This window comes from Pseudoalteromonas sp. NSLLW24 (assembly GCF_015864725.1).
Classification (GTDB): Bacteria; Pseudomonadota; Gammaproteobacteria; order Enterobacterales; family Alteromonadaceae; genus Pseudoalteromonas; species Pseudoalteromonas arctica.
Genome location: NZ_JADYWQ010000001.1, coordinates 288,358 through 346,028, shown reverse-complemented (window position 1 = coordinate 346,028; position 57,671 = coordinate 288,358). Strand labels below are relative to the sequence as shown.

The 57,671-nt window shown below is 38.7% G+C and carries 54 protein-coding genes and 1 tRNA gene (2 of these 55 only partly in view); 14 read left to right on the top strand and 41 right to left on the bottom strand.

From position 1 onward, the window contains the following. Nucleotides 1–517 carry the 3' portion of an alpha/beta fold hydrolase gene (locus I6E72_RS01460; RefSeq protein ID WP_165721549.1) on the top strand. Its footprint begins 479 nt before the window's first position, so 517 of the gene's 996 nt are visible here — the last part of the coding sequence; the start codon falls outside the window, past its left edge; the stop codon is at nt 515–517. Nucleotides 518–645: 128 nt separating this feature from the next. Here I6E72_RS01460 and I6E72_RS01455 read toward each other — a convergent pair whose 3' ends face one another. After that, nucleotides 646–1,074 carry a hypothetical protein gene (locus I6E72_RS01455; RefSeq protein WP_007586178.1) on the bottom strand — a complete coding sequence of 143 codons (429 nt, stop codon included), beginning with the start codon at nt 1,072–1,074 and terminating at the stop codon, nt 646–648. 199 nt (nt 1,075–1,273) lie between these two features. Then, nucleotides 1,274–1,453: a hypothetical protein gene (locus tag I6E72_RS01450; protein WP_024592379.1), complete on the bottom strand. Its 180-nt coding sequence runs from the start codon at nt 1,451–1,453 to the stop codon at nt 1,274–1,276. A gap of 284 nt (nt 1,454–1,737) precedes the next feature. Between I6E72_RS01450 and I6E72_RS01445 the strand changes: the two genes are divergently transcribed. Continuing rightward, nucleotides 1,738–2,127, top strand: coding sequence for a YkgJ family cysteine cluster protein (locus I6E72_RS01445; RefSeq protein WP_024590141.1), 390 nt, complete (start codon nt 1,738–1,740; stop codon nt 2,125–2,127). Between the two features lie 215 nt (nt 2,128–2,342). Further along, a complete protein-coding gene (locus I6E72_RS01440; RefSeq protein WP_197110844.1) occupies nt 2,343–4,712 on the top strand; it encodes a TonB-dependent receptor in 2,370 nt (789 codons plus the stop codon). A gap of 370 nt (nt 4,713–5,082) precedes the next feature. On the opposite strand, the gene I6E72_RS01435 is transcribed toward I6E72_RS01440, so the two are convergent. From I6E72_RS01435 to I6E72_RS01405, 7 genes are all read right to left on the bottom strand, one after another. Then, on the bottom strand, nt 5,083–5,703 hold the full coding sequence (locus I6E72_RS01435; protein WP_165721547.1) for an FKBP-type peptidyl-prolyl cis-trans isomerase: 621 nt from the start codon (nt 5,701–5,703) through the stop codon (nt 5,083–5,085). 69 nt (nt 5,704–5,772) lie between these two features. Further along, nucleotides 5,773–6,159 carry a hypothetical protein gene (locus tag I6E72_RS01430; RefSeq protein WP_010554477.1) on the bottom strand — a complete coding sequence of 129 codons (387 nt, stop codon included), beginning with the start codon at nt 6,157–6,159 and terminating at the stop codon, nt 5,773–5,775. Nucleotides 6,160–6,211: 52 nt separating this feature from the next. Beyond that, nucleotides 6,212–6,302, bottom strand: a tRNA-Ser gene (locus tag I6E72_RS01425). Nucleotides 6,303–6,460: 158 nt separating this feature from the next. Continuing rightward, a complete protein-coding gene (locus I6E72_RS01420; protein WP_007582705.1) occupies nt 6,461–6,838 on the bottom strand; it encodes a hypothetical protein in 378 nt (125 codons plus the stop codon). A gap of 203 nt (nt 6,839–7,041) precedes the next feature. Then, nucleotides 7,042–7,590, bottom strand: a complete 549-nt coding sequence (locus tag I6E72_RS01415; RefSeq protein WP_024590138.1) for an NAD(P)H nitroreductase — start codon at nt 7,588–7,590, stop codon at nt 7,042–7,044. A gap of 130 nt (nt 7,591–7,720) precedes the next feature. Then, complete coding sequence (locus tag I6E72_RS01410; RefSeq protein WP_007582701.1) at nt 7,721–8,404, bottom strand: HvfX family Cu-binding RiPP maturation protein; 684 nt, start codon at nt 8,402–8,404, stop codon at nt 7,721–7,723. 93 nt (nt 8,405–8,497) lie between these two features. After that, entirely contained in the window at nt 8,498–10,459 is a 1,962-nt protein-coding gene (locus tag I6E72_RS01405) for an oxidoreductase (RefSeq protein ID WP_165721546.1), read from the bottom strand. A gap of 219 nt (nt 10,460–10,678) precedes the next feature. On the opposite strand from I6E72_RS01405, the gene sppA reads away from it, so the two are divergent. Further along, nucleotides 10,679–12,544 carry a signal peptide peptidase SppA gene (gene sppA, locus I6E72_RS01400; protein WP_024590136.1) on the top strand — a complete coding sequence of 622 codons (1,866 nt, stop codon included), beginning with the start codon at nt 10,679–10,681 and terminating at the stop codon, nt 12,542–12,544. Nucleotides 12,545–12,626: 82 nt separating this feature from the next. Continuing rightward, nucleotides 12,627–13,637 carry an asparaginase gene (gene ansA / locus I6E72_RS01395; RefSeq protein ID WP_007582693.1) on the top strand — a complete coding sequence of 337 codons (1,011 nt, stop codon included), beginning with the start codon at nt 12,627–12,629 and terminating at the stop codon, nt 13,635–13,637. A gap of 69 nt (nt 13,638–13,706) precedes the next feature. On the opposite strand, the gene gndA is transcribed toward ansA, so the two are convergent. Next, nucleotides 13,707–15,080 carry an NADP-dependent phosphogluconate dehydrogenase gene (gndA, locus tag I6E72_RS01390; RefSeq protein ID WP_010554474.1) on the bottom strand — a complete coding sequence of 458 codons (1,374 nt, stop codon included), beginning with the start codon at nt 15,078–15,080 and terminating at the stop codon, nt 13,707–13,709. A 377-nt stretch (nt 15,081–15,457) separates the two neighbouring features. On the opposite strand from gndA, the gene pyk reads away from it, so the two are divergent. Then, nucleotides 15,458–16,894, top strand: coding sequence for a pyruvate kinase (gene pyk, locus I6E72_RS01385; protein WP_197110843.1), 1,437 nt, complete (start codon nt 15,458–15,460; stop codon nt 16,892–16,894). A gap of 68 nt (nt 16,895–16,962) precedes the next feature. On the opposite strand, the gene I6E72_RS01380 is transcribed toward pyk, so the two are convergent. From I6E72_RS01380 to thrS, 10 genes are all read right to left on the bottom strand, one after another. Continuing rightward, the gene (locus I6E72_RS01380; RefSeq protein WP_007582688.1) at nt 16,963–17,787 is read right to left on the bottom strand and encodes a LytR/AlgR family response regulator transcription factor; all 825 of its coding nucleotides are present in this window, start codon (nt 17,785–17,787) and stop codon (nt 16,963–16,965) included. Next, on the bottom strand, nt 17,780–18,856 hold the full coding sequence (locus I6E72_RS01375; RefSeq protein WP_007582687.1) for a sensor histidine kinase: 1,077 nt from the start codon (nt 18,854–18,856) through the stop codon (nt 17,780–17,782). The genes I6E72_RS01380 and I6E72_RS01375 overlap by 8 nt, the downstream gene beginning before the upstream one ends. Nucleotides 18,857–19,107: 251 nt before the next feature. After that, nucleotides 19,108–20,664 (bottom strand): SulP family inorganic anion transporter, encoded by a 1,557-nt coding sequence (locus I6E72_RS01370; RefSeq protein WP_010554472.1) that lies wholly within the window; start codon nt 20,662–20,664, stop codon nt 19,108–19,110. A 128-nt stretch (nt 20,665–20,792) separates the two neighbouring features. Beyond that, nucleotides 20,793–21,251, bottom strand: a complete 459-nt coding sequence (locus tag I6E72_RS01365) for an Lrp/AsnC family transcriptional regulator (RefSeq protein ID WP_007375323.1) — start codon at nt 21,249–21,251, stop codon at nt 20,793–20,795. A gap of 107 nt (nt 21,252–21,358) precedes the next feature. After that, entirely contained in the window at nt 21,359–22,000 is a 642-nt protein-coding gene (locus tag I6E72_RS01360) for an MBL fold metallo-hydrolase (RefSeq protein ID WP_197110842.1), read from the bottom strand. A 1-nt stretch (nt 22,001) separates the two neighbouring features. Continuing rightward, nucleotides 22,002–23,819 (bottom strand): M14 family metallopeptidase, encoded by a 1,818-nt coding sequence (locus I6E72_RS01355; protein WP_197110841.1) that lies wholly within the window; start codon nt 23,817–23,819, stop codon nt 22,002–22,004. Nucleotides 23,820–24,305: 486 nt separating this feature from the next. Continuing rightward, complete coding sequence (gene rplT, locus I6E72_RS01350) at nt 24,306–24,665, bottom strand: 50S ribosomal protein L20 (protein ID WP_002960711.1); 360 nt, start codon at nt 24,663–24,665, stop codon at nt 24,306–24,308. 15 nt (nt 24,666–24,680) lie between these two features. Beyond that, a complete protein-coding gene (rpmI, locus tag I6E72_RS01345) occupies nt 24,681–24,881 on the bottom strand; it encodes a 50S ribosomal protein L35 (protein ID WP_002960713.1) in 201 nt (66 codons plus the stop codon). A 212-nt stretch (nt 24,882–25,093) separates the two neighbouring features. Next, complete coding sequence (gene infC / locus I6E72_RS01340; protein ID WP_002960714.1) at nt 25,094–25,654, bottom strand: translation initiation factor IF-3; 561 nt, start codon at nt 25,652–25,654, stop codon at nt 25,094–25,096. 59 nt (nt 25,655–25,713) lie between these two features. Next, on the bottom strand, nt 25,714–27,624 hold the full coding sequence (thrS, locus tag I6E72_RS01335; protein WP_007582683.1) for a threonine--tRNA ligase: 1,911 nt from the start codon (nt 27,622–27,624) through the stop codon (nt 25,714–25,716). Between the two features lie 355 nt (nt 27,625–27,979). Between thrS and I6E72_RS01330 the strand changes: the two genes are divergently transcribed. Together I6E72_RS01330 and I6E72_RS01325 are read left to right on the top strand one after the other, a co-directional pair. Then, the gene (locus I6E72_RS01330) at nt 27,980–28,426 is read left to right on the top strand and encodes a DUF3010 family protein (RefSeq protein WP_007582681.1); all 447 of its coding nucleotides are present in this window, start codon (nt 27,980–27,982) and stop codon (nt 28,424–28,426) included. A gap of 185 nt (nt 28,427–28,611) precedes the next feature. Then, nucleotides 28,612–30,345, top strand: coding sequence for an AMP-binding protein (locus I6E72_RS01325; RefSeq protein WP_197110840.1), 1,734 nt, complete (start codon nt 28,612–28,614; stop codon nt 30,343–30,345). A gap of 100 nt (nt 30,346–30,445) precedes the next feature. Here I6E72_RS01325 and hflX read toward each other — a convergent pair whose 3' ends face one another. From hflX to I6E72_RS01290, 7 genes are all read right to left on the bottom strand, one after another. Then, entirely contained in the window at nt 30,446–31,795 is a 1,350-nt protein-coding gene (hflX, locus tag I6E72_RS01320; protein WP_024592374.1) for a GTPase HflX, read from the bottom strand. Nucleotides 31,796–31,993: 198 nt separating this feature from the next. Next, the gene (gdhA, locus tag I6E72_RS01315) at nt 31,994–33,346 is read right to left on the bottom strand and encodes an NADP-specific glutamate dehydrogenase (RefSeq protein WP_197110839.1); all 1,353 of its coding nucleotides are present in this window, start codon (nt 33,344–33,346) and stop codon (nt 31,994–31,996) included. A gap of 373 nt (nt 33,347–33,719) precedes the next feature. Further along, nucleotides 33,720–34,193, bottom strand: a complete 474-nt coding sequence (locus tag I6E72_RS01310; protein WP_197110838.1) for a DUF1456 family protein — start codon at nt 34,191–34,193, stop codon at nt 33,720–33,722. A gap of 117 nt (nt 34,194–34,310) precedes the next feature. Then, nucleotides 34,311–35,555 carry a lipoprotein-releasing ABC transporter permease subunit gene (locus I6E72_RS01305; RefSeq protein WP_197110837.1) on the bottom strand — a complete coding sequence of 415 codons (1,245 nt, stop codon included), beginning with the start codon at nt 35,553–35,555 and terminating at the stop codon, nt 34,311–34,313. Next, on the bottom strand, nt 35,545–36,243 hold the full coding sequence (gene lolD / locus I6E72_RS01300) for a lipoprotein-releasing ABC transporter ATP-binding protein LolD (protein ID WP_182195546.1): 699 nt from the start codon (nt 36,241–36,243) through the stop codon (nt 35,545–35,547). Before lolD ends, I6E72_RS01305 begins: the two co-directional genes overlap by 11 nt. Further along, on the bottom strand, nt 36,236–37,453 hold the full coding sequence (locus I6E72_RS01295; protein WP_197110836.1) for a lipoprotein-releasing ABC transporter permease subunit: 1,218 nt from the start codon (nt 37,451–37,453) through the stop codon (nt 36,236–36,238). Before I6E72_RS01295 ends, lolD begins: the two co-directional genes overlap by 8 nt. 147 nt (nt 37,454–37,600) lie before the next feature. Then, nucleotides 37,601–38,473, bottom strand: a complete 873-nt coding sequence (locus tag I6E72_RS01290) for a LysR family transcriptional regulator (RefSeq protein ID WP_197110835.1) — start codon at nt 38,471–38,473, stop codon at nt 37,601–37,603. A gap of 134 nt (nt 38,474–38,607) precedes the next feature. Between I6E72_RS01290 and I6E72_RS01285 the strand changes: the two genes are divergently transcribed. Beyond that, nucleotides 38,608–39,729 carry an S-(hydroxymethyl)glutathione dehydrogenase/class III alcohol dehydrogenase gene (locus I6E72_RS01285; protein ID WP_007375333.1) on the top strand — a complete coding sequence of 374 codons (1,122 nt, stop codon included), beginning with the start codon at nt 38,608–38,610 and terminating at the stop codon, nt 39,727–39,729. A 72-nt stretch (nt 39,730–39,801) separates the two neighbouring features. Next, nucleotides 39,802–40,644, top strand: coding sequence for an S-formylglutathione hydrolase (gene fghA / locus I6E72_RS01280; protein ID WP_121954832.1), 843 nt, complete (start codon nt 39,802–39,804; stop codon nt 40,642–40,644). Here the strand turns inward: fghA and I6E72_RS01275 are convergent. Both I6E72_RS01275 and I6E72_RS01270 read right to left on the bottom strand, forming a co-directional pair. Continuing rightward, nucleotides 40,598–40,936: a hypothetical protein gene (locus tag I6E72_RS01275; protein ID WP_101217303.1), complete on the bottom strand. Its 339-nt coding sequence runs from the start codon at nt 40,934–40,936 to the stop codon at nt 40,598–40,600. The genes fghA and I6E72_RS01275 overlap by 47 nt on opposite strands. Nucleotides 40,937–41,008: 72 nt before the next feature. After that, a complete protein-coding gene (locus I6E72_RS01270) occupies nt 41,009–42,526 on the bottom strand; it encodes a BCCT family transporter (protein WP_331459198.1) in 1,518 nt (505 codons plus the stop codon). 213 nt (nt 42,527–42,739) lie between these two features. On the opposite strand from I6E72_RS01270, the gene I6E72_RS01265 reads away from it, so the two are divergent. Continuing rightward, nucleotides 42,740–43,156 carry an MgtC/SapB family protein gene (locus tag I6E72_RS01265; RefSeq protein ID WP_024590122.1) on the top strand — a complete coding sequence of 139 codons (417 nt, stop codon included), beginning with the start codon at nt 42,740–42,742 and terminating at the stop codon, nt 43,154–43,156. A 107-nt stretch (nt 43,157–43,263) separates the two neighbouring features. Here I6E72_RS01265 and I6E72_RS01260 read toward each other — a convergent pair whose 3' ends face one another. Further along, complete coding sequence (locus I6E72_RS01260) at nt 43,264–44,289, bottom strand: energy transducer TonB (protein WP_024607092.1); 1,026 nt, start codon at nt 44,287–44,289, stop codon at nt 43,264–43,266. 181 nt (nt 44,290–44,470) lie between these two features. Beyond that, nucleotides 44,471–46,378, bottom strand: a complete 1,908-nt coding sequence (locus I6E72_RS01255; RefSeq protein WP_197110834.1) for a beta-ketoacyl synthase — start codon at nt 46,376–46,378, stop codon at nt 44,471–44,473. 125 nt (nt 46,379–46,503) lie between these two features. Here I6E72_RS01255 and I6E72_RS01250 point away from each other — a divergent pair, with 125 nt between their 5' ends. Then, the gene (locus tag I6E72_RS01250; RefSeq protein WP_197110833.1) at nt 46,504–47,514 is read left to right on the top strand and encodes a GlxA family transcriptional regulator; all 1,011 of its coding nucleotides are present in this window, start codon (nt 46,504–46,506) and stop codon (nt 47,512–47,514) included. A gap of 54 nt (nt 47,515–47,568) precedes the next feature. On the opposite strand, the gene I6E72_RS01245 is transcribed toward I6E72_RS01250, so the two are convergent. Genes I6E72_RS01245 through I6E72_RS01235 form a run of 3 tightly spaced genes read right to left on the bottom strand, consistent with a single transcriptional unit; the run spans nt 47,569 to nt 50,601 of the window. After that, nucleotides 47,569–48,081, bottom strand: a complete 513-nt coding sequence (locus I6E72_RS01245; protein ID WP_007582656.1) for an MgtC/SapB family protein — start codon at nt 48,079–48,081, stop codon at nt 47,569–47,571. Between the two features lie 8 nt (nt 48,082–48,089). Next, complete coding sequence (locus tag I6E72_RS01240; protein WP_197110832.1) at nt 48,090–49,202, bottom strand: GNAT family N-acetyltransferase/peptidase C39 family protein; 1,113 nt, start codon at nt 49,200–49,202, stop codon at nt 48,090–48,092. A gap of 4 nt (nt 49,203–49,206) precedes the next feature. Next, complete coding sequence (locus I6E72_RS01235; RefSeq protein WP_197110831.1) at nt 49,207–50,601, bottom strand: RimK family protein; 1,395 nt, start codon at nt 50,599–50,601, stop codon at nt 49,207–49,209. A 293-nt stretch (nt 50,602–50,894) separates the two neighbouring features. Here I6E72_RS01235 and I6E72_RS01230 point away from each other — a divergent pair, with 293 nt between their 5' ends. After that, nucleotides 50,895–51,233 carry a zinc ribbon domain-containing protein YjdM gene (locus tag I6E72_RS01230; protein ID WP_101217298.1) on the top strand — a complete coding sequence of 113 codons (339 nt, stop codon included), beginning with the start codon at nt 50,895–50,897 and terminating at the stop codon, nt 51,231–51,233. A 271-nt stretch (nt 51,234–51,504) separates the two neighbouring features. On the opposite strand, the gene I6E72_RS01225 is transcribed toward I6E72_RS01230, so the two are convergent. The 7 genes from I6E72_RS01225 to I6E72_RS01195 all read right to left on the bottom strand — a co-directional run bounded on the left by I6E72_RS01225 (nt 51,505) and on the right by I6E72_RS01195 (nt 56,801). Then, the gene (locus I6E72_RS01225) at nt 51,505–51,714 is read right to left on the bottom strand and encodes a zinc ribbon domain-containing protein (RefSeq protein WP_197110830.1); all 210 of its coding nucleotides are present in this window, start codon (nt 51,712–51,714) and stop codon (nt 51,505–51,507) included. 197 nt (nt 51,715–51,911) lie between these two features. Continuing rightward, nucleotides 51,912–52,229, bottom strand: coding sequence for a type II toxin-antitoxin system RelE/ParE family toxin (locus I6E72_RS01220; RefSeq protein ID WP_024592928.1), 318 nt, complete (start codon nt 52,227–52,229; stop codon nt 51,912–51,914). Then, the gene (locus I6E72_RS01215; protein ID WP_010555056.1) at nt 52,217–52,474 is read right to left on the bottom strand and encodes a type II toxin-antitoxin system Phd/YefM family antitoxin; all 258 of its coding nucleotides are present in this window, start codon (nt 52,472–52,474) and stop codon (nt 52,217–52,219) included. The genes I6E72_RS01220 and I6E72_RS01215 overlap by 13 nt, the downstream gene beginning before the upstream one ends. Before the next feature lie 323 nt (nt 52,475–52,797). Beyond that, entirely contained in the window at nt 52,798–53,274 is a 477-nt protein-coding gene (locus I6E72_RS01210; protein WP_197110829.1) for a GreA/GreB family elongation factor, read from the bottom strand. 181 nt (nt 53,275–53,455) lie between these two features. Beyond that, a complete protein-coding gene (gene secF / locus I6E72_RS01205) occupies nt 53,456–54,400 on the bottom strand; it encodes a protein translocase subunit SecF (RefSeq protein ID WP_197110828.1) in 945 nt (314 codons plus the stop codon). Continuing rightward, a complete protein-coding gene (secD, locus tag I6E72_RS01200) occupies nt 54,393–56,231 on the bottom strand; it encodes a protein translocase subunit SecD (protein ID WP_197110827.1) in 1,839 nt (612 codons plus the stop codon). The genes secF and secD overlap by 8 nt, the downstream gene beginning before the upstream one ends. A 108-nt stretch (nt 56,232–56,339) precedes the next feature. Further along, entirely contained in the window at nt 56,340–56,801 is a 462-nt protein-coding gene (locus I6E72_RS01195) for a hypothetical protein (RefSeq protein WP_197110826.1), read from the bottom strand. A 471-nt stretch (nt 56,802–57,272) separates the two neighbouring features. Between I6E72_RS01195 and I6E72_RS01190 the strand changes: the two genes are divergently transcribed. Beyond that, nucleotides 57,273–57,671 carry the 5' portion of an HAD family hydrolase gene (locus I6E72_RS01190; RefSeq protein WP_197110825.1) on the top strand. It continues 1,665 nt past the right edge of the window, so only the first 399 of its 2,064 coding nucleotides appear in the window; its start codon is at nt 57,273–57,275; its stop codon lies off the right edge, out of view.

The window sequence follows — 57,671 nt, the reverse complement described above, 5'->3', positions numbered from 1 at the left end:
ACTTGATGCACTTATTGTACAAAATGGTAATGCGTATTTAGAGGGGCTAACCCTACCGAGGCAAGCATTTTTTAAAGCCGCGAATGAAGATAGTTCGAAAGCTCAGCAAGATAAAATTTATTCGTTCACGTCTGAACAAGCCATTATTAATAAGCAGTATTTACGAGACGTACAAAGTAACCCTGAAGTGATGAGCCCAGATAGCTGGACGCATGATCTTCACTTTTTACAAACCAAAGCAGATAGAGTAATTCAAGTGCAATTGCTACAAGATTACTACAACAACCTTCTCGACTATCCAAAATGGCAAGCTTATTTACGCAAGTACCAACCACCAACGTTAATTGTATGGGGTAAGAACGACCCTGCGTTTATAGCCGAAGGCGCTAAAGCATACTTAAAAGATGTACCGAACGCTGAACTGCATTTACTCGATTCAGGGCACTTTAGCGTTGAAGAAAAACCAGTAGAAATTGCAAAGTACATTGTCGATTTTATGAATAACCTAGCTCAATAGTAAGCCTTTTCTTTTGGTTTAGTATTTATAGCAAACATAAAAAAGCGCTGAGGGTATAAACCATCAGCGCTTTATTAAGCTCAAGCTAAATCCACATAAATCACATTTAATATGGATAAGTTATGTATTTAACCTTCTTCTTCAATAAGCGACTCTAGTAGGTCGTGTATTTCAGCTTTAAGCTCTTTGTCTTCAATTTTATTGGCGCTGACTTTAGCATTTTGAAGGTTTTTAATAGCTTCATCTTTTTGGCCAAGCTCAAGCTGTAATGTAGCCATTGAAAAAGAAACCGACGACATGTGATCTTTGTTATTAATCGCAATCGACTTTTCTAATGCTTTTTCGTAAGTAGTAATTGCCTCTTCTAACTCTTCGGTAAAATCAGCTAAAGTTTCCCATTGTACAGGGTGATCTTTTGAGGTGTTTTCGTTTTCAATACAAATAGCTTTTAATTGAGCAAATAACGACTCAAACTTTTCACGGTTATTTTTGTTAGCCGCCGCCATTAAATCTTCTGCTAGATCATGTACCGCTTTATATACTTTTGTATTCATCATCACTGGTTATCCTTTAATGCAGCTAAACTCATTTACTCACTCAATTTAGCTAAAATGTATCATTACAGTCATTATAAAACGTATTTAAACAACTGATTTATTTAATTTGGTGTATAGCGTAATAATACATTAATAATGAACATCGCGTAGGCGTTAAACACTCTGTGATTAAACTTTATCGCAATTACTCTTGGTAAACTTACACGCTGAATAAACTTGCAACCCAATCCAACGTAAAAATGGTCGTAAACACTTTAAGTGCAATGACAACTAAAAATAATAGGATGATTGCCGCTTTAGCTTTGCTACTTTTAAGATTGTTCCAATACAATAACTTTGCATTAAATTCTGTTTTTAACTTAGTGACAGCCTCTTTCATAATAACGCCCTGCTTAGGTATCCGCGCTCAGCAACATTTAACAATCACACAGTTGCTCAAGCGGGGTTTGTAACATTTTTCGCTACCTTTAGAGTAAACCATTAAATAAAGCCTGTACTATATAAAATGTAACAAGGGGTTTTAACTTAAGTTATTGTATCTAACTATTGTTTACACACCCAAAAATTAAAGGATGGGTAAATTCAGTAGAGCGTTAATAATAAATTTGGTGCTACACTAATAACTAACTTAAATTCGTTAACAGCCAACTAAATTAGCCAATTATGAAAGAATGCAACCAGTGTGGTAAATGCTGTATTAAATATGGCGGCGGCGATTTAAGCGCAACGAAAGAGGAAATAGATTTATGGGAGCTCTTTAACCCCGAAATTTATGAATACGTTAAAAACAACGAAATTTGGTTTGACCCAAAAACAGGCTTAAGACTTCAAGTGTGCCCATTTTTAGAAATTGCGCCTAAAAAAGATCCTCTCGCTAAAAATATGTATACCTGCAGTATTTACCTCGACCGCCCAGAAGACTGCCGCCACTACCCTAGTCTTATTTCAGAGATGATCCGCGACGAATGCGAAATGATTGAATCTGTAGATATAACAAATCAGACAAGAGCGCAGCATAAACTAGATGCGATAATGATAGATAGCCGCTATTAAATACATAGATTTACCGGTTAGCGCTATGAGTTCTTCGGTCAAATAGACAAGTTTTCTATTCACAAACCTATTATTTGAATTTTTATAATATTGGCTTAATCGTCATTTTTAGATTATTCATCGCAAAATTCAAAGTTATACTATAACATTGTTGATTCGTTAATTTTGCGGTGTTATATTATATCACAACATAATAACCACGAACCAATATATCCATGACAAAGTTAACATTAATCTCCTCTGCTATTTTTTCTGTTTTATGTTCTCAATCAGCTTTGGCTGCAACCGTTACTGGTAAAGTAATGGATGATAAAAATCAACCAATTAAAAATGCCTCTATCCATGTGCATGGCAAAAACCAAAGCGTTAAAAGTAATGATTTAGGCGAGTTTGCTATCGATATAGATGCAAACAGCCAATTACATATTAGTAAAGACAACTACATAGACTCTCGTATTGCTGTTACCGAATCTTCAAATAATCTGTCTGTGTCACTTAAACCAACATCGGTTGAAACAGTGGTTGTTTATGCCTCTGCACTTCATAAGAACAGCCTAGAAATGATATCGCCAGTAAGTGTGCTCTCAGGTGATGAATTAAGAAATAAATCTAAACCAACACTTGGCGAAACTCTTAAAGGTTTACCAGGCGTAAATGCAAGTTACTTTGGCCCTGTATCATCAAGCCCAATTATTCGTGGTTTAGATGGCCCTCGCGTTAAAATCACACAAAATGGATTAGATGCCAGCGATGCGTCGCGAATTGGCCCAGACCACGCAACATCAAGCGACAGCCTAGCGGCAGAGCAAATTGAAGTGTTGCGCGGTCCAAGTACCCTACTTTATGGCTCTGGTGCAATTGGTGGCGTTGTAAACGTGGTTGATAACCGTATTCCTACTAGCAATATCGACGAGCTTACAGGCGCTGCTGAATACAGCCACGATACGGTGTCAAATTCAAACACCGTAGCTGCAAAACTTGAAACAGGTAATGAAGGCTTTAACTTTCATTTTGATGGTACCAAGCGCAGCGGCGATGATTACCAAACACCGACCTTTACTATTGCCGACGATGATGGCGATGTTGAAACCGAAAGCTCGGTAGAAAATACTTTTATTGATAGCGAAACACTCAACTTTGGTACCAGCTATGTTGGCGATCATTTAACGATTGGTTTTTCTTACGGTAGTATTGATACTGATTACGGTATTCCTGGGCATGAGCATCATCACGATCACGAAGGTGAAACTGAAGAAGAGCATGCAGAACATGAAGATGAAGCTGCTGAAGAGCCTGTTTACGCACATTTAGAGCAAGACCGCTGGCAAGGGCTTGTAAGTTACGCTCTTCATAATAACTGGATTGAAACCATCAACCTACGTGTTGGCTATACAGATTATTCACACAGCGAAATTGAAGATGGCGAAATTGGTACTACTTTTAAAAATAAAACGACTGAAGCACGTCTAAATGTAGAGCATAAGTTTGCTGATTGGCACGGAATGATGGGCTATCACTACAGCGATTCTGACTACGATGCAATTGGTGAAGAAGCATTTACACCCGCGAGTGTAACTACAACTAACGCATTATATTTACTAGAAGAGCGTGAATTTGGCGACGTGACAATAGAGCTTGGTGCACGTGTAGAAGATTACAAAATTGAAAGCAAAATCACGGCACACGAACATAGCCACGATGAAGTAGAAATAGATCATAGCGACGAAGAAACTATTGGATACAATAAAAGCTTTACCAATTTAAGCGCCTCTGCCGGTGCCATCTGGCAGTACAAGCCGGGTCATAGTATTGCGACAAGTATTTCTCACTCAGAAAGAGCACCACTTTCGGCAGAGCTTTTATCAAACGGTTTACACATTGCAACCGGCACTTATGAGCTAGGTCTTGGTTACAACATTGAAGATAATGAAGCGCATTTTGAGCCAGAGAATATCAAGCAAGAAACCTCAACAAACCTAGATTTAAGCTTTAGACGTTTTAGCGGTGATTTTGGTTACACCGTTAACTTTTTCTATAACGATATTAAAAACTTTTATTTCCAAGAAAATACGGGTTTAGTTTACGATGAAGAAGATGGTTTAGAATCAGCTATTGGTGCACATGACGATGCTGTTGCGGTTTATCAGTTTACAAGTAAAGACGCAGAGCTTTATGGAATTGAGTTTGACGCACATTACCAAGTAACCCCAAGCGCTATGGTTAAAGTATTTGGTGACTCAACTCGTGCAAAACTAAAAGACGACGAAGGCAACTTACCGCGTATCCCTGCCAATAAATTAGGCTCTGAGTTACAGTACGATTTAGGTGACTTACAACTAACACTGACGGGTACTCATTACTTTGATCAAAACGATGTAACTGCATTTGAAACAAAAACGGACGGCTATACGTTATTTGATGCACAAGCTAATTACCAATTAGGTTTAGGCAGTGTAGATGCACAGCTTTATATAAACGTGGATAACATTACTGATGAGTTAGGCTTTGTGCATAGCTCATTTATTAAAGATAAAGCCCCACTACCTGGCAGAAACTTCCGCTTTGGTGTTCGTGGTTATTTTTAATAATTAAAAATAGTTTTTAGTTTATATATTTACAAACCGCATTTTATTAATGCGGTTTTTTTATTTTTAGAATATATAATATCAACACGCAGTAATACTTAATCGATTTGAAGGATTAAACCTGACGCTAACTGCGTTAAGAATTTCTGATATACGACTGCATGGATGCAGGAGGTAGAGCAATGCAAGAGCAATTAGTGGTAACAACTAAACAACGAAATTTTTGCCTTGTTATCGACACAATTTTCTTAGCGAAAAATAGATCACTTAATTAAGCTAATTGGTATAAAACTCTTAAATTACAAACACAAAAAAGCCGTATTCAAATTGAATACGGCTTTTTAAATTCTTAAATTAAAATTTATTTAATTTAAGAAATGATTTCGTGTAGCTCAACATCAAATACAAGCGTTGAGAAAGGTGCGATTGCAGCACCTGCGCCACGTTCACCATAAGCAAGATCATGAGGAACGTAGATACGCCATTTAGTACCTACAGGCATCATTTGTAATGCTTCAGTCCAACCTTTGATCACGCCACCAACTGGAAATTCAGCTGGTTGACCGCGCTCGTATGAGCTATCAAACACAGTACCGTTAATAAGTGTACCGTGGTAATCAACACGTACTGTAGACTCAGCTGTTGGCTTTTCGCCTTCGCCAGTTGCTAGTACTTCGTATTGAAGACCAGACTCAGTTACTGTGATTTCAGGACGTTTTGCGTTTTCTTCTAAGAATGAAATACCTTCTGCAGAAAGTACTTTAGACTCTTCTTCACGACGAGCTTGAATCTCTTCGTTGATTTTTTCAAATGCAGCTTGGATCTCAGGGATCTCAACTTGAAATGCGCTACCAGCGTACGCATCTTTCATGCCTTCAAATACTGAATTTAGGTTTAAGCCTTCAAAAGGATTAGACTTAAGTTGCTCACCCATTTGTAAGCCAATACCGTAACTTGCTTTTTCAGCATCTGTAGTAAAATTATCTGACATAATGTGTTTTTCACGTTTTGTTAGTTAAAAGACGCGACTATGCTATCACAAAATAAACCGCGTTTGGGGCTAGTTTTTGCTGAGTTTTAGCTTAATTAGGCCAACAATATAACTACAAAGCGGCAAACTGAATAAAATTCCAACAAGTAGAGGCATTGTTAGTAATCCTGATTCGCCAAACAGTAAAAATGGCACTACAAGCAGCCCTATACAACCAATAAAAACAGAGCCAATAACTGGCCAATGCTTATCGTATTTGGTAATAAGATGGGCAGCTAAAACATTAAAACCAACACCATAAATTAAAGCGGTAATTAATGGATACTCTGGTTGAGCATCTATAGCCATTTTTACTAATAAGCTAATAGCACTTTGATAGCAGTAACCAAATACCGTCCATAATAAAAGATGTTTTATTAATTTCTGCGAGGTTGGTAGGTTTGTTGCCTTAGTCATTTAGAAACTCCACAAAGCAAAAAACCGCCCATAAGGCGGTTTTTTTAAATAATGGTGGAGAGATAGGGATTTGAACCCTAGATGGGCTATAAACCCATGCCGGTTTTCAAGACCGGTGCATTCGACCACTCTGCCATCTCTCCGCACGGCGCGAATAATATGGCTAAATACATAACTTGTAAAGAGCTAAATAGAAATTAATATAAAATATTAACATATTGGATAAAATAGCCCCACTTTGTTCTTTTGTTAAGCTCTTCACTTTAATAAAAGTGTAGTTAATAGACTAAAGTTAAACACATTAATAATATTGTTTAGGTCTACGTGCAATCCAAGAGCAGATTAAACAAGCCAATATACTCAGTGCGGTAAAGGTAACGCCTTGAAAAATTAAATCGAATCGATTTAAATCATCACTTGGTACTACAACAAACATAAAAGCTGGTAGCACACTAAGCGATAAAACGTAGCAGCATACTTTAAATGCACGCCCAAAGTCGAAACGTTTGGACTGGTGCATCCACCATGTTAACAACACAAGCATACCCATCGCTGAACCGGCTATAAAGTGTGATGCATTTGTGCTCATTGCAACATACAGTGTTACAAAAGCACCAATGATTCCCCAAATTGACCATGCTAGCCAATTCTCTTTTTCACGTAAAAATAAATTTCCCATAGTTTTCGTCTTCTTTATCGTTATTTTTATTAAGACTTTCCATAATGTATCAAAAAACAACCGATTAAAAAACAAACTGAAGAAGATTTAGTAAATTTAGTGCTTCCAAGCGCTTCTTACAGCCAAGTCATTAACTTTTAAATATTACTCTTTGTAACCTTAATGAATTATGACTACGTAAGTTGCGCAAAGTTCATACTATTTCACAAATTACTAAAATAGTGTTCCGGCTTATGGCGAGGCGACTTTTTACAATCGACTTCGGGTGTACCTATATATAAATACCCTACTATTTCATCTTGCTCATGTAAGTTAAGCGCTTTTTTAACCGCGCTACTTTGTGCAAAGTAGCCTGTGCGCCAAACACCGCCTAACCCTTGGGCAAATGCAGCTTGTTGCATCGCTAATACACTACAGCCTGCGCTTTGTACTTGTTCTATTCGAGGAACTTTTGGGTGTTCTTGATATTTAGCAATTGCTATTACAATCATAGGCGCACGAAGGGGAAGCTCTTTAGCACGGTTAATTACTTTTTCTTCTTGTTGCTCTGCCACTGCACTTTGATGGTAAATTTCACCCAGTTTATTGCGTGCATCACCTTGAGCAACAATGAACTGCCACGGTGCTATACAGCCATGATCAGGAACACGTAATGCTGCTTGCTTAATTATGTCGAGCTGCTCAGGCGTAGGGCCCGGCTCTGTTAGTTTAGAGTCTGATTGGCGGGTAAGTAAAAGCTCGATAGCGTTCATAACGATTCCTCAAAATTCAAAACGCTAGAGTAACATTTAAACCCTTAAAAAATAAATACCGAGAAATTAAAATGCAAAACGGCCGCAAAGGGTTAAGCTATGCGGCCGTTAGTAAAGTAGATTAAATACGTTATTCTTTTACAATATTTCGCCTTAACCAGTAATCTATACTAACAAAACGCCCACCGCCCATAAAAAACAAGCTAAGAAGCATAGCAAAATAAATTGCCGAAAATTCTATACCGTTGTTTAAAATAGACGGCTTGCCCTTTTCGTATAGATAATCAGGAAAACCGTGTTCTTCAACTAAGCCACGAATTTTACCTATTCGGTCTTGTACTTCTAGTGAGTTTTCAAGGCTTTCTTTAGCGCCCGGAATTGATAACCAATCGAGCACTTGCGCAGCACTTGTTTCTGGATTAGTTGGTGCTATTGCAAACCAACCATTATGCCAATGCACTGAGGTTGCAGCGACAACCATTGTAAACATAAGTGGGATACTGACCAAGCGAGTTAAAAGGCCAAGTAATAAAAACCAACCTCCTAAAAATTCACTCCAGCCAGCTAAAAAAGCTAGTAAATCAGGAAACGGTAATCCTAAACCCCATTCATTATTACCAAACCATTGAACTACATCTGGAGATGCTAAAAAGTTATCAAAGAAACCTTCTGTCTCACCGCTTATAGCAAGTTTGTTATAACCTGCAATGATCATAACAGGGGCTAAAATCAAGCGAAATAGCAATGCAGGTAAACCATCTAAAAATGATAGTTTACCCAATATTGCATCATAAAGATTGGTTAGTTTATTCATGCGTATCCTGTGTGTTCACTGTTTATTAAGTTATAGACTATAAACAGCAAAGACCGCATGAATTGATAAACTATTTCAATTTATTTACAAAGGTTAAATACTTCTAGCGACCTGAAGTGCTTCAAAAATAGCGCGTTTAGCATCAATAGCTGCAGCTAGTTTAGCGCCGCCTATAACATGTACCTTTGCGTTATCTGTGTAATTTTCTAGCACTTCGTTGTTAGAAACCTGGCCAATACAGGCAATAACAGTGTCTACTGGCAGTACTTGAGTTTCACCAGCAACATTAATAGTTAGTCCGCTTTTATCAAAGCTTTGGTATTGGCAATCAGCAATTTGCTTAACGCCATGCTGCTTAGCAACTTGGCGATGTATCCAACCCGTTGTTTTACCAAGCTCGCTACCAAAACGACCCGCACTGCGTTTTAACATATACAATTGACGTTCATCTTTATGAGGTTGGGCTTCACACTCAATCCCCCATTGCGTTTTAAACTCGCTAATAGTTTGCGATTTATGTTCGCTTAAAAACGCAACCATATCAAAACCTATACCACCGGCACCTAAAATAGCAATTGATTTACCCAGCTCTACTTCGCCGCGTATAACTTCGTCATAAGCAAACACACGCTTATCATCGCTACATTTAATAGAGGCTTCACGCGGCCTAACGCCAGTTGCAAATACGATGTCATCATAGCTTTTAAGCATTGAATCGTCATAAGATTTACCAAGCTCTACAGTTACTTTTAATCGCTCAAGCTCATTAGTGAAGTAAGTAAGAGTATGGTTAAAGTCTTCTTTACCTGGTATTTGCATAGCTAAATTAAATTGGCCACCCATTTGCGGTTTTTGGTCAATTAGCGTGACGTTATGCCCTTTTTGAGCCAAGTAACAACTTGCCGATAAACCAGCAGGACCGGCACCGACTACTAATACATTTTTAGCTTTGGTTGCTTGCTCTAACGGGTAATCTAGCTCAAATGCAGCTTGTGGATTAACTAAACACGTAGCACGTTTATTTTTAAATACGTGATCTAGACAACCTTGGTTACACCCTATACAAATATTAATTTGCTTAGATTGATTATTTGCGTATTTATTAAAAAACTCTGGATCGGCAAGTAGCGGCCTTGCCATAGAAATTAAATCAGCCTCGCCTGCATTTAAAATATCGTTAGCTATTTCTGGAGTATTAATTCGGTTAACAGCAATAACTGGCACGCTCACCACGTCTTTTAAACGTTTTGATGCTTCTTTAAATGCACCTGGCGGCACCATACTCGCAATAGTCGGTACACGCGCTTCGTGCCAACCAATACCTGTGTTAAAAATATCAACGCCCGCTTTTTCAAGCTCGGTAGCTTGAATGACAACTTCCTCTGGCGTTGAGCCGTTTGGAATTAAATCAATAACCGACAATCTAAAAATGATTAAGAATTGCTCAGATACTTTTGCTCTTACAGCTTTAACTATTTCAAGCGCAAGTCGCATTCTATTTTCTAGGCTGCCACCAAATTCATCTTCACGTTTATTGGTGTGCGGCGCCATAAACTCATTAATCAAATACCCTTCAGAACCCATAACTTCAACGCCATCGTAGCCAGCTTTTTCAGCCATATAGGCAGAGTGCGCAAAGTCTTTAATTGTTTTTTTAATCGAGCCAAGCGACATCGCTTTAGGTTTATAAGGATTAATAGGTGCTTTTATTGCACTTGGTGCCTGATTGAATGGATGGTACGCATAACGTCCAGCATGTAATAATTGCAAACAAATTTTTCCGCCGTGTTTATGCACAGCATCTGTGTAAGCGCGGTGCTTAAATACATCGTAATAACTATTAAATGAAGATGAAATAGGTGTTAATTTGCCACGTAAATTAGGGCTGTATCCGCCCGTAATTAACATTGCGGTACCGCCTTTTGCACGTGCTTCGTAAAATGCACGTAAGCGTTTGCGGTTATGCCATCCCTCTTCAAGGCCTGTATGCATTGAGCCCATCACTAAGCGGTTACGTAATTGTGTGTGTTTTAGTTGTAATTGTTGTTCTAACATCTTGTGCCCCGTTAACTGGTCTAACCTGTATACATTAGCTAATTCTGCTTTAATGGCAAGTAATAAGCAATATGTGCCTTCATTTAATTAAAAAAAGCCATAAAAACATGTATTAATAGCACCTCATAAACACTTCGTTACGATTTAGCAGTTAAATTTATTTTTATTCTAGGCTAAGATGGAACTAATGTATTAACTGTACCAAATTAAGGAGCTATTTTGATAGCAAAGGTATTTAAAGGTATTTGGGCTGGAATTAACTTTTCTCGTCGTTTAATACTCAACATTCTGTTTTTATTACTGGTAATTGTTTTCTTAGTGTCACTCTCAAGTGACGACGATAAAATAATAGTTGAAAATGGCTCTGTGCTTAGGCTTAACCTAAATGGCCCTATTGTTGAAGAAAAAACATACATAGATCCGGTCGAAGCTGCAATTAGTGATGCTACTTCTGGTTCTGAAGCGCCAAGCGAAATATTACTTGACGATATTGTTGAAGTAATAAACGAAGCGACTAAAGACGATCGCATTACGGTGATGCTGCTTGATTTACAAGAAATGCCTAAAGCGCATTTAAACAAACTTAAGCAAATTACCAATGCTATCGATGCATTTAAACAAGCTGGCAAAAAAGTGATTGCATCGGGTTATTACTATACCCAAGCACAATACTATATTGCATCACATGCTGATGAAATAGCTATGCACCCATACGGTAGCGTAGGTATTGAAGGTTACGGCATGTATCCGCTTTACTTTAAAGATGCACTTGAAAAGCTTGAAGTAACGCAGCATATTTTCCGTGTTGGTACATTTAAGTCAGCAGTAGAACCTTTCATTCGTAACGACATGTCTGAAGCAGCCAAAGAAGCTAACCGTGTTTGGTTAGGCGCTCTTTGGAGCGAATACAAACAAGATGTTGCTGCGGTTCGCCCATTTGATGAGTCAAATTTCGACGAGACAATGGACGTATATCTTGAAAAAATGAAAGCTGCAGATGGCGATGCAGGTAAATATGCACTTGACCACCAGTGGGTTGATTCTTTAAAAACAAATCAACAAGTTCGCAAACAATTAATTGATTTAGTTGGCGCACAAGAAGATGGCAAAACATTTAAGCAAGTTTCATTTCGTGAATACTTAAGCTTGGTTAAACCACCGATTGAATTTGATAACCCTATTACCGAAAAAGTCGCCGTTGTAGTTGCTAAAGGTACAATTGTTGATGGTGAGCGTAAAGCTGGAGAAATTGGTGGCGACTCTACAGCAGCCCTACTTCGTAAAGCACGCCTTGATGACAAAGTTAAAGCGGTCGTACTGCGCATTGATTCAGGTGGCGGTAGTATGTTTGCCTCTGAAGTTATTCGTGCAGAAGTATTAGCGCTTAAAGCTGCTGGTAAGCCTGTTATTGCCTCTATGAGCTCTGTAGCTGCATCAGGTGGTTATTGGATTGCCTCTGCTGCAAACGAAATCTGGGCAGCACCGAGTACTATTACAGGTTCAATTGGTGTATTTGGTACGTTTATGACATTTGAAAAAACCTTATCTAAAATTGGTGTTTATTCAGATGGCGTTGCAACAACCGAAATGGCTGGTTTTTCTATCACTCGTCCCCTAAACGAAAAAATGGGTCAAGTAATTCAGATGAGCGTTGAAGAAGCATACGGTCGCTTTTTAAACGTTGTCGCTGATGCCCGTAATATGACGCCTGAGCAAGTTGATAAAATTGCCCAAGGCCGCGTATGGATTGCATCTCAAGCACTTGAACTGGGTTTAGTAGACAAACTTGGTGATAAACAAGATGCTATAAAAGCAGCCGCAGCACTTGCAAAACTTAATCACTATGAAGTTAAAACCATTAAACAAGATTTAAGCTCGCAAGAAAAAATGATTCAAAACATTTTTGGTAACGCGTCTATTAAATCGATGCTTGGTTTACAAACACAAAAAACATCTGTGTTAGCAACGCAAGCTAACTTGCAAAGCGTTATTAACCAATTAAGTACTGAAGTTGAAAACCTTAAAGATTACAACGATCCACAAGGTGTATATGCACGCTGTTTAGTGTGTAACGTTGCACAATAAAAGTGCATAGTTTTACCTAATCAGCTGTATTTAAAGTTACTTAACGTTATACTAAGCCCAGTTTTTTTACTGGGCTTTTTTTATGAAACGTAAACGCATTTATATCGCTTATACTGGCGGTACTATAGGTATGAAAAAATCGAGTCGAGGTTATATTCCTGCTGAAGGTTTTTTAACAGAAACCGTAGTGAACAACGCAGAGTTTAACCGTGATGAAATGCCTTTGTTTGATATTCACGAATACTGCCCGCTTATAGATTCTTCAGATATGTCTCCTGAGCATTGGCAACTTATTGCTGATGACATTAAAGATAAATACCAAGATTATGATGGTTTTGTTGTGCTTCATGGCACCGATACAATGGCGTATACAGCTTCAGCACTATCGTTTATGTTCGAAAATCTAACTAAGCCTGTGATTGTAACTGGCTCACAAATTCCGCTTTCTCAATTACGCTCAGATGGCCAAGTAAACCTTCTGAATGCAATGTATCTAGCGGCAAATTATCCAATTGCAGAAGTAAGTCTATTTTTTAATAACCAACTGTTTAGAGGTAACAGAGCAACTAAAGCCCACGCCGATGGATTTAATGCATTTGCTTCGCCTAATCTTGACCCCTTAGCGTTATCGGGTATTAGTATTCAACTTATTAAAGGCCAACTTAGTCCTTATGTTGAAAATGAGCTGCAAGTTACCCCTATTACACCTCAACCCATTGGTGTGCTTTATTTATACCCTGGTATTAGTCAAGAAGTGGTTAAAAGCTTAGTTAACGGCAATATTAAAGCCCTGGTGTTGCTTAGTTTTGGTGTAGGTAATGCACCGCAAGATCCTAACTTTTTATCAATACTTGAAGAGGCAAGTAAACGTGGCGTCGTTATTGTTAATTTAACCCAGTGCTTAAAAGGCCATGTAAATATGGGCGGCTATGCAACGGGTAATGCACTGTTAAATATTGGTGTTATTAGTGGGTACGATATGACCCTTGAAGCATGTTTAACTAAATTACATTATTTATTTAGCCAAAAGCTAGAAGTAGAGACGATTCGTCATTTAATGCAAGACAATTTACGTGGTGAGTTAAGCCGTTAAACCTCACAGCACCAAAAATACAAAAGGCACGCTAAATAGCGTGCCTTTATCGTTTTAAACAACTGTTTATTATCTAACTTTAGCGTCGATATCTACTAGGTCAGTTAAATGGCATGTTTCACCGCTATGGGTTTTAACGCCGTGCTCACCAAAGTAATCACGCTGGGCTTGAACTAAATGCCCATTACTCGGTGTGGTTAATGTTGCTAAATACGTTTGTGTAGCACCCAATACAGGGAATGCTAAACCAGTCATTATTGCTTGTCCGGTAATTTTGCGCAAAGAGTTAGACTCTTTCTCAAGGGTATCAATAAATTCAACACCTTGTGCAACGCTATCAAGGTAGTCAGCACGAATAATACAACCAGCACGCCACGTTTGAAGCGTTTTAGATAAATCAACTTTCCACTGATGAGTACGTGATGCACCTTTAATTAACGCTAAACCTTGGCGATACGCTAGTAAGCTTGCAAGTAAGAACGCTTCTTTTAGCTCTTCTAAATCAATTTCAACATTGTTAGTTGATTTAGATGCATACGTCATCTCTTGTGCAGCCGTTGTATTACATGCATTAGTTAAATGACGAGCTTGTACAGCAGCAACAAGTGAAGGAACTGCAATACCAAGTTCTAGTGCATTTTGCGCAGTCCAAAGACCAGTACCTTTAGCGCCAACTTTATTATCAATTAAGTCCGCAAGCGGTACATTATTATGATTTTCAAGTGACAATATGTGGCTAGAAATAGACAGTAAGTAGCTATTTAATTGACCTTCTGACCAGTCATTAAATATCTCAGCCACTTCTTTTGGAGAACGATTAGTGCCTAAACGAAGTAATTGGTACACTTCTGCAATAAGTTGCATAAGTGCGTATTCAATACCGTTGTGAACCATTTTTACAAAATGACCACTTGCTGATTGACCTACACGTGCAAAACACGAGTCGCCATTATAGCTAGCAGCTACTTTTTCAAACCATGGCTCAATACGTTCCCAACCACCCTCAGAACCACTTGCCATCATTGCAGGACCATGGCGAGCACCTTCTGCACCGCCAGAAATTCCCATAGTGGCAAATTCAAATTTATTTTGGTATTTAAGTTTACGCGTTATACCGTCTTTATAATTACTATTACCGCAATCGACAATCATATCGTCACAGTTAACGCCGGCCTCTACAAGTTCATTACAAACTGTATCAACTAACTCACCAGCAGGAACAAGTAATAAAATAGAACGAGGTGCCTCTAAACGCCTTACCATGTCTCTTAAATCAGAGACAATGTGAAGCCTATCAGCCATGCCTTGAGATTTAGCACAACTTAGTAACTCTTCACCCGCATGTGGGTTTTTGTCATAAGCGACTAGCGTTATCCCTTTTTCAATCAAGTTTAGGGCAAGATTTTTTCCCATAACGCCTAACCCTACTAATGCAACTTGCATCTAGTGTCCTCCTCGGTAACAACTATTTGGTTAGAAAATTCAGTGTATAAATTAAATAATACCGCGTGCATTATACTCATACAGTCATAAAATACTAATTATGAGTCAATACAACATGCTTTTTTATTACAGATAAATAAGCTACGTAATTATATCAAACATCAATGGTCTCGGGGTGACTAAAAGCAAAGCTAATTGAAATTAAGATCATTGACGCATTCTGACACCGGTGTCATAATGATGACACAATAGTTTTGTATAAAATAGTGGCAAACCTTTGAAGTTTGCACATAACTAAAATATTTTATTCTAATATAGATATTTTAAGTCAACAAAATAACGTCAACATGCTTTCACCAAGCAAACAGGAGAAATTGATGCTAAGACGCACGAAAATAGTCGCTACCCTTGGACCTGCTACCGATAGAGATAACAACTTAGAAAAAATTATTATCGCTGGGGCTAATGTAGTACGTTTAAACTTCTCACATGGTGTTGCCCAAGATCATAAAGACCGTGCACAAGCTGTACGCGATATTGCAAAAAGATTAGGCAAGCATATTGCTATCCTTGCTGACCTTCAAGGCCCTAAAATCCGCGTTTCTACTTTTAAAGAAGGTAAAGTAACGCTTGCTGTGGGTGCAAAATTTACCCTTGATGCAAAAATGGAAAAAGGCGAAGGCGACATAAACTCTGTAGGTATCGATTATAAAGAATTACCTAACGATGTAAGCCCTAACGATTTACTACTTCTAAATGACGGCCTTATTCAATTAAGTGTTGATGAAGTAGCCGGGCATTTAGTGCATTGTACAGTCACTGTTGGCGGTGTTTTATCTAACAATAAAGGTATTAACCGTTTAGGTGGTGGCTTAACTGCTCCAGCATTTACTGAAAAAGACAAAGAAGATTTAATAACTGCCGCTGAAATTGACGTAGATTACATTGCCGTATCATTCCCACGTAGTGGCGACGATATGCGCTACGTACGCTCACTTGCTGATGCTGCTGGTTCAAAAGCACAGTTACTTGCTAAAATTGAACGTGCTGAAGCCGTTGAAACCCAAGAAGCTGTTGATGACATCATTTTGGCGTCTGACGCTGTAATGGTTGCTCGTGGTGATTTAGGTGTTGAAATTGGTGATGCTGCTCTTATGGGCAAGCAAAAACTAATTATTCGTCGTGCTCGTTCATTAAACCGTACTGTAGTAACAGCAACGCAAATGATGGAATCGATGATCGATAACCCTATGCCTACACGTGCAGAAGTTATGGATGTTGCAAATGCTGTTCTTGATGGAACAGATGCTGTAATGCTTTCAGCTGAAACAGCTGCCGGTGATTACCCTGAAGAAACAGTTGCGACTATGGCACGCGTTTGTTTAGGTGCTGAATCGCAAAAAGAAACGCACGTTTCTAAACACCGTTTAGATAGTCGCTTTTCTAACAATGCTGAATCAATTGCGCTTTCTGCTATGTATGCAGCTAATCACTTAGATTCTGTTAAAGCAATTATCACACTTACTGAATCTGGTAGTACGGCTAAATTAATGTCGCGTATCAGCTCAGGCTTACCAATCTACTCGCTTTCACGTCATGCGAGTACATTAGGTCAAACTGCGCTTTATCGTGGTGTTTACCCAGTATTTTTTGATTCTACAAAAACTGAAAAAGACGGTATGGTAAAAGCCGCGCTTGATACTTTAGTTTCTCAAGGGTCTTTACAGTCTGGCGATACAGTAATTATTACTCACGGTGACTCAATGGAAACTGTGGGCGCAACTAACACAATGAAAATTGTAACTGTTGCATAATTAAACGCCGAATATAAAAAATGCGAGCTTAGCTCGCATTTTTTGTGTCTGTAATAAAAGCGTTGGCTTTAACTTGCTAATGCCGCTTTAACCTTATCTCGGTAGCTACGGCTCACTTTTAATTCTTGGCCATTTTCAAGTACTAATAAATACTCACCACTTACTTGTGTAACCAGTTTACTAATTTGTTTTGTATTTACTATTGCGCTGCGATGTACACGCACAAATAACTGAGGGTCGAGCTCTTGCTCTAGCTCTTTCATTGTTTTACGTAGAATATGCGTTTGTCCGTCTTCACAGTGCAAACACATATAGTCACCTGCTGCATCAACCCATTGGATAGTCGCTACTGGTACACGAATAATTTCACCCTGCTCTTTTACAGCAAGCGATTCTGGGTAACGTCTGTCTGTTAGCATATCGCCAGTGGCTAATTTTTTAAGTATTTCTTCGCAATTGTTACCAGTAATACCGGCTACAAAACTCGCTAGTTTTTTCTTATGGGCGTTGTCTTGCTGCGTTTTTAAGTAGGTATGCACTTTTTCTACCGCCTGTTTTAGTCTGTTATCATCAACGGGTTTTAAAATGTAATCGAGAGCATGAATTTCAAACGCTTTTACAGCAAACTGGTCAAAGGCCGTTACAAATACAATCGCTGGTAATGCTTTTGAGCTTTCGCTAAGGGCTCTTGCTACTTCAAAGCCATTCATACCTGGCATTTGAATATCTAAAAAAACCAAATCAATTTTCTCGCTTTGACACATTTCAATTGCATCAGCGCCTGAACTACACAATTTAATTACTTCAATATCAGAGTATTCTTCGAGCCTTACCGCTAAACCTTTTCGTGCTAACGGTTCATCATCAACAATGAGTGTTTTTATTTTAGTCATTTTTCACAGCCTTCTCAAAAGGTACTCGCAGATTAACTTTTAATCCACTTGGCGTATTATGTGATAATACAAACGAATAATTATTTTCATACAACGTTTTTAATCTATCTTTGGTATTAGCGACACCTACGCCTTGAGCGTTAACTAATTGACCATCGAGTATGTCAGTACCTGGGCCGTTGTCGCCCACTTCTAGTAATAACTCATTCGCAAATACCTGTGCTTTTATATCAATTACTCCACCTTCTGTTAGATGGGCAATAGCATATTTAATCGCGTTTTCTATAATAGGTTGCAAAATTAAGCTCGGTACTAAAGCCTCTTTAGCCTGCTCGCTTATATCTACATTTACCTTTAATCGCTCATCAAAACGTACACGTTCTATTTCTAAGTAAAGCATGAGTGCATGTAACTCTTGCTCTAGCGGTACTTTCTTTATTGGATCGGTATTTAATGTATAACGTAGAAAGTCACTTAGCCTTGCTACCATTAAGTTAGCATCTTTGTTTTCTTTAACCAAAATTAAAGTAGAAATAGCGTTAAGTGTATTGAATAAAAAATGGGGATTGAGCTGATACCTGAGCATTTTTAGTTGCGCTTCGTGTGCCATAGTTGTGGCCTTTAACGCTTTTTGTCGCTCACTTTGTAATAACTGATAATATTTAACGCCAAAGTACAAACCACTCCAACATAAAATAATATATACAGAATCTAAGCCTTGCTGCAGGTAATAAAACCACTCCTCTGGTCTATAACCATGGCGGTATATTTCCCACAAATTAAATTTTTGAACGACAGCCCATAAAGTACCTGTTACATAAGAGGCACCAAATACCACAATCATTAATACCCAAGGCGAGGCATTCCAAATTTTACGGTAAATATACCTAAGCGGTACTGTCATTAAGCAACCAGCGTAAGCATTTAATAAAATAACAAATACGTATATATCACGCATTTCAAATACTTTAGAGCCAATATAATTTACTAACGCATAACCAATCCAGCCTGCAATTTGCAAAAGCCAAAAAAAGCGTTGTCTGTTATCGACTAAAGATTGCCAGTTCAAAATAGATGTTTACTCCGTATAGTTAAAGACTAATTCCATAAAATAGGCGCTTGTTATTCTTTATTATTTTTACCTATGTAGGGCTAATTTTAATAAAATTAGATAGTCTTATTATATAGATTTATGAGTTTGCATAGCACTACAGCCTACCTTGCTTTTTAATAGTCTTACCGCAAACAAATAGTAGATACACTAAAAAAGCGAAAGGTTATTCACCTTTCGCTTTTTAAACATAAATAGCTTTGTGTAAATTAAGCTAGTTTGTCTGATGCTACTTTGTATGTTGGATCTTCAATCACATTCACTTCAACCAAATCGCGTGCTTTATGAAGCAACTGCGTACAGTCTTTACTTAAGTGACGTAAGTGAAGTTGTTTACCTGCTTTTGTGTACTTATCAGCAAGTGTGTCAATTGCTTCTATTGCACTGTGATCAGATACGCGGCTATGCTTAAATTCAACAATTACATTTTTAGGATCATTTTTAACATCAAATAACTCTGCAAAGTTTTTAACTGAACCAAAGAAAAGCGGGCCATGTAACTCATATACTTTAGCGCCTTCTTCATCAATATAGTTAGTTGTGTATATGTGCTTAGCATGCTGCCAAGCAAATACTAATGCAGATACAATAACACCTACACATACTGCAATCGCTAAATCGGTAATAACCGTCACACCCGATACAAGTACTATTACGAACGCGTCTGATAGAGGCACACGCTTCATCATTTTAAAGCTGGCCCATTCAAACGTACCTAATACAACCATGAACATAACACCAACAAGTGCAGCTAGTGGGATCATCTCAATTAAGCTTGAAGCGAATATGATGAACGCAAGCAACATCAATGCAGCACTTATACCCGATAAGCGAGAACGACCACCTGAGTTAATGTTGATCATTGATTGACCAATCATTGCACAACCACCCATAGCACCAAACATACCACAAGTAATATTTGCAGCGCCTTGGCCTATACACTCTTTATTACTATGACCGCGAGTTTCTGTAATCTCGTCAATTAAGCTAAGCGTTAATAATGATTCAATTAAACCAATAGCCGCTAAAATAAGTGCATAAGGAAAAATAATTTGTAGCGTTTCAAAAGTAAACGGCACCATAGGAATATGAAACTGAGGTAAACCGCCTGCAATTGTTGCAGCTTCGTCGCCTGTCATTCCTTTTAAGAAATCAACTACAGTATGCGCTTCTAAATCCAAACCAATAACTAAAGCGGTCACTGTAATAATAGCGACTAATGTAGAGGGTACAGCCGTTGTTAGTTTAGGTAAAAACTGAATAATAGCCATCGTTAAAGCCACTAAACCAAGCATAATATATAACGGGTTACCCGTCATCCATTCTTGTCCGCCCATACCATCAGGCACTTTAAATTGTCCTAACTGAGCGAGAAAAATAACAATAGCTAAGCCGTTTACAAAACCAAGCATTACCGGATGAGGAACCATGCGGATAAACTTACCGAGTTTAAATACACCCGCGAGTATCTGCAGTATGCCCATGAGCAATACGGTCGCAAATAAATACTCAACACCATGATCAAGCACTAAACTTACCATAACAACAGCTAGTGCACCGGTTGCACCTGAAATCATACCAGGGCGGCCACCAAATATAGCCGTAATTAAACCAACGATAAACGCGGCATATAGACCAACTAAAGGTTCTACATTTGCAACAAAGGCAAACGCAACAGCTTCTGGAACTAAGGCTAGCGCCACAGTTAATCCAGATAGAATATCGTTTTTAGCAGAGCTAGGCGCCCTACTGAGTAAGTTAAACATTGAGTTCCTCAAATGGTGTAATGGGTATCAAAAAAGCGCTAAATTCTACCAAATTAGCGCTCAGTTAACAATTGTCATTATGTGGTTAAACTAAACTAAAAGAGGTTTAGCTTTTAAAAGAAGTGCTTTTATAAAGGAAGGGAAGTACTACGTTTTACACATGTCATTGTTACATTAGAATGTACTTCTTGTACATATTCTAAGCTTAGTAAATTATCGCGTACAAAGTGCTCATAACCTTCTATGCCTTGTGAAATTATGCGTAGCATAAAGTCCATTGTTCCAGCCATGGTGTAACACTCTGTTACTTGATCGTAACTCATTATAAGTTTTTCAAATTCAGCAAGGTTCTTTTTACCGTGATTTGATAAACGCACATGTGCATATACAAGCATATCAAAGCCAAGTTTTTTCTCATCTAAAAGAGCGACTTTGCTTTTTATATAACCATCTTGCTCTAGCTTGGCAATTCGACGCCAGCATGGAGATTGAGACAAGCCTACTTTATCAGCAATTTCTGCGGTTGATAAACTAGCATCTTGTTGTAAAAGTGCCAATATTTGGCGATCTACGTGATTTAGAGACATTTTATTTCTTATTTATCAAATAAACTGGTTAAATTATACAACCATTTTAAAACTCAGTCTGCTTATTTTTAATTTTTATGCAGTTTGCCAAACTTCAAATAAGTAACTTAACCAAACTTACCACTCACAAAAGGATTTGTTTGTTTTTCAAATCCAACCGTAGTGTCGCTCCCATGCCCTGCCAATATTTTAGTATTATCAGGTAAGGTTAGAATATGCGTCTTAATCGACTCTATAAGTTGTTCTCTGTTCCCCTTAGGGAAATCAGTTCGCCCTACTGAGCCTTTAAAAATAACATCACCTACAATAACGCATTCATTGTCTTGTTGATAAAACACAATATGACCAGGTGTATGCCCTGGGCAATGCTTCACTAAAAAGCTAAGTTTACCTACGCTCACGGTGTCGTTATGGTTTAGCCAAATATCCGGATAAAAAGGCTCAATGGGTTTAAACCCGAACATTTGTGCTTGCATAGGTAAGTTTTCAAACCAGAAGTACTCATCTTTTTGTGGGCCAATAATTTGTACGTTAAATTGATTACGTAAAATATCAGCCCCACCCACATGATCTAAATGCCCGTGCGTTAACCAAATAGCACTTAATTCTAGTTTATGCTCATTAAGGGCGGCTACTATTTTATCAGGGTCGCCACCTGGGTCTATGACTACGGCTTGTTTAGTTTCACTACACCAAATAATACGACTATTTTGTGCAAATGCAGTGACGGGTATGGTTATAATTTGCATATTAGATTTCTTTACTTTTTTGATCCGGGATAACAACTTCTTCTTCAAATGACATCAATATTGGGTACTTTAAGTACGCTTGATCATAAAATGGACTTTGCTCATATAACCAGTTTAATCTCGCATCAGCGTCGCTTGCGAACGATTTATCTTTAAGCTTTTCATCAAACTTAAGCGCTAGCTTTGGATTGTCTTTTAGCATTTGGCGTGCAAACGGAATTAGTGCATAGTTTTCCATATACTCAGTACGCTGAAAAATAGTATTAAATTCCCCCCATGCAAAAAACGAATCTGGTGCTTCAGGGTGCAATAAATGCACAGCAAGCTCACCTGCTTTTTGTTGAGTATTGACTTGATACCAACCATCTAAATCTACATTTATAGCAGGGACGTAATCAAAACTTGCTGACACTCTAAAACGGCCTTCAAATGGTGCTTTATCAAACGTGTAGTCTGCCACCTTTGCTACTTTTAAAGGCTGTGTGTTTGCCCCTTCAAGTTTATTAATAGAGACACCATGTAACTTTAGTTTCTTAATAATATTGCGATATACAGGCGGAATAAAAAAAGCTTTAGGTACTTCAACTGTGTGTTGTACATCTTTTTGCCAATAAATAGGTAAGTCGGTATATGTATGTGCTTTACCCAAATACTTCACTTCATTTTGGCCTGAGAGCGCATTCATGCTTGATGAATACTCAATACCTTTAAACTGCGCAATCGTATCAGCTTGCTTGGAATAGCCACGCTTTACTATTAGCTGTTTAGGAACAAATTCCTGTTCTTTTTTTACTGCATTAGCTAATTCATGACTGTGCTTTGATAGCGCAGTAATAGCACCATCTAAAAATACGTAAGTTCCTAATACACGTTGCTTGTAAGGCTTCAATGAATGATTTTCAACTAAAATAGTCGGTAATGACTTTAAATCACCCCAACCATTTGAAAAGCGCGGCGTAGCAACCCATCCCGCTAATCCTTTTTTAAAGTCGCGCTTGTCCATAACAAAAACAAGTGGCCCTGGCATGTGCCCTTGCTTAGCTAGCGTATCGTCAATCAGAGGCTTAAAAAACTGGTTTAGTGCATCAGATACCGCAGGCGACTCGCTTGAAAATACCGGATTGTAGCCATAAGTCACATCGTATTGGTAATCTGCGCCGTCGGTTACGTGTACGTCAATGTATAAATTTGGGTTGTAGTCGTTAATAACCTTTAAAACACTTCTAACTTCTGGGGTATCTAATTTAGTAAAATCGCGATTTAAATTAAGGTTATTAGCATTTGTTCTAAAGCCCATTTTTGTAGGGCCCCGTTGATTGATGCGATTGAATGCACTGCTACGTTCGTGTCCATCTACATTTAAAATAGGAATAAATAATATGTTTACCTTTTTTAAAATGTCACGGCGCTTACCCGTCGCTATATCTCTGAGTAACATAAACATGGCATCTTTACCGTCTATTTCACCAGAATGTATTCCTGCCTGGATAAAAATAGTTGGCTTAGTGCTATTAGCCATTTGCCTTGCTTCAAAAAAGCCTTGCTCACTGGCAATCAACATTTTTATTGCACGCTTGCTATTACTATAGCCAATGGTTTGAGATTGAAACTGAGTAGGGTTTGCAGCAACTAACCTATCAACAAATGCCATTGTATTTGCATAATCTGGCGACGCTTCACCTTCTGACAACTCAAAATCAGTTGTTAACGGCCCTTGTTTTTGTAAAAGCTCTACGCTTTTCCCCTGCCACTCAATTAATGGAGGTAAGTGTGCGTCATACGCCACACTTGCAGATAAAACTAGTAAACTTGCAAACATAAAATTCTCTAACAAACGCCTTAATTATATAAATTATATCAACTAAATTTTTTATAATGAGGAAACTGCGGTGATTCAACAAAAAAATGCAGCCAACTACATGTCACTCATTCACACCTGTCTTTTAAGGCTATATAACATTATTAATGTACAGTAATTCATTACATAACTATTTATACCAACTCGTAAAAATACTTAATCAATTTAAGGGATTACATCTGACGCTAACAGCGTCAAAAATGTCTGATATACGTCTGCATGGATCCAGGAGAGTGAGCAATGATGGAGCAATTGCCAAGAACAACTAAATAGTGAATTTCGCCCTGCTCTAACGTATCTTTTTATCGATAAATAGAGCTCATATAAGCAGATGGGTATTAATTTGAGAAAACTAATTTAGCTCAGCTATAAAAAAGTGTAAGTTATTAAATTACAGGCACAAAAAAAGGAGCCATAGGCTCCTTTTTAATACTTATATGAAAAAGCTTAAGCGGCTAGGCCTTCTTTTGCTTTTTCTACAAGCGCTGCGAATGCAACTTGGTCATAAACAGCGATATCTGCAAGGATCTTACGATCGATTTCTACAGATGTCTTTTTAAGACCATTGATAAAACGGCTGTAAGACAGACCATTTTGACGTGAAGCAGCATTGATACGTGCAATCCATAATTGACGGAAAGTACGTTTCTTCGCACGACGGTCACGGTAAGCGTATTGACCCGCTTTAGTAACAGCCTGGAAAGCTACGCGGTAAACACGTGAACGTGCTCCGTAGTAACCTTTTGCTTGTTTTAAAACTTTTTTGTGACGTGCACGTGCGACAACGCCGCGTTTAACTCTTGCCATTTCTAAAAACCCCTATTAAGCGAACGGTAACATACGTGAAACTAGACCATGGTCATTTTTATGAACCATCATCTTAGGACGTAGGTGTAACTTACGCTTAGAAGTTTTCTTAGTCAGAATATGACGAAGATGCGCTTGTTTACGCTTGAAACCGCCAGAAGCAGTCTTTTTGAAACGCTTAGCAGCGCCACTGTGACTTTTTAGCTTATAAGCCATTGCAATAACTCCAAATTGTATTGCTTTTAAATTAGTAAGCAGGCGTGAGATATATTTCTATAGCTCCACTTTTAGGCCTAACTTACTGCCATGTTCCGGTGAAGACCCAGCATAAATGCCGCAATCTTACTTTAATACCGGTTAACTCAGGTGAATATTCGCATATTACTTGCAGACCTGAGCTAATTTCGGTGCGTATTATCGCTTAAAAATTATTTTTTAGCAACAGGCGCCATCATCATAACCATTTGGCGACCTTCAACACGATTTGGGAAAGACTCAACTACTGCAAGTTCTTCTAAATCGGCTTTGATACGGTTTAATAATTCTATACCAATTTCTTGGTGAGCCATTTCACGACCACGGAAGCGGATAGTAATCTTAGCTTTATCGCCAGCTTCTAAGAACTTACGTAAGTTGCGAAGCTTAACCTGATAATCACCTTCATCCGTACCAGGACGGAATTTGATTTCTTTTATCTGGATTTGCTTTTGCTTCTTCTTCTGCTCTTTTAGTTCTTTGCTTTTTTCAAAGATGAACTTACCGTAATCCATGATTCTACAAACAGGCGGCTCAGCGTTTGGACTGATCTCAACAAGATCAACACCCGCTGCATCGGCCATAGTTTGCGCGTCTTGTAATGACTGAATTCCAGCTTGTTCGCCTTCAATGTCAATTAAACGAACTTCTTGCGCTGTAATTTCTTCGTTAATACGATTTTTTTGAGCTGTTTGTTGCCCTTTCTTGCCGCCTCTAATAGTACGTTCCTCCAAGAATATCAATAATATAAGCGTGTAATTGGCTGTTTGTTAATGCCTTACACGCTCGATTTTTACTGTCGATTTTTAATTTCTTCGCTAATTTTAGCTACAAAATCATCGACATTAAATTTGCCTAGGTCTTCACCTGTGCGAGTACGCACTGCTACTTCTTGTTGTTCAACTTCTTTATCGCCAACAACAAGCAAGTATGGAATACGCTTCAGTGTATGCTCACGGATTTTAAAGCCAATCTTCTCATTTCTCAAGTCAGCAGCGGCTCTAATTCCAAGTTTATTTAATTTTTGTACTACTTCTTTAACATAAGGAGCCTGTTTATCGGTAATATTCATAATTACCACTTGCTTTGGCGCAAGCCACGTCGGGAATAAACCAGCGTACTCTTCAGTTAAAATGCCAATAAAGCGTTCAATAGAACCTAAAATAGCACGATGTATCATTACAGGTGTACGACGTTCGTTATTTTCTGCTACATAAGTAGCGCCTAAACGACCCGGTAATGCAAAGTCTAATTGCACTGTACCACACTGCCACGCTCTGTCTAAACAATCGTATAAAGTAAATTCAATCTTTGGACCATAAAACGCGCCTTCACCCGGAAGATAATCAAATTCAATATCGTTTAGCTTAAGTGCTTCGGCTAAAGCAAGCTCTGCTTTATCCCACATATGGTCTTCACCAATGCGTTGTTCTGGGCGAGTAGATAGCTTAACTACAATCTTCTCAAATCCGAATGTTTCATATGTATCATAAACCATCTTAATACACGCTGAAACTTCGTCCATTATCTGCTCTTCGGTACAGAAAATGTGAGCATCATCTTGTGTAAAGCCACGTACACGCATTAAACCGTGTAGTGCACCTGATGGTTCATTACGATGACAACAACCAAATTCAGCCATACGAAGTGGTAAATCACGGTACGATTTTAAACCCTGGTTAAAGATCTGCACGTGTCCTGGGCAGTTCATTGGTTTAATCGCGTATTCACGCTTTTCAGACTCAGTGGTAAACATTGCTTCTGAATATTTTTCCCAGTGACCTGATTTTTCCCAAAGTGAACGGTCCATCATCATTGGACCTTTTACTTCTTCGTACTCATATTCGCGTAACTTTTCACGTACAAATTCTTCAAGCTCGCGGTAAATGCTCCAACCATCGTTGTGCCAAAATACCATGCCTGGCGCTTCTTCTTGCCAATGCCATAAATCAAGCGCTTTACCAATACGGCGATGATCGCGTTTTTCAGCTTCTTCAAGGCGTTTTAAATACGCTTTAAGTTGCTTTTTATCGCCCCACGCTGTGCCGTAAATGCGTTGTAGCATTTTGTTTTCTGAATCACCACGCCAATATGCACCCGCAACTTTCATTATTTTGAAGTTTTGGCAAAATTTCATGTTAGGAACGTGAGGTCCACGACACATGTCTACATATTCTTCGTGATGATATAACCCTGGGCGGTCATCTTTAGCGATGTTTTCGTCCAGAATTTCTATTTTGTATGTTTCGCCACGCGCTTCAAATGTATCGCGTGCTTCTTGCCAGCTTACTGTTTTTTTCACTACGTCGTAGTTGGTTTTTGCAAGTTGCAACATACGCTTTTCAATTGCTTCAAGATCATCTTGTGATAATGAATGTTCCATATCGATATCGTAGTAAAAACCGTTATCAATGGTAGGACCAATTGCCATTTTCGCGTCTGGGAAAAGTTGCTTAACTGCATGACCAATTAAGTGAGCACAAGAGTGACGAATGATTTCAAGACCGTCATCGTCTTTAGCGGTAATGATCTCAAGACGAGAGTCTTCACTAATTAAATCACATGCATCAACACGGTCGCCATTAACACGACCCGCAATGGTCGCTTTAGCTAAACCTGGGCCAATATCGTTTGCAACATCAAGCGTGCTTACAGGGTTTTCAAAACTACGTTGACTTCCGTCTGGAAGAGTAATAACTGGCATTATAAATCCTTGCTACAGTGGTGACACCTACAATGTATCACGTGTATTTTTAATAAATTAAATGAGAATGACTCGACAACGCTTTTACGAATAAGCATTGACTAATAAATGTAGATGCAGAGTCTATTCAACTACAAAGATATATTGTCGCGTGCTGCGCATTTAATTACAAGTTTTAAGGGGTGAAATCCACCCGTTTTGAGCACAAAATGTAACTTTTAGAGCAAAAAAAATCATTTCATTAAAATATAAAAGCATCAACGCACTAATTACGCACCTACAACTATACCTACACTCGCATTTTAATGTGTGTTGCGTATAATACTGCGTAATTAAGTTATTTTAGAGAATAGACATGAGAACATGTGGTGTAGAAATTACCGGTAGTGATGTACTACTTTGTATTTTAAGTAAAGATAATGACGTATTTGATATTCGCGATGTGCGCCAAACACGCTTTACCTTAGGTAACGGTAACGACACTGAAGTAATGCGTAAATTTCAATTCGATTTTGCAAAACTAATGCAAGATTACCAAATTGATTCTGTTGCAATCCGTGAGCGTCAGCCTAAAGGTAAATTTGCTGGCAGCGCAAAGGGATTCAAAATGGAAACTGCGATTCAATTAATCGACAATTTAGACGTACGTTTATTTACCACAACTGAAATTAAAGAACAGGTAAAGCGTAATCCTATTCCTATTGATTTTGAAGAAACAGGTCTTAAAAAGTACCAAGAAAATGCATTTGTAAACGCTTACGTTTACATAATGAAAAAAACATACCGCAGCGACGAAATGTAAACTCATTACTCGTTTAAAAACGCGTACTTACATTGTAAGACGCGTTTTTTTGTGTCTAAAAAGTAGTATTAGCTTTTATTAATCTAATAATACATTAGTCTAACTGCACTTCTCTTTGTCGACAATATGTGTTTATTTTAACTTTGTAGTTTACATAACTCACACACATTTTCATGGAGAGAGCAATGCACACACACACTATTGCGGTAAAAGAAGTAGAACAAATAAATCACTTACCGTTATCGCAAAGCTATTTTAAAGGTATACAAAGCACACCTTTAACAAATTCGACTATCGGGGAGTACTTTGACTTTATTGTCGACAAAAATCCAGAGGCGTTAGCTGTTGTAGTTCATCACCAGGGTATTCGCTTAACGTATAAAGAATTTCAAAAAGAAGTTAATCAACTTGCTATGGGGTTGCTGGCACTTGGCGTGAAACCAGGCGAGCGTGTTGGTATTTGGTCTCCTAATAATATTGAGTGGTGCTTAACCCAATTTGCAACAGCCAAAATTGGCGCAATAATGGTTTGCATCAACCCTGCGTATCGCCCTAACGAATTACAATATGCCTTAAATAGTGTTGAATGCTCTACTCTAATCACAGCATCAAACTTCAAAGGCAGTGATTATTTAGAAATGCTCAATGGTTTGGCTCCAGAACTTGCAACTTGCGATAAAGACACACTTAATTTAAAAGCACTGCCCACTCTTAAAAATATAATCCGCATTGGCGATGAAGCATCTCCTGGTATGTACTCTTTTAATGATGTTATTAACTTGCCAACACCAGCACATGAGCTTGAATTAAAAGCAATAGGTGCAAACTTAAATGCTGAGCAAGACATCAATATACAATTTACATCAGGCACAACAGGCAACCCAAAAGGCGCAACGCTCACTCATAAAAACATTTTAAATAATGCGCTATTCGTCGCCGAATCTATGCACTTTACGAGCGATGACAAGTTATGTATCCCTATCCCGTTATATCATTGCTTTGCAATGGTATTGGGTAGCTTATTGTGTGTTAGTAAAGGTGCAGCAGCCATTTACCCAGGTGATTCGTTCGATGCAAAAACCACACTAGATGTAGTTCAACAAGAAGGATGTACAGCGCTGCACGGTGTACCTACCATGTTTATTAGTGAGCTTGAGCTAAGTAATTTTAACGATTATGACTTAAGTACTTTACGCACGGGTGTAATGGCAGGCTCTACATGCCCAGAGCAAGTAATGCGCAAAGTACAAACACAAATGAACATGCATCAAGTACTGATTGCTTACGGGCAAACTGAGTGCAGCCCCATAAACAACATTACCGAAACAGACTCTTCAATAGAGCGGCAAGTAACGACGGTTGGCCGCGCACTTGCCCATACCGAGGTTAAAATTATTGACGAGTTGGGTAACATTCAACAAATTGGTCAACCTGGCGAAGTGTGTAGTAAAGGTGCAGGTATAATGCGCTGCTATTGGAATGACGATGCTAAAACAAAAGCCACAATAGATGAAAGTGGTTGGCTACACTCTGGCGATTTAGGTGTCATGGATACAGAAGGGTTTGTCACTATTGTTGGCCGTATTAAAGATATGATTATTCGTGGCGGCGAAAACATTTACCCTCGAGAAATAGAAGAAGTACTTTACACCTACCCGGGCATTCAAGATGCTGCCATATTTGGTATAACAGATGAAAGATATGGCGAGGAAGTGTGCGCTTGGATCCAACCAAAAGAAGATGCTGTACTTGATGAGCAAGCAATTCGTGAGTTTTTAAAAGACAAACTAGCCTATTTTAAAATGCCACGACATATCCGTTTTGTAGAAAACTATCCAATGACAGTAACAGGTAAACTGCAAAAATTTAAAATGCGTGAGCAAATGCAAGAAGAGCTAAGCGACAAAGCCTTCTCCTAATTTTTCTCTACAAAAAATCTGAACTCTGAATAATAAATCTACCTCAAGTAACGATTAAAAAGCACAGCCAATTGGCTGTGCTTTTTGTATACTAAATTTATTATAAATCTAACATTCTCTTTTTTAAACGTTCTAAATCAATCGCACTCGAGCGCACTGTTAATTTAATATGGCTGTATTCATATTCTTCTTTAACAACACTCATACTCGATCGGATTTCGCCCACGATACCTTTGGCTGTATACGGTATAACAATCTCTTCTTCAATCATGTCCTCTTGAGCAATGCCAATAATATATTTGTGCAATTTACTAATATCATCTGGATTACGCGTAGAGGTCATCATCGCATCAGGAAATTCATCCATTAGCGACTGCTGCTGCTCAGTACTTAATTGGTCTGACTTATTCAGTACTAATAATTTTTTGCTGCCTTCCACCCCAACTTCTGCCAATACTTTATGTACTACTTCAAGTTGTGAGCGAAAAGAAGGATCTGAAGCATCTACAACATACAACAATAACGACGCATCATGTGCCTCAGCGAGCGTTGAATGAAATGAAGCAACCAAATCATGAGGTAATTTTTTAATAAAACCAACCGTATCTGAAACCAATATACGTGGCTGCGTAATCGGATACAGCGCGCGAACAGTGGTATCTAGCGTTGCAAAGAGTTTATTTTCGCCTTCTACATCACTACCTGTAATTGCGCGCATCATTGATGACTTGCCCGCATTGGTATAACCAATTAAAGCCACTGAGAATAGCTCAGAGCGCTGCGTACGTCTGTCCATCATTACATCTTGAACACTAACAAGTTCGCGCTTTAATTCTGCTAACTGATCGCGCACCTTACGGCGATTAAGCTCAAGTGTGGTTTCACCCGCACCTTTACCCATTTGGCGTTCTTTATCACCTGTTGATGTTTCACGCAGTCGTGGCGCGACATAATTAAGGCGAGCAATTTCAACTTGTAATTTTGCAGTTTTAGTACGCGCATGACGGCTAAATATTTCAATGATAATACCGGTGCGATCAAATACTTCTACACCCAGCTGGTTCTCAACATTACGTAGTTGAGAAGGCGTTAAATCACAGTCAAATACCACTACATCAGCACATGCAAAATCAAGTTCGTCTGATGGAATTTCTGAGGATATTTCGGTTAAAGGGTCTTCATCAAGTAAATCATCTTCTTGCTCGTTTTCAACCATCCCTTTATTGCCGGTAAGGTGTGCTATTTCAGCTAGTTTTCCTGAGCCCAGTACATTAACTTTTTGGGTAGAACTTTGCTTTTGCGATTGTGTACCTACTACTTTAAAGCCTAACGTAGTTACCAAACGAGCAAGCTCTGCAAGCGACTCTGTTGCTTCGTCACCTTTAAATTGTGGTGTACTAATAGAAATAAGTAACGCATTAGGAAGTGATGGTTTTGCAGTTAGTTGCATAATTTTTTGTCTTAATGCACCTAAAGTGCAAACCTAATTTTCATTCGAAAGTAACTTGATCCTACGCTGTTATAGCCCAGCTTTATAGGGTTATAGTTCACTAATAGCGTTAATATTTAAAACTAACCATAATATACTCAATTTTATGGCTAGTTTTAAAATCACATTATATTAAAGCCTTATTTTTCAGCTTTAATATTAAACGACGCCCTGCTCAATCATTGCATCTGCAACGCGCCTAAAGCCTGCAATGTTAGCGCCTAATAAAAGGTTTCCAGGCTCACCAAATTCTGTAGCGGTATCGTTAGCGGTAACAAATATATTTTTCATAATTTGTTTTAGCTTTTCGTCAACTTCTTCAAAGGTCCAACTTTGCATACTCGCATTTTGTGCCATTTCTAATTGGCTTGTCGCAACGCCGCCGGCATTGGCCGCTTTACCTGGTCCATACGCAATTTTTGCAGCAATAAAGCAATCTATAGCCTCTTTTGTTGAAGGCATGTTTGCGCCTTCACTTACTAATAAACAACCGCCGGATAATAATGCGTTAGCGTCTGCCTGTGTTAATTCATTTTGTGTGGCGCACGGAAAAGCAGCGGCAGCATTAAAGCGCCAAACAGCGTGCCCATCTTTAGGGTAGTCATTTACAGGAATATAAATAGCATCGGGGTGAGTTTGTTTATATGCGCTCAAGCAATCACGCGATTGCTCTTTCAAACATTTAATAAGATTTAAATCTATACCCGATTCATGATACACAGTGCCACGAGAGTCGCTGCAACTTACTGGTGTTGCCCCCATTTGATAAAGCTTTTCCATAGCATAAATAGCAACATTACCTGCGCCCGAGACCAAGCAGCGCTTACCTTGTAGGCTATCGCCGCGCGCTTGCAGCATGTAGTCAGCAAAATAAACAGCGCCGTATCCCGTGGCTTCTTTTCGTACAAGCGATCCACCCCACAATAAGCTTTTACCTGTTAGAACACCTTCATAGCGCCCAGTCAAACGCTTATATTGACCAAACAAGTAACCTATTTCTCTTGCCCCTACTCCAATGTCTCCAGCGGGTACGTCGGTTGTAGGGCCAATATGGCGATAGAGCTCGCTCATAAATGATTGGCAAAAACGCATTATTTCAGCATCTGAGCGCCCTTTTGGATCAAAGTTTGCCCCGCCTTTACCACCACCGATTGGTAAACCTGTTAAAGCATTTTTAAATATTTGCTCAAACCCTAAAAATTTAATTATGCTGGCATTTACACTTGGGTGAAAACGTAAGCCACCTTTATAGGGGCCAAGTGCAGAGTTGAACTCAATTCTGTAGCCTTTATTTACCTGAATATTGCCTTCGTCATCAACCCAGGGAACTCTAAACATAATTTGGCGTTCGGGCTCAACTAAGCGTTGTATAATGGCATTTTTTTTGTATTTTTCTGAGTTTTCTAAGATAGGTTCGAGTGATTCAAGTACTTCTTCAACAGCTTGATAAAACTCGCATTGTGCAGGACTACTATTTTTTAATTGTGCGATTGTGCTATGGATATAATTCATAATTATTCTTCCGTGTTAATAATAAAAGTATTTATCAGATGTTAAAATAAACGTGATCAAGTTTATGATTCATGCTTTAAGGTCTTAATTTAATATAATTAACTATTACCTTAGCATGAAAAATTGAGATGTTTAACGCCAGCTACGTGAATTATTTTTGATTAGAAGTTTGATTTTTATTTATTAAAGATGAATTTAAATTCACAAATTTAAAATTAGAACAGTGCCAAGCGAATTTTTATATTTTCAAAAAGGAGTTTTAGAAGTATTAGGTTAGGTGTGGATTTTTTAAAAAATATAACAATTAATGGGCTTTATACTGCATTGCGCTCGCAAAAAACCCATTAACTAAAAGCTAATTAGCTAAAACCAGTTACTCAGCAGACTCGTCTGGACGGTGCTGCTTTTGTACGCCGGTTAAAAACAAGCGTAATATTTGATCGTTACAAACACGGTAATGTTTGTTATCTACTTTTCGAGAAAACGCGCTTAACTCATGTTTACTTAAATCAAAATCAACAAGTGCAAGTGTTGCTATAACATCTTCTGCTTTCATATTTAAAGCAATACGTAGCTTCATAAAGATAATATTGTTGTTTAGCTTTTTCTCAGGCTCTGGTTGCTCACCTTCGCGTTTGCCACGTTGGGTATTAATAAACCCATTTAAAAAGCTAGCAAACTCAGTATCACTTATTGGGGTAAAAGCCTCTTCACCTTCTTTAGTTAACCATGCAATTACTTGCTCTTTGGTGACCGTATGCTCTGCTGATGCAAAAACATTGACCATAGCAGTATCAGTTAAGTTAAAAGTGTAGCGAATGCGGCGTAAAATATCGTTATTAGTCAAAGTAAATCCCAAAGTGAGGTATAGCAACCAAGCAGTTATTGCTTAATTTTAAATAAGCACCTAGTTTAACAGGTTTACTAATACCACCCTATTAATTTTTATCTGAGCTTCTTATACCTAGTTACCAAGCACCTTGGCAGGATCTACGCGCGTTGCTTGCCATGCAGGATAAATAGTGGCAAGTATCGCAAGCACAAACGTAACAATCACTGTAATACCAATGTCTTCAAGTACTAATTTACTTGGTAAAAACTCTATAAAATAAACGCCCTCAAGTGGATTAGCTCCAAATAATTGGCTTATCCACGTAAAAAGCTCACTTATATTAAGCGCTAATACCACACCAATTAGTGTTCCTAGTGCCACGCCTACAAATGCTTGCATTAAGCCTTGCATTACAAAGGTGGCTAAAATAGTACTGTCTTTCGCGCCCATGGTTTTTAAAATTGCGATATTGCCTTGTTTTTCGCGTACTTCCATCACTAAAGAGGACACAATATTAAAACTGGCTACCGCTATAATTAAAAACACCACAATATAAACAATGGTACGTACCATTTGAATATCTTGATAAAGGCTGCCTTGGGTTCTAAACCAACTGGAAACATACACGTAGTCGTCAATAGTTTGGCCCACTTTTAGCGCTATTTGGTGCGCCGTAAACACATCATCAACACTTAACCGCAGCCCTGTTACTTGAGTTTCATCGTAACCCAATGTTTGCTGAGCTTTATTAAGATGTATAAACGCAGCGGTACTATCAATGGGGCCGCCCATTTCTATAACACCTGCAAGGTTAAGTGTTACGCGTTTAGGCGCTAATAATGACTGACCTTTTTGGCCTATTTGCGGAATAAGTAACGTAATGTTGTCGCCTACTTTTGCATCTAACTGTTTTACTATTTGCTTACCTAAAATTACATCATCAAGGCCTAACTGACTCACTAATTTACCACTGGTAAACTGATTTACCGCCGATACATTACTCTCGAGCGATGGCTCAACACCTCGAATTTCTATCGCTTTTAGCTGGCTTTTATATTGCGCCATCCCATTCACTGCAATAAATGGCGCAGCCCCTGTTACATGCGGTTGTGCTTGTAAATCCTCAACTTTTTGCGACCAATTCGCGATGGGTCTACTTGGTGCTACATATTCAACCTGCGGCACAACACTTAGCAATCTATGTACTAGTTGCTGCTCAAAACCATTAATTACCGACAGCGCCACAATTAAAACCGCGACACCTAATAAAATACCAATAGTCGACGCTTTAGCGATAAAACTAACAAAGCCGTTTTTTTCATCTTTGTGGCCTGAATAGGCTCTAAAACGTTTACTTAAAAATGCACTAAGCAACATGCTGCGACTCTTTAATAGCTAATTTTCCATCGTCTAAATAAGCTATTTTGCCTAGCTTATCGGCAAGTTCTAAATCGTGTGTAACTACCACAAAACTCGTGTTTAAGCTTTGGTTAAGCTCATTAATTAAATCGTAAATTTTAATCGCATTTTGTTTATCTAAATTACCGGTTGGTTCATCAGCAAGCACAAGCGCAGGTTTAGTAACCAGTGCGCGGGCAATGGCCACTCGCTGGCGCTCTCCACCAGAAAGCGCTGATGGTTTATGCGAGCTGCGATGTGCAAGACCTACTTTTTCGAGCATGTCGAGCGCTTGAGCTTTGGCTTCTTTTGCACTCAAGCCTTTAATTAGTAATGGCATAGCCACGTTTTCGACTGCGCTAAACTCCATTAATAAGTGATGAAATTGATAGATAAAGCCCAAATTTTTGTTTCTAAATGCGGCTTGCTCTGTTCGCGAAAGTTTTGCAACTTCTTGGTTTTTAATTTTAGCGCTACCTGAGCTTGCGGTATCTAATGTGCCAAGTATGTGTAAAAGCGTACTTTTACCAGAGCCAGAACTCCCCACAATAGCGAGCATTTCACCTTGCTGAAGCGCTAAATCAACGCCTTTTAATACTTCAACTTGGTTGCTGCCATCTTGATAAACCTTACTTAAATTTTCACAACTAATTACTAAATCATTCATAACGTAATACCTCTGCTGGTTTTACTTTTGCGGCTTTACGCGCAGGATATAAGGTAGCTAAAAAGCTCATAGCAATACTGGCAAACGCTATTATTACTAAACTCAAAATATCAAATTTTACCGGAAGCTCTATACCCGCCAATAAGTTTAAGCCAACTAATGCAAGTAGCTCATTTATATATAAACTAAATATTACACCTAAAAATGCGCCTATTGCGGTACCAATTACACCGTTATATAAGCCTTGCACCATAAACACTTTTTGCACTTGCGAAGGTGTTAAACCTAACGTTTGTAGTATGGCTACTTCACCTTGTTTTTCGCTTACCATCATGGTTAATGCCGATACAATATTAAATACAGCCACCAATACAATGAGGGCAAGCAACATAGACATAATGCGCTTTTCCATAGCAACGGCTGCAAATAGAGTACCTTGGGTACTGCGCCAATCACTATAATTATGATCTTGTAAAATACGCTGGCTTGCTTCAATAAACTCATCTAGTTCGAAAGGTTCGTGCAATGAAACACTTAAATTTGGGGCAGTGTTTTTATCCAGCTTTAACACCCGTTGTAGTGAAGCGCCACTCGTAAACGCAAGTGCCATATCTATCTCAGATCCGGTTTCGTATATTGCGGCAACTTTAAATAAACGCTGGCTGGGTACTCGCCCAAGTGGTGTATACGTTGAAGCATTAGGCATAATAACGCGAAGCTTATCACCCACGCTAACGCCTAATTTACGACTCAAATAACGGCTTATAGCAATGTTGTAATTTTTGTTTAATACAGTTTTCCAATCGCCTTGCACTATTTTATCGGTAATTCTATACAAAGAACCACTATCGTTATAAAGGCCTTGTAATAAAACGCCGTGCAAGTCTTTATTCGTTTGCAAAATAGCTTCACCGTGGCGATATAAGCTTACATGATCAACATAAGGAGATTCTTCGAGGTCGGTTTTTAGGGTGTTCATTTGGGTGGCAGTGTGTTTACCTGCGCTAACTTCAGCATGCGGAATAAGTCCAAGCATATTGGTTTTTAGGCTATTTTCAAACCCGTTCATTACACTGCTTACCGTAAATAATGCCATTAAACCAATAGCGATACCGGCAATAGAAAAAAATGAAATAAACGATATAAACGCATTTCCTTTAGATGAGCGACTATATCTAAGCCCTATAAATAAGCTAACCGGTTGAAACATATTATTTTTAACACTTATCGTAAAAGTATTGAGCAATAGTAGCACGAAAAAAGTGCCTTTGGGTATGGCGTAAAATGTAAGAAATAATTTAAAAATCTGATACTTGGCTATATTTACAGCAATATGTATTTAACCATTAATTCGCGGTTAAGCTTTAAGCCCGCTGACTAAATAATCGAGCAATACCCGTACATTAGTGGCCACAAACTGCCTTGGTGGATATACGCCCCATACCCCTTCTTGCTGTGGTTGATAGGGTGTTAAAATAGGCACCAATTGCCCTGAGTTAATTTCGTTTTCAATGTAGTAGTCTGGGAGCTGTACAATACCGAGCCCCTTTTTTGCCCCATCCACCAGCGCCCAACCACTATTACACTGTAATCGCCCCGCTATTTTAATGTGTTTATCGCGCCCATTTTCGTTTACGCGCCAGTAGCTGCTATTACCAATTAAACATTCATGGCTGTTTAGCTCGCCTAAAGTATGCGGCTCACCAAATCGCGTTAAATACTGTGGTGCCGCACACATAATAAAACGCCGCGCACTTAACCTACGCGCTTTTAAGCTCGAATCTTTTAAGTGCCCAAGCCTTATTGCTAAATCAAATCCGCCCTCTAACAAGTTTTCTTGCTCATTACTTAATGTGGCAACAACTTCTACCTCGGGATGATCCTTCATAAAGTTATGCACTATAGGCATAATGAACGTTTCCCCATACATAACAGGGGCTGTGAGCTTTATTTTACCTTTAGGCGTACTTTGTTGTTGAGCAAGACCTTGAGTTGCTTCATCCATAGCATGTTGTAAGTGCTTTATTTGATGTAAGTACACTTCGCCTTCTTTGGTTAAAACCACTTTACGGGTTGTACGAGTTAATAGTTGTGTATTTAAACGTTGCTCAAGCGCTGTTACATGGCGGCTAATATGCGCAACCGAAAGTCCAAGCGTTTTTGCAGCCGCAGTAAAGCTGCCCTCCTCCCCTACAGCTATAAACTCATCTATTCCATTCCAACGCGCCATTATTACCATACTGTAAAAGTGTTTTAATAAAATTGAGATTATCATTGTTTGAGAAACAAATACAATAAGCACATCACCCAAGCAAATTGGGTCTACAATTATTTTTTAATAGCCAGTTAAAGGAAATAAAACACATGTCTGAATTTATTAAATCAAAAGCTGCCATTGCTTGGGGTCCTAATCAACCACTTAGTGTTGAAGAAGTTGATGTGATGATGCCTAAAAAAGGCGAAGTAATGGTAAAAATTACCGCTACAGGTGTGTGTCATACCGATGCATTTACATTATCAGGCCAAGATCCTGAAGGCATATTTCCTGCTATTTTAGGTCACGAAGGCGCTGGTGTTGTCTATGCAGTTGGCGAAGGCGTAACGAGTGTTGAAGTTGGGGATCATGTTATTCCTTTATACACTGCAGAATGTGGCGTATGTAAAATGTGTACTTCAGGTAAAACTAACCTGTGTTCAGCCGTGCGCGAAACACAAGGTAAAGGCCTAATGCCAGACGGCACTACACGCTTTTTTAAAGACGGCCAACCAATTTATCACTACATGGGGACATCAACGTTCTCTGAGTACACTGTATTGCCAGAAATCTCACTCGCTAAAGTAAATAAAGAAGCATCACTAGAAGAGATTTGCTTACTAGGCTGTGGTGTAACAACAGGCATGGGCGCAGTTACCAACACTGCTAAAGTAAAGCCTGGCGACACTGTTGCTATATTCGGCTTAGGCGGTATTGGTTTGTCTGCGATTATTGGCGCAAAAATGGCCGGTGCTGGTCGTATTATTGGTGTTGATATAAACACCACTAAATTCGATTTAGCTACAAAACTAGGTGCAACTGATTTAATTAACCCAAAAGATTTCGACAAGCCAATTCAAGAGGTTATTGTTGAAATGACAGACGGCGGCGTTGACTACTCGTTTGAATGTATCGGTAATGTTGACGTAATGCGCTCAGCACTTGAGTGTTGCCATAAAGGTTGGGGTGAGTCAGTAATTATTGGTGTGGCGGGTGCTGGCCAAGAAATATCAACCCGTCCGTTTCAACTGGTAACTGGGCGTGTATGGCGTGGTAGCGCATTTGGTGGTGTTAAGGGCCGTTCACAACTTCCTGAAATTGTTGAGCGTTACATGGCAGGTGAATTTGCTCTTAGCGACTTTATTACTCATACAATGGGCCTTGAAGATATTAATGAAGCGTTTGACTTAATGCACGAAGGCAAAAGTATTCGTACAGTCATTCATTACTAATAAACTGCATTCGTAAAATAGCTTATTAATAAGCCGTAATACTTTTAAGTTTACGGCTTTTAAGGATTAAGTATGTTAGAAAATATCTCAAGTGTAAAAGTGTCTGGCGGTTGGCATAAACAATATACTCACAGCTCGCAAAGTACACATAGCACTATGCGCTTTGCCGTATTTTTACCACCTGGCGCAAGTGAGACAAACAAAGTACCGGTACTTTATTGGCTATCAGGTTTAACCTGTACAGACGAAAATTTTATGCAAAAAGCCGGCGCATTTAAAAAAGCAGCTGAGCTGGGTATTGCTATTGTAGCGCCTGACACTAGCCCGCGCGGCGAAAACGTCCCCAATGAAGACAGCTACGACTTTGCACAAGGCGCAGGCTTTTACGTAAATGCCACGCAAGCTCCTTACAACACTCATTTTAATATGTACGATTATGTTGTTAGTGAATTACCAGCACTTATTGAACAACATTTTCCGATTACAAGCACAAAAGCAATTAGTGGTCACTCTATGGGCGGGCACGGTGCATTAATGGTTGCACTTAAAAACCCGACTGCGTTTGTAAGTGCCTCGGCTTTTAGCCCTATTGTAAATCCGATTGAATGCCCTTGGGGTGTAAAAGCATTTACTGGCTATTTAGGAAATGATAAGGCGCTTTGGGCACAATATGATAGCTGCGAGTTGATGAAAAACGCAGAGCAAGCTCATTACTTACCCATGTTAGTGAGTCAAGGTGATGCTGATGGCTTTTTACAAGAGCAACTTAAGCCAGAAAACTTAGTCGCTATTGCTGATAAAAAAGGCTACCCGCTTACACTTGAAATGCAAGCAGGCTACGATCATAGCTACTTTTTTATAAGCAGCTTTATTGACCAACACTTATTATTTCATCATCAGTTTTTAACTGCATAGGCTCATTAGTGTGTAGGGATGACTTTTCTAACTCTACACACTCTTTCAATACTTTACTCACTTGCCTGCATACTTGTACCGTATTGTTATTGCCCTTACCTTTAATAAATTCAACTATAGCCATATCGGCTTCAACACCGAGTTTAGTAAAGCTAAAGCCCTCTTTATCTTTTACAACAGGCCCCGCATTTACTGAGCCAGGTTGAGAGCGCGCTGCCCCATCTAAAATTATACCCGCAGCAGCGCAACCAATTAATACATTTGAAAATAGAATAATCAATAAAGTTCGCATTATTAACCCCACCAATATAATTACCTAAATTATATACAATTTTAAAAATAGCATTGTAAAAAAATGTAAGCCTTAGTGATTAAATTCACGTATGAACTCTTTAATAAAACCAATTAATTGCAATATAAATATAATTAAAAAAGGAAGCGCTCCAATAATAGCAACGCTTCTGTTTAATGGTTCATTGTTTTGTACTAACAAAACAAAAGCGCATAAACCTAGTGCAAACGACCAAGCATACAAGCTCCATGTTTGAGCTTCACTTGCACCACTTAATTGGCGAATAACCAAAACAGCAGAGTCTGCTGATGTGGCTACAAAAATGAGTAGAAGCAATAAACTTGACCAAATTAATAGACCGCCTTGCCAGCCTAATTGCTCGAAAAATACAAACAGCCCTTGCGTATAATCGGCTTTAATAGCCTCTAAAATGCCTGCATTGTGAGTTTGATCCCACGCAATTGCAGAGCCCGAAAACACACTAAACCATATAATAGTCACAAAGGTTGGTACAAATACGACACCTAATATGTATTGCCAAACCGGCCGTCCTTGGCTAATTTTTGCCAAAAACACACCAACAAACGGACCCCAAGCTAACCACCAAAAATAGTAATTGTATGTCCAACCTGTTGCCCATGCTGGGTCATTAAGTACGCTTTCAAACTGCCATGTACCTGTGGTTATGAGCTGAATGTAATCCCATGTACCGCCTATTGCTATATCTATAATTGGCTGTATAGGCACAAAAATTAATAGCCATGCTATAAGTGCAAATGCTAAAAACACATTAAATTTACTAAGAGTTTGAATTCCTTTTTTAAGCCCCAACTTTGCAGAAATAGTATAAAGCAGCGCAATTAAAAAAATAATAATAAACCCCGAAAATAAAGCCGATTCAACCCCTAGCTCAAGCTCGAGCCCTTTACGCAGTAATAAAGTTGAATTAGCAATTGTGCCCACGACACCAAAAAATATTGCAAGTATGGCAATTAATTTAATGCTAAAGCTCAACTGTAACTGCCAAGCCCGATTAATAACGCCTTTAGTTGCACTGATCACAGGAGCACTAATATCGCCCGCTTTACCACTATTGCGAGTAAGCCCACCTAATACCAAGCCAAATACTGCATAGAGCGCCCATGCATGCGCGCCCCAATTAACTAAGGTAAGTGCCAAACCACTTGTTTGATTGTTAGGATACAAGCTTTGCTTTAAAGGTGAGTTAACCGTGTGTAGTGCAGGCTCTGCTACTCCCCAAAATATAAGTCCTGAGCCCATTCCTGCTGCAAACAACATAGAAAGCCAACCAAAGGTACTAAACTCAACAAGTGCTTGCGCTCCTCCTATTTTTCGTTGCCCTAATGGGCTTATAGCAATAGCTATCACAGAAAAAAGTAACAAGTTTACCAATATAAAAAATGGCGACCCTAAATAACCTAAAATTTTATTAATAGCGGGTTGTAAGTGCTCTGTGAGTAGTTCAGGAAGTAAAAAAGCAATAACAGATAACCCAACGCAAAATAGTAAGGCTGTTTTTTCAAGCTTAGTGGGTGTGCTTAATGTTTTATTTAAAGGCAAGAGATTCACATAGGTGTCTTTTAGTCTGGATAAAAGAATACGGGGCTTTAAAACTCAGATCAAATTAACTATTGCGTAAAATAGTAATAAAAACATGTAAAAGTTTCCTCAATAATTCTTGTTAAATACAGGTATTAACAATAACTCATTGATTAATAGTCATTTATGCCATGGCTTGCTGTTTGCTTATTATTAACAAAGTTAACCAGCACAGGCTCAATAATGGAAATTGATTTACAGTGGAATGAAATCATCGATAACTTAATACACTTAGGTATTGCATACCTACTTGCACTACCCATGGCTTACGACAGAGAGCGAAGTAATGATGGCGCAGGCCTTCGTACCTTTCCTCTTGTTGCTGTTGCATCGTGTGGGTATGCATTAATTGCTATGTCGGTTTTAGATGGCGCAGAAGCTCAATCAAAAATGTTGCAAGGCATCATTACTGGTATTGGTTTTATTGGCGGTGGCGCAATTTTGAAAAATAACAAATCAACCTCCGGCACAGCAACCGCAGCCAGTATTTGGAATATGGGCTTAATTGGTATAGCTGTAGCCTACAGCCGTTACGAAATAGCCATTTTACTTGCCATTATTAATTTTATAACGCTTAGGTATGTAAAAAAGTTTAAGTAACAGTTTTTTTAATAAGTATTGCAGCAAAATTCCAATGCATTATTTGAATAGCCAAAACTTATTAATGCAATAACTCCCCATAATTTATATGTGGGGAGTTACAATTTTTATAAAAAGCTTTCACCGCTTTGCTTAAGTGTAATTGTTTGTGCTTGAGCGCTTTTTATTAATAATCCACAACGCAAATCATTTTTCGAAATAACAATTTTATCAATTGTATTAGTGTCATAGTCAACGACTTTGTTTTCGCATCTAAGTTGCACTTTGCTCAGTGGTAATTCTGATTCTAATTTAACTTCAGACTTCGACATCATAGGCATTACAGCTTGTTCTGAAGCTAAACTAAATTGTTGCTTAATATCTCCCGAGTTTTTATAAATATCGTTCACTTGAGTTAACAACTGTTCCTTGTTTTGCTCTGTAAAGGTTATGGATTCAATATTGCCTAGTGCATCTATTGCATCATAAGCACGTACATAATCTTGTTTTGATATAAACCACTGTAAAGCGTTTTTAATCACACGTTTTTGAATTTGATCTGGTAGATTATCTCTAAATAAAAACGCTTCGTAGATATGCTGATCAAAGCTCTTCCAATCTTGCACAAAATAACTGTGCTGGCTTTTAAGCCATGCAAGCAAAACAATCTCAACCGTATTTTTTGTATGTTCATTTTCTAATTCATCGATACGGCTTTTAGCTTCATCGTATTTCTTTTCGTCGATTAATTTACTAGCTTGCTCATAATCATTAAAAAAGCCGCGAGACGCTTTATCGTTTGAAAAATTAATATGCAAATTTTGCGAACTTACAGTAATGGTTTTTGCTACAGGTATAGTCTCACCATTTAATTTTGCACTTTTGTAGTTGAGCTTAGACACGTAATCCATTACTTCTCTTTGGTACTTTTTTTGCCCAACCGTAGCTACAATTTCTATATCACTAACCTGCCCGCTTTTATCAACCACGTAACTGCTCAAATTAATCCCCTCTAACCTCGAAGCGCGCGAGGAAGTATTAGTGAGCTGATCGTAGTTTTTATTAATCACTTCTGCAGGAACAAAGTCATCTGCAAAAACAGAGAGTTGAGTAAAAGTACAAGTTAAAGAAAGCGCTAATATGAGTTTTTTCATCAGTTTTATCCATCCTAGATAGTGTTTATATAATAGAAACAAACGATCAACATAAAAGCAAGTGTAAATACAAAAAATTAGTTCATTTAATGAGCTTCACTTAGAAAAAACTTAATAGATAAATATATTTGAGGCATTAAAAAAGGCGCTTAAAAAGCGCCTTGCTAACAAGTATGTGTGCTTAAAACATATCTTGATAGGAATTTGTTGTGCTAAACGTAATTGCTTTTTCAAAGCCAGGTAACTGAATACTTTGCTCGTCTATTACAATGTCGTTGTCGTCAATAAGTCCGTCGCCAAAGCGGTAAATAAGCTCATATTGGCCTAAATCAGCTTGAGCTTGATACATTTGTTGCGCGGCTTTAATTGCCATGTTTTTCTGCGCGTAACTACTCATAACTTCATCGCCATGGCGCTTAGCGAGCATTTGCATTGTTACTTTTGGTGAAAGTACGGTAGCTGTTGCATTGTTACCGCCAAAGCCTTTTGAATTTATAAAAGCAATATCCATATCGGCGCATTCGTAATGGCTATTACGAATATCAAGATGATCGGTATAAACATCATCAGCCACTTTATCAATTGTGGTAATACCCGGCATAATATTATGGCTAAATACACCTAGAGCTATCGCTAATTGGTCGCCACTTGCAGGAGCTATAGTATGACCAACATAGGCTTTTGGCGCTGTCACTTTCCAATTATCAATAGCGAACGTTTGTGCCACTTTGTGATATATCAGCGACTCTGTTACGCGGTTTAACGGTGTACTTGAGCCATGCGCTAAAATAAAGCTACGTTCTTGCAAGGCTTCTTTGCCTAAAAGGCTTGTTGCTAAAGCAGCCGATTTAGCCATGGTAATATAGTTACCAGGACCAGGTGACGTAATTGATTTTTTTATGCCATCTGCATTTACAAATACATCCGGTACGCAGCCCATAATGTCAGCGCCTAATTCAAGGGCTAAGGCATCGTCCATTAAAATAGCAACTTGTGCGCCTTCACCTAATGTAAAGCCGCAGTTGTCGCCAAATGGTCGGCTACTTTTACGATAATCTGGTTCTTCATCACTTGATAAGTTATCTAAACGACGCAAACCTTCAACATTTGCAAGTGCGCTCATGTTACCAAAGCCTTCAATCACTTCTGGTGTAATAGCACACTCAACACTTGCGACAACCGCAACGCGTGTACGCCCTGCCTGTATGTCGTTAACCGCTGCACGTAAGTTGTATAAAAACGTAGCACAGGCGCCCGAGGTCGAAAACGTAGTCCCTACATTGCCCGTAACATAGGCGTTAATAAAGTCGGTCGACATTGTATTTAAACCCAGTGCTAACTGCTTAGTACTAACACGGTCGCCTTGTTGGCGCGCCTTTACTAAACCGCCTAGGCCTTTGTCGTCCATTTGGCCAATTACCGACGCTGAATAGGTACCAATTTTATCTGGCTCTACGCTATTCATAATATGCTGCCAATCAAGCCCTGTTGATTTAATAGCATCGGTAGCTGCAAAAATAGTAGCTTGCAAACCACGAGGCTGATAGCGGCTGTTATACATAACAGACGGATCAAACCCAGTCGGAAATTGCCCTGCAGATTTAATCGGGTTATCACGTGTTGAGTCATGCTTAACATTTAAGTCGGCTGCAATAGTTACTTTTACTTTTTTGCCTTCAAGTTCTTCAACTTGCCAGCTAGCTGGAACAGGTGTAGGTAAGTCGCGAGCGCGCGTTTCAAACACAATTGCGTTATCGCTTGATGCGTTTAGCGTCATTTTTTGCTGCCACGGTGTGGCATCGGCATCAAAGTGTTCTTTTTCAATTTTACGAATAAGCGTACCAGCAATAATTTGCTCACCAAAGCGTGCTTCTATGTCGCTTTGCTCAACATTATTACCTTGTGTATCTTGTAATTGGCCGTTTACAACGCTTACTAGATTCATCAGTGTGGCGAGGCCTAAAAATGTTTCACTGCGATCTTGAGCATTTAAACTATCTAACACGATACGGCGATAACCTTGATGAAAAGAAGTACGGCCAGCGGCGTTAATGCCACCCATGCCTACTATAACGGGTAATGCAGTCATAATTTACCTTTAAAAACGTGTTATTAGAAGAAGAGGCAGTTTAAATGGATTATGCACTATGCATTGTGCTTTAATAGCCAAATATTCAGCACAAAAGGCCAAAAGGCACTGGTCGGAGCATTTATATGACTGAAAAAAACACTAATCCACCACTAAACATTGCTATAGCGGTATATCCGCATTTATTAGTGACTAGTTTAACGCTGCCTATTGAGATGTTAAGGGCCGGCGAGGCCTTTGCTAAAGGCCATCTTGATAAGCAAAGCTTTAGACCGCTTGCTATAAATTTAGTGGCTAAAAATGCTGAATTTATACCCACTCGCGCAGGCCTTGCGATAATTCCTGATTGCATAACAACTAACGCCCCCTACAGTGATTTAATTATAGTGCCCGGAATTTGGCGAAACCCGCGCCCTGTAGTGCGTACAAATCAAGGCGTAGTTGATTGGCTAAGCGAGAGCTTTAGCGCAGGCAGCCATATAATTGGTGTAGGCACTGGCAACTGCTTAGTAGCTGAGGCTGGCTTACTTGATGGGCACCCTGCTACCACCCATTGGCACTACGCCAATCAATTTAGCCACGACTACCCGTTAGTGCGTTTAAAACCCGACTTTTTTATAACTCAGTCAGAGCGCATGTATACGGTAGCCAGTCTTAATGCCCTTGCAGATGTGATCGTACATATTATTAGTCAGTACTATGGAAAAGCCGCCGCTCAACATGTAGAGCGTAATTTTTCGCACGAAATACGCAAACCCTACGAAGATCAACGCTATCTCGAGGGTGCAGTTGACCGTCACCCCGACGAGCTAATTGCACAAATTCAATTTTGGCTAAAAAACAATTTAGCTACCGAGTTAAACCTGCAAGAAGTCGCTGCCCAATTTAGCTTGAGCTACCGTACTTTTACCCGCCGTTTTAGAGCGGCAACGAACCAAAGCCCTATTGAGTATTGGCAACAATTACGCGTAGAAGGTGCGAAGGAGTTATTAGCATCATCAAATTTATCAATTCAAGAAGTGGCTTTAGAAGTGGGATATAACGACCAAGGTCATTTAACACGCGTGTTTAAAAAAGTATTAAGCCAAACACCCAGTGGCTACAGAAAAGTAGTTAGGAGAAAGTTATTTGGCTAATTATAGTACTTGTTCGAGTAGTACTAATTTCAATAGCACTAAAAAACGCCACTTTTAGTGGCGTTCTGTGTCGTTAAATTCCTTTCGATAATAGCGCTTTTGATAGTTTTTTACTTTAGTGTGTACACCTTTACTTAAGCTTTTAAATTTAGCCTCAAGTACGTCTACACCATATAAAATACCCACCACCAGCACCGAAAGTTTTATTGCAGCGCCAAGGTTTTCGGTCGCTATCATAACGCCTATTGATGCAAGCACCCAGATGGTTGCAGCAGAGGTTACACCAACTACCGCACCATCTTTTGCGAGCATAACACCAGCCCCTAAAAAGCCAATACCTGTAATTATTTGCCCAACTACACGAGAATGATCTATCACATCCCCTTGTAAATTAAACGCAGTGGATAAAAACAAATATGTACCCAAGGTTATTAGGGCTGATGTACGAATACCGACAGGTTTGCCGCGCAATTGGCGCTCTATACCAATAATGGCACCGCAAAAAGCCGCCGTACCAATAGCTGCCCACGAATACGGGGCTACATCAATTAAATCTAAAAAAGTCACTGTTAACCTTATATTTTATTAGCTATAGCCACCGCCGTTCTTAAACGTTGGCTACCAAACGCTGACATTTTACTAAAATCACTTCGTGCAATAGGTACATACTGGCAATCTATTGCGAGCTGTTTATCGTTACCGGGCTCACAAAACGGATCGTGAACATACACGCAATGCTCATCAAGGTGCGTAACACACACCCAATGTGGTGATTTTTTACCATCAAAACTATATGTGCTAATTAATAACAGCACACTAAAGCCTTTACTTAACCACTGCTCAATATGCTCAAGCTCTACATCTTTATGTGTAAGCGGTATATTTGCTTGTGCAATACCATCTACAAATTGTTGATGCACGGTGGCAAGTACCACTTTTTTGTTTTCGTTGCGTACGCCATCTAAAAACAAAGGCTCGGTGGTATTAACCATTACTTCGCTTTTAAAACCACGCTTATGAGCGGCAAGTGCCAAACCAAACGGATGGCAACCACCATGACCCGATGTCATAAAAATGGTGGTACCTTCACGCCAAAGTGCTAGCTCATGTGATTGGCTAAGCTCAGTAGTTGGCTCAAGTGCCCCCATTGCCATTAATAGTGCAGCAGGTCCGCACGTAAACTCGGTAGTTTGCTGATACCACGGCGTTAAACACGCCACTTTTAACTCACTTGTTTGTCGAATGTTTTTTTGCATTCGTAATGCGTCACTGTGGTCATCGTAATAATCGCTGTATTGACCAAATACCCGGTAACCTAAACTTGTATAAAGCCCAATCGCGCTTTCGTTATTTACAGCCACTTCTAAGCGTAAGTACAGCCGAGCGCGCTCATACGTTTCTTTTTCAAGGCTAATAAGCAGTGCTTTTGCAATACCTTTACCTTGCATTGTGGGTTTTACAGCAAGCGAATATAAACGCGCTAAACGAGTCCCTTTATGGCACCACACTAGCCCATAGCCGCATATTTGCTCGCCATTTTCTGCAACGAGTAAAATACCATGCTTAGCACTTAGCCAGCGCTTTAAACTGCGCGGGCTCAATTTATCATTATTAAAGCAGGCATTTTCAACGTCAATCAGTGCATTTAAATCACTGCTAAGCGCTTTTCGAATAACAAGGTTGCTCATGTTATTACCCACGGCCTCGTGCTTCTAAGCGTTGTTTAAATTCATCCATAATGATCATGTATAGCTCGTCACCTAAATAGCCGTCTTCTACTTTGTGATCAATACTTGGGTTGTCGTTTACTTCAAGCACGTATGCTTTGCCTTGATGCTCTTTAACATCTACGCCATATAAACCCCTACCCACTGTTTTACATGCTTTTAAAGCTGCATCTAATACCGCTTTTGGTAATTCAAAGGTTGGCAATGTTTCAAAGCCACCAGAAAAAAACCGTTTAGCATCGTGGTTATAAATTTGCCAATGGTTACGTGCCATTAAATAACGACATGCATAAATTGCACGACCATTTAACACACCCACTCGCCAATCGTATTCGGTATACATGTACTCTTGTGCAAGCACTAACGCGCTAAACTCAAACAGCTCTGTAAGCTTAGCTTCAAGCTCATCACGATTTGAAACTTTAAACACACCTTTTGAGAACGACCCTTCAGGCATTTTTAAAACAAGCGGATACGTAAACGCTTCTTCTAATTGCTCAAGCGTTTCACTTGATTGATCAGCCACTACAAGCGTTTTTAAACTTGGCACTTTTTGGTAATTAAATGCATCGTGTAAATACACTTTATTACAACAACGTAAAATAGACTCAGCATCGTCAATAACCACTAAACCAAGGCTTTGCGCTTTGCTCGCAAGGCGATACGTTGGATGGTCAATCGCTGTAGTTTGGCGAATAAATAACGCATCAAACTGGGCTATGTTATCAATTTCGTCAAAGCTTAATGCTTGTGCATTAATGCCGTGTTTAGCTGCGGCTTTAATAAAACGTGCAATGGCGTCTTTATCACTCGGCGGTACTTTTTCGTTATGATCAACAAGTATTGCCATGTCCCATCTAAAACGACGTTGTACCGAACTAATACGCCACTGCGTTTTAGTAAAGTTATCTAGCTTGGCTACAAATTCGCTGTACTGTTGCTCGCTTAAAGACGACATCGAGCCTTGTTGTAATAAGCCTTGCTCATCAACAAATAAAATAGGCGCTGGGTATTGTTTAAATACCGACTTTGCTGCTTTTGATTGTAAATCATTTTGGGCATTGCCAAAGTAAAGTGTGCCATCTATTTGGCCCACATTTAACATAGGTGCTTGGCCACTACGAAGAGCATTAATGGTTTTTACACTGGGTAAAACTTGGTGCTTGCGCGCCTCTGCAAGTAACGAGCAATAGTAACCTTTGCTCAAGTATTGGCTTGAGTCGCACAGATTAATAATGCGTGTTTTTGGTTCGTTATGTTTTGGGTAATCACGTAAGTAGGTATTAAACGTAATTACATTTTCGAACGATTGAGCAAGCGTTTGCTCGTTGTTATCAACCACAATTAAGGTTTTAAACACGACTTTTCCTAGTTAAGTCAAAATATAAAAAGCATGCTTAGTAAAATACTAAGCATTATAAATAGAAACACCCATCGTACTAAGTGGGCATTGCGCGAATCACTTAATATGATGGGTGCTTTAACAGGTACCTACTGTACGAGTTAGCGCTTAAATTGCTTAAGCGACATGTGCTTTATATGCCCTTTTTTAAAAACGCACAAACGAGATATTTTTAGCGTGAAGATAAAAAATATTGATTAACTAATAACGCAGATTAAAATACGCAAAACAATACCTTATGAGAGTTAAAAATGTCGCTGCCTGCTTGCCCAAAATGCCAATGTGAATATGTTTACGAGGACCAACAACTGCTTGTTTGCCCCGAGTGCGCCCATGAGTGGAACCCTAATAATACAAGCGATGAACACGCAATTTTAGTTAAAGATGCCAATGGCACTTTGCTAAATGATGGTGACAAAGTGACAGTAGCCAAAGATTTAAAAATTAAAGGCAGCTCGCAAGTAATTAAAATTGGCACCAAAGCGGTAGTTAGAAGAGTGCTTGATAAAAAAGATCACGAACTTGATTGTAAAGTAGATGGCATTGGCGAAATGATGGTAACAGCGAAATTTGTGAAGAAAGCTACCTAAAATTGGATATTTAAAACATAGGATGTTAGATGAAAAATCATAAAAATAAATTCATCCAAGCCTTATGGTCTGTTATTGAAGCCTATTATTAGTGCGTGTAATAGATTTTGTTTAACTGCTATTAGTTGTGTATATCTAAAGGTCCACCTACATTTAATAAGGCGAATTATCGCTTAGGTATATTTAAGCATTTAACCTCCTCACCTTAATGAGGAGGTATCTCTTGAACTGATCAGTTTACATTTCAGTTAAAGTGCTTTTTAAGCTTTGATTACCCAGTAAAGAAATCAAATACGTTACCAAGTGTTGATGATGAACCTTTATAAAATTCAGTAAAACTACATCGACTGCATGTCACAGCGGTGTACTTTTTATTTTGAACATCAAAAATTCTTGACCAAAAGCCACCCGAAACTCTTATTTCACCGGTATCAAATTCGTTATTATTAAACTTAGAGCAAGACCAATTGTTATGTCTCATATTTCAACCTCCATATTATTTATGTACGGTATATTAAACACTTAAGGAATGTGTGTAGCAATTTTTTTAATAAACAAACTATAATTTAGTTCTTATATTGGTTAAGTTGGAATTTTGATAGATGTTTGGATGGCTTTTTAATAATTGCTTTTTATAATAATTAGTATGGGGTCATACTAATTTCATTCAGGGGTTACCTACTTGTTAGCTGTATATTGCGTTAGCAACAAAAATTTTCGTAAGTCTCGTTCTTGTCTCATTACGTGCAAAATATATACTTTATCGTTATCTTTTTTGTAAAATATACGACAAGGATTCACGACCAGTTCAAGATAATTTAGGTTAGCTAACTCAATTGGTTTTTTACCTGATTCAGGAAAGAGTTCGAGACGTTCAACTTTTTCAAATATTTTGGAAACCAATTTTTTCGCTGACTGTAAATTGCTTAATGCGATATATTCAGCGATATCGTTAAGATCATCCAAAGCTGGATTAGTCCAAATTATTTCAGCCATTTATTCATTTTATCTTTAGCTTCAACATTCGACATGGTTTCACCACGACTTATTGCCTGCTCTCCTTTTGCAAGAGACTCAAGAATTTGCATACGCTTTTGCATAAATTCATAATCATCAACATCTACTAAGTATGCAGATGGTTGTCCATGTTCAGTTATCAACACAGGTTCTTTAGAGGAATGAAGTTCAGATAATATCTTCGTTGCTTGACGCTTCAATGTTGTTACTAGTTCTACTCTCATAATAATCCCCAAACAAATGTATCACTATAGTAGCACCGAGTAGCCAACTTGGGAAATACAACTAACGAGGCTGTATAACCACTAAAATCAATTAAAAAGGGAGCACCTAACGTCAACCCTGCTCACTTTTAAACTATTAGGTACTTCTCATTATATGCCTTTGTACAAATTGAAATACACACCACGTTACGCTATAAAAACATAGCTATAGGTTGGATAAATGGCGAAGACATGCCATCCGACAATTAATTTATGAATATAAATAAGCGATTATTACGTTGGCATAGTTCTGCCAGCAAAAGCTTCTCTTAAAAACCAAAGCTTTATAAAATCTCTACCACCACATATTCGTGGGCTTTAACTGCAATTGTTAACGTAATTTCATCATCAATCTGTTTATTTAGTAACTGCTTACCCATTGGTGCGCCGGGTGTTACAACAGCAATTGCGTGCTGTTTAACGTTTACTGTTAAACCACCAGCTGCGGGGCCTAAATAAAACCATTTTTGGGCTGCGTTATCATCTTCTAAACACACCAGCGAACCGATAGCTATTTTGTCGGTTGGTTTTTCGTTAAAGGCAGGTTCGAACAATTCTATACTTTTATAGCAATCGTTTACGCGCTGGGCTTGGCCTTGTGCTAAATAAGCGGCTTCGAGCCCTAGGGTATCGTATTTATTTTCGGCTATGTTTTCTTCATGTGTGGCGGTGTCGTGCGCAGTTTTTGCCGCTACTTTTGCTGTTGTAAGCTGCGCTTCTAGCGCAAAGCGAAGATGTTCGATAACGTGGGTTTTATTCATGGGGATTAGTACAATACAGGCTGTAAAAATAAGGCAGCTAGTTTAACATTTTTGCGGGGCTTAAAACCATTGTTTTAAACCCCGCAAGTTTGGTGGGAATACTTGCGGAACTTAAATTTGCATTAAACAAACAAAGGGCCGTTGGTTGGTGCAGCTCTTTGCTTGTGTTTTATTAAAAACCTTATGGCATATCTAATAATGTTTGCGTGTGGGCATCTACTTTAACTTCGTAGTTTTTAGCGCTTAAGCCCAATAGCTCCGGCAAGGTTGCCGCTATACAAATAGACGAGAACGTACCCACTACAATGCCGGTAAATAATGCAATAGCAAAGCCTTGCAGTGGTGCACCTGCAAGCAACCAAACGCTCGCAACCGTTGCAAGTGTGGTACCCGACGTTATTAAGGTACGTGTTAGTGTACTTTTAATCGCATTATTAATAATAGTTGCTGGGCTAAGTATATTGTTTGATTGAACACGTAAAAGCTCGCGCACTCTATCCCCTACTATTATTGAGTCGTTAAGTGAGTAACCAATAATCGCCAGTAAACTTGCCAGCACGGTTAGGTTAAACTCAATTTGTAATAGTGAAAATAACCCAAGTACAAGTATTAAATCGTGCACTAGCGCTACCACAGAGCCGAGTGCTAAGCGCCATTCAAAACGCACTGCAAGGTAAATCATTACCGCAATCATTGCAGCAAACATTGCTAAACAGCCTTGATCAAATAACTCATCGCCCACTTGTGAGCCAATATAAGCTGACGATAATACCTGTGCGTTTATATAATCGTTTTGTGTAACGGCGCTTTGCCAATCAGGGCTATTAGCTGTTGTTGATGTAGTTGATGCACTTGGCGCTTCTCTTAATTGAAAATGACTATTACCTTGCGCGGTTAGCTCAAACTCACCGTTGTGATTTTTAGCAATAAACGATTGAAGCTCTTTTAGCTCAACACTTTGGCTGGTTGTAAACTCAGTTAAATAACCGCCAGTAAAATCTAGGCCAAAATTTAGACCTTTTTGCGTAAGCGTAAATACGGATAGCAGCACTAAAATGGCACTTAAAAGCATACCCATAAAGCGTAAACGTGTGCCCGCCTCACCTTTCAAAAAAGTGTTAAGCATGTGCTTTTTCTCCTACTTTTTTACCCATTTTTAAATACAACGTTTGGCTTAATATTTTTGATACGTACACACCTGTAAATACAGACGTTAAAAGCCCCAGTGCGAGTGTAATGGCAAAACCTTTAACGGGCCCATAGCCTATGCCGTATAAGATAAGTGCGGTGATCATGGTGGTTATATTGGCATCAAATATTGTATTTGCGGCTTGTTTATACCCCTCTTGAATAGCTTGATATGGTGCACGGCCTTGGCGACGTTCTTCTTTAATGCGTTCAAATATTATTACGTTAGTGTCTACCGCCATACCTATGGTTAGCACCAAGCCTGCAATACCCGGCAGCGTTAACACAACCCCTGGTAATAATGACATTAAGCCCACAAGCGACGTTAAATTTAATATAAGTGCTACGTTTGCAATAAGGCCTAAACGGCGATACCAAAGCGCCATAAATGCAAGGGTAATACCCATGCCTAACATAAGCGCGGCTAAGCCATTACTAATATTTTCGCTGCCGAGGCTTGGCCCTATTGTTTGTTCGTGCACAATTGTAACGGGCGCGGTAAGCGAGCCTGCACGTAATAGCAATGCTAGGTCGGCTGCAGCTTGTTGGCTTTTCATATTGGTAATACTAAAACGAGAACTTAAATGCTGAGCAATATTGGCTACGTTAATAACTTCGCTTTTTTTAACTACTTCGCCTTTAGCGTTTTGAGAATACTCAGAGTAAACCGTCGCCATTGGCTTACCAATATTGGCTTTTGAAAACGCCGACATTGCATCGCCGCCTTGGCCGTCTAGGCTCAGTTGTACAAGTGGTTTACCCCAATCGTCGCGGCCTATGTTTGCATTATTAATATGGTCCCCTGTAAAAATTGGCACAGGATCGAGCTTTATGGTTCCGCCCGATTGCATATTAAATGTTTGCCCGCCAATTTCTTTTAATTGATAAAAACCAAGCGATGCTGTTGCACCAATAATACGTTTTGCTTCGGTTGGATCTTGCACGCCTGGTAGCTCTATACGAATGCGGTGCTTTCCTTGGCGCTGTGTTACCGCTTCGGTAATGCCTAACTCTTCAATACGTGAACGAAGGGTTGTGAGTGTTTGCCCCATTACTTCTTTATCAAAGCTGCTGCGGCCTTGCTCTGAATAACTAAATTTGGCAGTTTTAACGCTGCCGTTATTGCTTGTTACAACGGCTAAATTAGCAAATCGGCTTTGTAGCTCTTCAATAACGGGGGTTAACTTGTCGGTTGAATTAGGCAATGCGTTTATTTCAAACCCGTGCTGAGTTTGCTGCGCTTTTACGCCATGTGCTTTTTGCTTAATGATGATTGATTTAGCTTGTTGATACGCACTGACTAATTGCTCATCAACGGCTTTATCTAAATCTACGTCTAGTACAAATAGCACACCGCCATTTAAATCAAGGCCCAGCTTTATTGGTGATAAACCAAAATCTTGTAACCATGTTGGGCTGGTTGCATGCTCAACAATTTTAACTTGCGTGTTTGGATATTGCGCTTTTATAGCCGCTTGCGCCTGAGCGCTTTTAGTTGGCTCGTTTAAAAGTATATTAATAGTGGATTGCTTATCTAAACCCTGCTCAACCTCTAGCCCTTGTTTATTTAAAAAAGTAACTAGCGTTTTAGTGCTCGGTAAAGATTGCGTTTCGCTGTGCGGAGCAGCACTGATGTGCAACCACGATTTATTTGGGTATAAATTTGGTAATGCGCTGATAGCTAATAAAACCAATACTATTAGCATGGCTATATAGCTTAATTTGAACTTAGCCGTAGACGGCTTTTTATCTTTTTTAAAACTTAACATGTTGAATCCTTATTGCCAGCAAAGCTAGCAACGTACTTTTTAAAAGCACAATTAATCTGCAGGCTAAAACTTTAAAAGTTAAAACCTAATAAAATTAAATAAGGAAAATTAAGCGTGGTAGGTAGTTACAGCTTTGTAGAGTAAATTAACGTCTTTCCAGCCACTCAAACGCGACTTTTTACTATTAGTTACAAACGTATACCAAGGCTGTATAGGATTAATCGCTCTTGGTCGTAAGAATATATGCCTAACAAGATTTTGAGCAAAAAATTCAAAAACCACATCGTATTCTGGCTCACTTTGAACAGTGTGCAAAAACAATGATGAATTATTGGCTGTTAACCTTGGTTGGTGCGCGTCAAAATCGGTTTGATGCGTTTTTTTATGCTGCGAAGTATCTACAGACTTACTAATAGGCTGTATTTTAGTTAAATCGGCAATATCAGTAAGCGAAACCTGCGTACTAATATTGATATTTAAATTTTGTGAGGCGCCCATAGCATTGCTCTGCACACTAAAAAGTGCAGCAAGTAGCAAAAAGGCAGTTAAAAACACTCTAAATTTAAACATTCACGTTTTAAAACTAAAATAATGGATGCGTAGTATATAAGGGCTAGTATTTTAAATACAATAGCCTGCTATGTATTTAGTTTAACTTTCCCCATAGCTTTACTTTCGCCTCAGAGCGCTAAAGTTACTTGAGATCGAGCGAATTATTTAAATTTTCTTTTGAAAATCTAATTTACAAAATATGTTACGTTTAAATCTACTACTTCGGCAACATACCTTCCCCTTACCCAATGAAAATTGAGTAATTATTTAGGCTTACCCACCATCTAATATTTGCAGTTTTATTATTCATTTAACATTCATTTAGTGGTTTTTTTTGGTAAAATAACAGGTAACCTATGATGCTTCGTACTATTAAATGCGTAAGTTGCAGCGGATATACGAAATTAGTATAATTAAATGTAAACAAATAGCTAAATTTTGATTTTCTTAATTATGTTATGGATAGTAAATAAGGCAGGGAAAGTCATTATGAAAAAAAACATATTTAGTAAAATTGTCGCAAAATTTTACAATAAAAGCTTAAAGCTAATAAATACCCTAAGTAATGACACTGACCTAAAAAAGCTAATAAACAACAGTGAAATAGTCTCTTTCGATATTTTCGATACAGTGATCCTCAGAAAAGTCCTCGAACCAGCTGATATTTTTACAATAGTTGAAAATTTATATAATGATGAACATAAAAAGTTAGACATAGATTTTAAAAGTATCCGAAGTAAAGCAGAACCAGAAGCGACAAAGATACTAACTGAGCTGAATGGTACTCAATCCATAGGTTTGGATGAAATATATGCACACATACAAAAAACACAAGATCTAGATAGCAAAACAATAAATACATTGAAAGCGCTAGAAATCGAAATAGAA

Coding starts and splice junctions, on each gene's coding strand:
- I6E72_RS01220 (WP_024592928.1), bottom strand. CDS start 52,229: ATGGCTGAAATAATTTGGACTAATCCAGCTTTGGATGATCTTAACGAT.
- I6E72_RS01420 (WP_007582705.1), bottom strand. CDS start 6,838: ATGGGAAATTTATTTTTACGTGAAAAAGAGAATTGGCTAGCATGGTCA.
- hflX (WP_024592374.1), bottom strand. CDS start 31,795: ATGCAACTAACTGCAAAACCATCACTTCCTAATGCGTTACTTATTTCT.
- I6E72_RS01290 (WP_197110835.1), bottom strand. CDS start 38,473: ATGGCGCGTTGGAATGGAATAGATGAGTTTATAGCTGTAGGGGAGGAG.
- I6E72_RS01405 (WP_165721546.1), bottom strand. CDS start 10,459: ATGTTAGAACAACAATTACAACTAAAACACACACAATTACGTAACCGC.
- I6E72_RS01325 (WP_197110840.1), top strand. CDS start 28,612: ATGCACACACACACTATTGCGGTAAAAGAAGTAGAACAAATAAATCAC.
- I6E72_RS01435 (WP_165721547.1), bottom strand. CDS start 5,703: ATGTCAGATAATTTTACTACAGATGCTGAAAAAGCAAGTTACGGTATT.
- I6E72_RS01295 (WP_197110836.1), bottom strand. CDS start 37,453: ATGTTTCAACCGGTTAGCTTATTTATAGGGCTTAGATATAGTCGCTCA.
- secF (WP_197110828.1), bottom strand. CDS start 54,400: ATGCTTAACACTTTTTTGAAAGGTGAGGCGGGCACACGTTTACGCTTT.
- I6E72_RS01360 (WP_197110842.1), bottom strand. CDS start 22,000: ATGCAAATTATAACCATACCCGTCACTGCATTTGCACAAAATAGTCGT.
- I6E72_RS01250 (WP_197110833.1), top strand. CDS start 46,504: ATGACTGAAAAAAACACTAATCCACCACTAAACATTGCTATAGCGGTA.
- I6E72_RS01240 (WP_197110832.1), bottom strand. CDS start 49,202: ATGAGCAACCTTGTTATTCGAAAAGCGCTTAGCAGTGATTTAAATGCA.
- I6E72_RS01450 (WP_024592379.1), bottom strand. CDS start 1,453: ATGAAAGAGGCTGTCACTAAGTTAAAAACAGAATTTAATGCAAAGTTA.
- I6E72_RS01285 (WP_007375333.1), top strand. CDS start 38,608: ATGTCTGAATTTATTAAATCAAAAGCTGCCATTGCTTGGGGTCCTAAT.
- I6E72_RS01455 (WP_007586178.1), bottom strand. CDS start 1,074: ATGATGAATACAAAAGTATATAAAGCGGTACATGATCTAGCAGAAGAT.
- I6E72_RS01330 (WP_007582681.1), top strand. CDS start 27,980: ATGAGAACATGTGGTGTAGAAATTACCGGTAGTGATGTACTACTTTGT.
- I6E72_RS01355 (WP_197110841.1), bottom strand. CDS start 23,819: ATGTTTGCAAGTTTACTAGTTTTATCTGCAAGTGTGGCGTATGACGCA.
- I6E72_RS01305 (WP_197110837.1), bottom strand. CDS start 35,555: ATGTTGCTTAGTGCATTTTTAAGTAAACGTTTTAGAGCCTATTCAGGC.
- ansA (WP_007582693.1), top strand. CDS start 12,627: ATGAAACGTAAACGCATTTATATCGCTTATACTGGCGGTACTATAGGT.
- I6E72_RS01230 (WP_101217298.1), top strand. CDS start 50,895: ATGTCGCTGCCTGCTTGCCCAAAATGCCAATGTGAATATGTTTACGAG.
- I6E72_RS01225 (WP_197110830.1), bottom strand. CDS start 51,714: ATGAGACATAACAATTGGTCTTGCTCTAAGTTTAATAATAACGAATTT.
- I6E72_RS01415 (WP_024590138.1), bottom strand. CDS start 7,590: ATGAACGCTATCGAGCTTTTACTTACCCGCCAATCAGACTCTAAACTA.
- thrS (WP_007582683.1), bottom strand. CDS start 27,624: ATGCCAGTTATTACTCTTCCAGACGGAAGTCAACGTAGTTTTGAAAAC.
- fghA (WP_121954832.1), top strand. CDS start 39,802: ATGTTAGAAAATATCTCAAGTGTAAAAGTGTCTGGCGGTTGGCATAAA.
- I6E72_RS01260 (WP_024607092.1), bottom strand. CDS start 44,289: ATGAAAAAACTCATATTAGCGCTTTCTTTAACTTGTACTTTTACTCAA.
- I6E72_RS01440 (WP_197110844.1), top strand. CDS start 2,343: ATGACAAAGTTAACATTAATCTCCTCTGCTATTTTTTCTGTTTTATGT.
- I6E72_RS01445 (WP_024590141.1), top strand. CDS start 1,738: ATGAAAGAATGCAACCAGTGTGGTAAATGCTGTATTAAATATGGCGGC.
- secD (WP_197110827.1), bottom strand. CDS start 56,231: ATGTTAAGTTTTAAAAAAGATAAAAAGCCGTCTACGGCTAAGTTCAAA.
- I6E72_RS01275 (WP_101217303.1), bottom strand. CDS start 40,936: ATGCGAACTTTATTGATTATTCTATTTTCAAATGTATTAATTGGTTGC.
- I6E72_RS01365 (WP_007375323.1), bottom strand. CDS start 21,251: ATGTCTCTAAATCACGTAGATCGCCAAATATTGGCACTTTTACAACAA.
- I6E72_RS01370 (WP_010554472.1), bottom strand. CDS start 20,664: ATGTTTAACTTACTCAGTAGGGCGCCTAGCTCTGCTAAAAACGATATT.
- I6E72_RS01255 (WP_197110834.1), bottom strand. CDS start 46,378: ATGACTGCATTACCCGTTATAGTAGGCATGGGTGGCATTAACGCCGCT.
- I6E72_RS01210 (WP_197110829.1), bottom strand. CDS start 53,274: ATGAATAAAACCCACGTTATCGAACATCTTCGCTTTGCGCTAGAAGCG.
- I6E72_RS01195 (WP_197110826.1), bottom strand. CDS start 56,801: ATGTTTAAATTTAGAGTGTTTTTAACTGCCTTTTTGCTACTTGCTGCA.
- I6E72_RS01430 (WP_010554477.1), bottom strand. CDS start 6,159: ATGACTAAGGCAACAAACCTACCAACCTCGCAGAAATTAATAAAACAT.
- pyk (WP_197110843.1), top strand. CDS start 15,458: ATGCTAAGACGCACGAAAATAGTCGCTACCCTTGGACCTGCTACCGAT.
- I6E72_RS01215 (WP_010555056.1), bottom strand. CDS start 52,474: ATGAGAGTAGAACTAGTAACAACATTGAAGCGTCAAGCAACGAAGATA.
- gdhA (WP_197110839.1), bottom strand. CDS start 33,346: ATGAATTATATCCATAGCACAATCGCACAATTAAAAAATAGTAGTCCT.
- I6E72_RS01265 (WP_024590122.1), top strand. CDS start 42,740: ATGGAAATTGATTTACAGTGGAATGAAATCATCGATAACTTAATACAC.
- I6E72_RS01410 (WP_007582701.1), bottom strand. CDS start 8,404: ATGAATAAACTAACCAATCTTTATGATGCAATATTGGGTAAACTATCA.
- gndA (WP_010554474.1), bottom strand. CDS start 15,080: ATGCAAGTTGCATTAGTAGGGTTAGGCGTTATGGGAAAAAATCTTGCC.
- rplT (WP_002960711.1), bottom strand. CDS start 24,665: ATGGCAAGAGTTAAACGCGGCGTTGTCGCACGTGCACGTCACAAAAAA.
- I6E72_RS01380 (WP_007582688.1), bottom strand. CDS start 17,787: ATGACTAAAATAAAAACACTCATTGTTGATGATGAACCGTTAGCACGA.
- lolD (WP_182195546.1), bottom strand. CDS start 36,243: ATGAATGATTTAGTAATTAGTTGTGAAAATTTAAGTAAGGTTTATCAA.
- rpmI (WP_002960713.1), bottom strand. CDS start 24,881: ATGGCTTATAAGCTAAAAAGTCACAGTGGCGCTGCTAAGCGTTTCAAA.